This window comes from Methyloversatilis sp. XJ19-13 (genome assembly GCF_024580155.1).
Taxonomy (GTDB): Bacteria; Pseudomonadota; Gammaproteobacteria; order Burkholderiales; family Rhodocyclaceae; genus Methyloversatilis.
This window is the reverse complement of the sequence record NZ_JANINH010000007.1, coordinates 170,552-213,396: the sequence shown is the minus strand read 5'-3', so window position 1 is coordinate 213,396 and position 42,845 is coordinate 170,552. Positions and strand designations below refer to the sequence as shown.

General features: G+C 64.0%; 42 protein-coding genes (1 of these 42 cut by a window edge). 17 read left to right on the top strand and 25 right to left on the bottom strand.

All coding sequences use genetic code 11. From position 1 onward, the window contains the following. Nucleotides 1-281: 281 nt before the first annotated feature. The 7 genes from NMQ14_RS11830 to NMQ14_RS11800 form a co-directional block, all read right to left on the bottom strand. Entirely contained in the window at nucleotides 282-521 is a 240-nt protein-coding gene (locus tag NMQ14_RS11830) for a hypothetical protein (protein WP_257096392.1), read from the bottom strand. A 96-nt stretch (nucleotides 522-617) separates the two neighbouring features. Beyond that, the gene (locus tag NMQ14_RS11825) at nucleotides 618-1,169 is read right to left on the bottom strand and encodes a hypothetical protein (protein ID WP_257096391.1); all 552 of its coding nucleotides are present in this window, start codon (nucleotides 1,167-1,169) and stop codon (nucleotides 618-620) included. Beyond that, nucleotides 1,166-1,549, bottom strand: coding sequence for a TfoX/Sxy family protein (locus NMQ14_RS11820; RefSeq protein WP_257096389.1), 384 nt, complete (start codon nucleotides 1,547-1,549; stop codon nucleotides 1,166-1,168). The genes NMQ14_RS11825 and NMQ14_RS11820 overlap by 4 nt, the downstream gene beginning before the upstream one ends. A 2-nt stretch (nucleotides 1,550-1,551) precedes the next feature. Continuing rightward, a complete protein-coding gene (locus NMQ14_RS11815) occupies nucleotides 1,552-2,433 on the bottom strand; it encodes an RNA polymerase sigma factor (protein WP_257096403.1) in 882 nt (293 codons plus the stop codon). Then, nucleotides 2,423-2,830: a hypothetical protein gene (locus NMQ14_RS11810; RefSeq protein ID WP_257096388.1), complete on the bottom strand. Its 408-nt coding sequence runs from the start codon at nucleotides 2,828-2,830 to the stop codon at nucleotides 2,423-2,425. The genes NMQ14_RS11815 and NMQ14_RS11810 overlap by 11 nt, the downstream gene beginning before the upstream one ends. 418 nt (nucleotides 2,831-3,248) lie before the next feature. Beyond that, complete coding sequence (locus tag NMQ14_RS11805) at nucleotides 3,249-3,746, bottom strand: GNAT family N-acetyltransferase (RefSeq protein ID WP_257096387.1); 498 nt, start codon at nucleotides 3,744-3,746, stop codon at nucleotides 3,249-3,251. 205 nt (nucleotides 3,747-3,951) lie between these two features. Further along, a complete protein-coding gene (locus tag NMQ14_RS11800; protein ID WP_257096386.1) occupies nucleotides 3,952-4,404 on the bottom strand; it encodes a MarR family winged helix-turn-helix transcriptional regulator in 453 nt (150 codons plus the stop codon). Between the two features lie 96 nt (nucleotides 4,405-4,500). Here NMQ14_RS11800 and NMQ14_RS11795 point away from each other — a divergent pair, with 96 nt between their 5' ends. Further along, nucleotides 4,501-4,848 carry a rhodanese-like domain-containing protein gene (locus tag NMQ14_RS11795; RefSeq protein WP_257096385.1) on the top strand — a complete coding sequence of 116 codons (348 nt, stop codon included), beginning with the start codon at nucleotides 4,501-4,503 and terminating at the stop codon, nucleotides 4,846-4,848. 245 nt (nucleotides 4,849-5,093) lie between these two features. On the opposite strand, the gene NMQ14_RS11790 is transcribed toward NMQ14_RS11795, so the two are convergent. Further along, nucleotides 5,094-5,918: an AraC family transcriptional regulator gene (locus NMQ14_RS11790; RefSeq protein WP_257096384.1), complete on the bottom strand. Its 825-nt coding sequence runs from the start codon at nucleotides 5,916-5,918 to the stop codon at nucleotides 5,094-5,096. A gap of 101 nt (nucleotides 5,919-6,019) precedes the next feature. Between NMQ14_RS11790 and NMQ14_RS11785 the strand changes: the two genes are divergently transcribed. From NMQ14_RS11785 to NMQ14_RS11770, 4 genes are read left to right on the top strand one after another with little or no spacing between them, the layout of a single operon-like run. Further along, complete coding sequence (locus tag NMQ14_RS11785) at nucleotides 6,020-6,553, top strand: carboxymuconolactone decarboxylase family protein (protein ID WP_257096383.1); 534 nt, start codon at nucleotides 6,020-6,022, stop codon at nucleotides 6,551-6,553. 60 nt (nucleotides 6,554-6,613) lie between these two features. Next, nucleotides 6,614-7,207: a cytochrome P460 family protein gene (locus NMQ14_RS11780; protein ID WP_257096382.1), complete on the top strand. Its 594-nt coding sequence runs from the start codon at nucleotides 6,614-6,616 to the stop codon at nucleotides 7,205-7,207. A gap of 13 nt (nucleotides 7,208-7,220) precedes the next feature. Then, a complete protein-coding gene (locus tag NMQ14_RS11775) occupies nucleotides 7,221-7,763 on the top strand; it encodes a cytochrome P460 family protein (RefSeq protein ID WP_257096381.1) in 543 nt (180 codons plus the stop codon). A gap of 57 nt (nucleotides 7,764-7,820) precedes the next feature. After that, nucleotides 7,821-8,405: a uracil-DNA glycosylase family protein gene (locus tag NMQ14_RS11770; RefSeq protein WP_257096380.1), complete on the top strand. Its 585-nt coding sequence runs from the start codon at nucleotides 7,821-7,823 to the stop codon at nucleotides 8,403-8,405. A gap of 277 nt (nucleotides 8,406-8,682) precedes the next feature. On the opposite strand, the gene NMQ14_RS11765 is transcribed toward NMQ14_RS11770, so the two are convergent. The 9 genes from NMQ14_RS11765 to NMQ14_RS11725 form a co-directional block, all read right to left on the bottom strand. Then, nucleotides 8,683-9,099, bottom strand: coding sequence for a transposase (locus NMQ14_RS11765; RefSeq protein WP_373457191.1), 417 nt, complete (start codon nucleotides 9,097-9,099; stop codon nucleotides 8,683-8,685). Nucleotides 9,100-9,147: 48 nt separating this feature from the next. Continuing rightward, entirely contained in the window at nucleotides 9,148-10,761 is a 1,614-nt protein-coding gene (locus NMQ14_RS11760; RefSeq protein WP_257096379.1) for a type I restriction-modification system subunit M, read from the bottom strand. After that, the gene (locus NMQ14_RS11755; protein ID WP_257096378.1) at nucleotides 10,758-11,810 is read right to left on the bottom strand and encodes a YhcG family protein; all 1,053 of its coding nucleotides are present in this window, start codon (nucleotides 11,808-11,810) and stop codon (nucleotides 10,758-10,760) included. Before NMQ14_RS11755 ends, NMQ14_RS11760 begins: the two co-directional genes overlap by 4 nt. Continuing rightward, nucleotides 11,807-12,076: a hypothetical protein gene (locus tag NMQ14_RS11750; RefSeq protein WP_257096377.1), complete on the bottom strand. Its 270-nt coding sequence runs from the start codon at nucleotides 12,074-12,076 to the stop codon at nucleotides 11,807-11,809. Before NMQ14_RS11750 ends, NMQ14_RS11755 begins: the two co-directional genes overlap by 4 nt. Then, nucleotides 12,073-13,170, bottom strand: coding sequence for an anticodon nuclease (locus tag NMQ14_RS11745; RefSeq protein WP_257096376.1), 1,098 nt, complete (start codon nucleotides 13,168-13,170; stop codon nucleotides 12,073-12,075). The genes NMQ14_RS11750 and NMQ14_RS11745 overlap by 4 nt, the downstream gene beginning before the upstream one ends. Nucleotides 13,171-13,310: 140 nt before the next feature. Next, nucleotides 13,311-14,651, bottom strand: coding sequence for a restriction endonuclease subunit S (locus NMQ14_RS11740; protein ID WP_257096375.1), 1,341 nt, complete (start codon nucleotides 14,649-14,651; stop codon nucleotides 13,311-13,313). Further along, on the bottom strand, nucleotides 14,641-17,721 hold the full coding sequence (locus NMQ14_RS11735; RefSeq protein ID WP_257096374.1) for a type I restriction endonuclease subunit R: 3,081 nt from the start codon (nucleotides 17,719-17,721) through the stop codon (nucleotides 14,641-14,643). Before NMQ14_RS11735 ends, NMQ14_RS11740 begins: the two co-directional genes overlap by 11 nt. Before the next feature lie 469 nt (nucleotides 17,722-18,190). Next, nucleotides 18,191-18,955 carry a BON domain-containing protein gene (locus NMQ14_RS11730; RefSeq protein ID WP_257096373.1) on the bottom strand — a complete coding sequence of 255 codons (765 nt, stop codon included), beginning with the start codon at nucleotides 18,953-18,955 and terminating at the stop codon, nucleotides 18,191-18,193. A 100-nt stretch (nucleotides 18,956-19,055) separates the two neighbouring features. Then, nucleotides 19,056-19,559, bottom strand: a complete 504-nt coding sequence (locus NMQ14_RS11725; protein ID WP_257096372.1) for a BON domain-containing protein — start codon at nucleotides 19,557-19,559, stop codon at nucleotides 19,056-19,058. A 202-nt stretch (nucleotides 19,560-19,761) separates the two neighbouring features. On the opposite strand from NMQ14_RS11725, the gene NMQ14_RS11720 reads away from it, so the two are divergent. Beyond that, nucleotides 19,762-21,537 carry a M61 family metallopeptidase gene (locus tag NMQ14_RS11720; protein ID WP_257096371.1) on the top strand — a complete coding sequence of 592 codons (1,776 nt, stop codon included), beginning with the start codon at nucleotides 19,762-19,764 and terminating at the stop codon, nucleotides 21,535-21,537. A 2,156-nt stretch (nucleotides 21,538-23,693) separates the two neighbouring features. On the opposite strand, the gene NMQ14_RS11715 is transcribed toward NMQ14_RS11720, so the two are convergent. Beyond that, nucleotides 23,694-24,266, bottom strand: a complete 573-nt coding sequence (locus tag NMQ14_RS11715; protein WP_257096370.1) for a hypothetical protein — start codon at nucleotides 24,264-24,266, stop codon at nucleotides 23,694-23,696. A gap of 156 nt (nucleotides 24,267-24,422) precedes the next feature. On the opposite strand from NMQ14_RS11715, the gene NMQ14_RS11710 reads away from it, so the two are divergent. After that, nucleotides 24,423-26,102 carry an alkaline phosphatase gene (locus tag NMQ14_RS11710; RefSeq protein ID WP_257096369.1) on the top strand — a complete coding sequence of 560 codons (1,680 nt, stop codon included), beginning with the start codon at nucleotides 24,423-24,425 and terminating at the stop codon, nucleotides 26,100-26,102. A gap of 406 nt (nucleotides 26,103-26,508) precedes the next feature. Here the strand turns inward: NMQ14_RS11710 and NMQ14_RS11705 are convergent, their stop codons facing one another. Next, a complete protein-coding gene (locus tag NMQ14_RS11705; protein WP_257096368.1) occupies nucleotides 26,509-27,390 on the bottom strand; it encodes a pirin family protein in 882 nt (293 codons plus the stop codon). Between the two features lie 157 nt (nucleotides 27,391-27,547). Between NMQ14_RS11705 and NMQ14_RS11700 the strand changes: the two genes are divergently transcribed. The 5 genes from NMQ14_RS11700 (at nucleotide 27,548) to NMQ14_RS11680 (ending at nucleotide 33,379) form a co-directional block, all read left to right on the top strand. Further along, on the top strand, nucleotides 27,548-28,339 hold the full coding sequence (locus NMQ14_RS11700) for a DUF3014 domain-containing protein (protein ID WP_257096366.1): 792 nt from the start codon (nucleotides 27,548-27,550) through the stop codon (nucleotides 28,337-28,339). A gap of 695 nt (nucleotides 28,340-29,034) precedes the next feature. Then, nucleotides 29,035-29,739 carry a haloacid dehalogenase type II gene (locus tag NMQ14_RS11695; protein ID WP_257096364.1) on the top strand — a complete coding sequence of 235 codons (705 nt, stop codon included), beginning with the start codon at nucleotides 29,035-29,037 and terminating at the stop codon, nucleotides 29,737-29,739. A 140-nt stretch (nucleotides 29,740-29,879) separates the two neighbouring features. Continuing rightward, the gene (locus NMQ14_RS11690; protein ID WP_257096362.1) at nucleotides 29,880-30,884 is read left to right on the top strand and encodes a hypothetical protein; all 1,005 of its coding nucleotides are present in this window, start codon (nucleotides 29,880-29,882) and stop codon (nucleotides 30,882-30,884) included. 25 nt (nucleotides 30,885-30,909) lie between these two features. Then, nucleotides 30,910-32,007, top strand: a complete 1,098-nt coding sequence (locus NMQ14_RS11685) for an AAA family ATPase (protein ID WP_257096360.1) — start codon at nucleotides 30,910-30,912, stop codon at nucleotides 32,005-32,007. Then, nucleotides 32,000-33,379, top strand: a complete 1,380-nt coding sequence (locus NMQ14_RS11680; protein ID WP_257096358.1) for a VWA-like domain-containing protein — start codon at nucleotides 32,000-32,002, stop codon at nucleotides 33,377-33,379. Before NMQ14_RS11685 ends, NMQ14_RS11680 begins: the two co-directional genes overlap by 8 nt. A 21-nt stretch (nucleotides 33,380-33,400) precedes the next feature. Here NMQ14_RS11680 and NMQ14_RS11675 read toward each other — a convergent pair whose 3' ends face one another. Both NMQ14_RS11675 and NMQ14_RS11670 read right to left on the bottom strand, forming a co-directional pair. Beyond that, nucleotides 33,401-34,198, bottom strand: coding sequence for a hypothetical protein (locus NMQ14_RS11675; RefSeq protein ID WP_257096355.1), 798 nt, complete (start codon nucleotides 34,196-34,198; stop codon nucleotides 33,401-33,403). Nucleotides 34,199-34,447: 249 nt separating this feature from the next. Beyond that, nucleotides 34,448-35,359, bottom strand: a complete 912-nt coding sequence (locus NMQ14_RS11670; RefSeq protein WP_257096353.1) for a LysR family transcriptional regulator — start codon at nucleotides 35,357-35,359, stop codon at nucleotides 34,448-34,450. A gap of 210 nt (nucleotides 35,360-35,569) precedes the next feature. Here NMQ14_RS11670 and NMQ14_RS11665 point away from each other — a divergent pair, with 210 nt between their 5' ends. Continuing rightward, a complete protein-coding gene (locus tag NMQ14_RS11665; protein ID WP_257096351.1) occupies nucleotides 35,570-36,178 on the top strand; it encodes a DNA-binding domain-containing protein in 609 nt (202 codons plus the stop codon). A 37-nt stretch (nucleotides 36,179-36,215) separates the two neighbouring features. On the opposite strand, the gene NMQ14_RS11660 is transcribed toward NMQ14_RS11665, so the two are convergent. Together NMQ14_RS11660 and NMQ14_RS11655 are read right to left on the bottom strand one after the other, a co-directional pair. Then, nucleotides 36,216-36,515, bottom strand: a complete 300-nt coding sequence (locus NMQ14_RS11660; protein ID WP_257096349.1) for a hypothetical protein — start codon at nucleotides 36,513-36,515, stop codon at nucleotides 36,216-36,218. Nucleotides 36,516-36,645: 130 nt separating this feature from the next. Beyond that, nucleotides 36,646-37,020, bottom strand: a complete 375-nt coding sequence (locus tag NMQ14_RS11655) for a DUF4149 domain-containing protein (protein ID WP_257096347.1) — start codon at nucleotides 37,018-37,020, stop codon at nucleotides 36,646-36,648. 178 nt (nucleotides 37,021-37,198) lie between these two features. Between NMQ14_RS11655 and NMQ14_RS11650 the strand changes: the two genes are divergently transcribed. Further along, nucleotides 37,199-37,879: a hypothetical protein gene (locus NMQ14_RS11650; RefSeq protein ID WP_257096345.1), complete on the top strand. Its 681-nt coding sequence runs from the start codon at nucleotides 37,199-37,201 to the stop codon at nucleotides 37,877-37,879. Between the two features lie 67 nt (nucleotides 37,880-37,946). On the opposite strand, the gene NMQ14_RS11645 is transcribed toward NMQ14_RS11650, so the two are convergent. Both NMQ14_RS11645 and NMQ14_RS11640 read right to left on the bottom strand, forming a co-directional pair. Continuing rightward, complete coding sequence (locus NMQ14_RS11645) at nucleotides 37,947-38,528, bottom strand: cytochrome c (protein ID WP_257096343.1); 582 nt, start codon at nucleotides 38,526-38,528, stop codon at nucleotides 37,947-37,949. 148 nt (nucleotides 38,529-38,676) lie between these two features. Continuing rightward, on the bottom strand, nucleotides 38,677-39,279 hold the full coding sequence (locus tag NMQ14_RS11640; RefSeq protein ID WP_257096341.1) for a DUF502 domain-containing protein: 603 nt from the start codon (nucleotides 39,277-39,279) through the stop codon (nucleotides 38,677-38,679). 248 nt (nucleotides 39,280-39,527) lie between these two features. On the opposite strand from NMQ14_RS11640, the gene NMQ14_RS11635 reads away from it, so the two are divergent. From NMQ14_RS11635 to NMQ14_RS11625, 3 genes are all read left to right on the top strand, one after another. Next, nucleotides 39,528-41,351 (top strand): DUF1800 family protein, encoded by a 1,824-nt coding sequence (locus NMQ14_RS11635; protein ID WP_257096338.1) that lies wholly within the window; start codon nucleotides 39,528-39,530, stop codon nucleotides 41,349-41,351. 55 nt (nucleotides 41,352-41,406) lie between these two features. Continuing rightward, a complete protein-coding gene (locus NMQ14_RS11630; RefSeq protein ID WP_257096336.1) occupies nucleotides 41,407-42,603 on the top strand; it encodes a DUF1501 domain-containing protein in 1,197 nt (398 codons plus the stop codon). A 202-nt stretch (nucleotides 42,604-42,805) separates the two neighbouring features. After that, on the top strand, nucleotides 42,806-42,845 hold the start of the coding sequence (locus NMQ14_RS11625) for a hypothetical protein (protein WP_257096334.1). The gene runs 995 nt beyond the window's last position; the window shows 40 of its 1,035 coding nt (coding positions 1-40); it begins with the start codon at nucleotides 42,806-42,808; its stop codon lies beyond the right edge, outside the window.

Sequence of the window (42,845 nt, the reverse complement as noted above, 5' to 3'; positions counted from 1 at the left end):
GTCCATGATCTCCTTTGTGGACACAACATTGAGGTGCCCGAGTGCGGGCGATGATTACGCGCTGGATCAGGGAAGGGAAGACGGCGGCGGTCGGACGCTTACCTCATCGGCGTTGTCATCATTGCTTATTCCGTGGGGGATGCAGTGAATTCAGGCTGCGCTTGGTCTGATTCTGGCGTGCGGCTGCGAGCATGAACGATGCGGTCTGCGTAGAGCTAACCTGAGCTGCGCAGCTTTGTCGCCCAGCGTCCAGGGAGCGAGGTTGAGCGCCGGGTTGGGCGTCATTTTCTTGAGCTGCCTTGTTTGGTTTGCTTCCGGCGCCTCTTATGACGTACCTCCTGGATCGCACCAAAGGCGATCAGTGCTGCCGATACAACAATGACAGCGATACCTTGGCTCTCGGGAATGAACGCCTGCGCAACAAGAATAACAACAACGATGAAAGCGAGAGCACCACCTACACGGATGAAGAAGTCTTTCCACGTAGGGTTTTTGATGGGGCCGAGAAGGAGACGGGTCATATGCGAATCTGTGGCAACGCCTAGCGTGCGAATTCAGCGGATGGCAAAAAGCGCAGCTTTTTGACAGTCCGCTGGAATGACTTGTTGGGCGTCGGCTCAGTGAATACCCGAATACTCATCAATAACATCTCCGACAAAAGCGTTTATAGCGCTGGACGATCTCAAGTGATGCACCCGCTTTTGAGTGGCTTGCTCTGCAACCAACTGCCGATATTTGGGTGTCAATTTTTCATGACAGAGCGGAAGTACGCGATAGCTGTTCAATGTGCCGCGCCATATCGGACTGTTCTCGGGCCACCCCTCAGGCGTGACGACTAAGCCCTTTACAAGATGCTTTGTCACCCAGACGTAATGCGCGAACAGCGGTAGATCGACGTAGATCAACGTGTCAGCAGCCGAGAAACGCTCCCAGGCTGATGGCACGCAGCCGAACCCGTCAATGATCCACGCGTCACCGCGTATAAGTTCGGAATGAATCTGCAGGTATTCGTTGTGAGGCACCTCACCGCCACCAGGCTTGCATTTAATGGTGTCGAGTGAGTGCAGCGGCAAATCGGTAATGCTGGCCAGTTGCCGAGCCAGTGTTGATTTACCGCCGCCAGCGTTGCCAAAAACTGCGACCCGCCTCATCTCGGGCACTTTGCTCATTGATCTGCTCTCCATGACGCCCAACGTTCAAGCTCAGCGGCGCGCGGCTTCTTTGCTCTGAGGGCTGCACCCCAAGCCTTTTGAGTCCATTCTTGCATGATCTCTGGTTGCTCGAATACATCCGGAGGCGCTTCAAAATATTGCATGGTCACCAACTTGTCCGACCGCACGGTGTAAGTGAAAGGTTGTAAACCCCGGCGAGTAAATTCGTTCTTGATAGCGGCATCCGATTTCAGATACAGGACATCATTGACGACGATGGCAAAAATAAGATCGTCCTGATACAGGCCATACCCGCCGAACATGGCACGGACACGCAGGTCTTGAATAAACGCCATGCATTCCACGAGGTAGTTCAAGTGCTCGGAGTGGCGTTTCATTGTCAGAGCGTCGGTATGAGAGGCCGAAGGGACGAAATATTCTGGTCTGGCATCTCGTCGAGGAGTTTGGTCAGCCATGCGACAAACGGCGACGATGACTCGAATTCCGGATGAGATCTGTACAGTGCCGCGATGCGGCGACTGTCTTCGAGTTGCCGAATCGTGTGCAAAACCTCGGGGAAACGCTTCGCTTGGGAAAGCGAATGTGCAAAACACAGATCCTTGGGACGCACATGACCGCGATCAACCGCGCGATTGATTCTAAGCTTGCACCGGCATGGATTGCTTGGCTCAACCAAGCCGCAGTGCGCAGTCATGAATGACGTGATGCGCTCATTGGCACGTGACAGCCGTTTCCGGAATGCGGCGGGAGTGATTTCCAGAATTTCCGCCCCCTCAACATGATTCAGATCGAGGATTTCACCCAGGATGTACGCAAACCGGTGGTCGCGGTCGAGGCACAGCAGCATGGCGTGGGTGCAGCCGATTTTGACTTCTTCAAGCAATAGCTCTTCGGCGACATTGTCATGTACGCTCAATGCAGGATCAGACAGGCCGTCACTGAGCGCTTCTCCGAACTCCTCAAAGGACATAGCCGCCTGTTCCATGCGCTTCTTCCCCTGCGTCAGCAAAGTATTGCTGGCTACACGGTAAACCCAGGTGCGGAAGCTACTTTTGCCTTCAAAACCGGCCAAGCCAGTGATAACGCGGATCAAAATTTCCTGCGTAGCATCCTCGGCATCCTGCGGATGCCAAAGGAAGCGCACAGCAAGGTTGTACACGTCCCGTTGTACTGCCCGCACGAGTGCTTCCAATGCGTTGCGGTCGCCTTTCTTGGCGACCGCAACCAAGGCGCTTAACTCTTGCCCCAATTTATTGCCCACGTTCAAGGATGCCCTTCAAATTGCCCAATTCCTCGGTAAGCGTTTTGGATTGCATTTCGAGGGCGCCTTCCAACTGTTCAAGAGGGACGGGAGGCGGAGTGAGGACAAAGCTGTATACACAGTTGTCGGGGTCGAGCGCGACAACGCGCGAGTAAGCAACGGCAACGCTGCCGTCGGGGAAGGACATGTACCAATCAATCGACCCGGTTTCCGATGAGGCACGTACATCGAGATCAATTTCCACCTTGCCGGAGGGAGTTCGCATCAACGCCCGTTTCCCTTCCACCGAAGCAAAGGCTTGGGCCCAATCGGGAAGATGTTGCGCATCAGCAATGAACGCGAAGGCCTGTTGCTGAGAAACATGAAGGGATATGGCTTGAACATCGAAGGTTTTCATAATGGATTTCCTGTTGTGAAAATGAGCGAGGAAATCTCGCCCTTCGATGTGTTTAGACTCGAAGCCATCTCAATGTGTGACTGATGACACCCAACGAATAGGGTTTATCCCCCGCGTGACCACGTTTTCTCAAAGCATTGAATCGCCCCGGTTTTGGTCGTCAGGTCTCGTTCGCACGATGGAGGAGCTGACGCTCGTCTCAGCCAAGCGAGTGAGCGACGGGCAACTGGCGCATTGCGGCTGTGCAGGCAGTGGCCAGCGAATGACCGCTGAGGCCGATGAGCGGGCCTCGAACGCCGCAAGACGCTCTTCCGATGAGGCGACGCCTTGAAGTCGTGATGAGTTCGTAGTCGCAAAAACCCGCCGCACACACAGAGTTTCTGCCACTACCGCAAAAAACCGTCGCGGGACCAAGCATTCACTGTCCGCATGTCAGGCCCGGTTTGACAGATATTCGGTACGTTGTAAATTGCTCACCGAGCCACTCGGATTCGAATACACCTGTTGCAATCTTGTTTAATGATTTGTACGCAGGTCGGGTGCGCAGAAGATGAATAAATATCTCATCGTGACCTAATTCCTTTGCCCAGTGCATTACGTCCCTGAATGCCCTTACTCCAATTCCCCAGTGCTTTGGGTCTAACACGATTGCTATCTCGTATTTTCCATTCTCGAGTTGTATCCCACACCATCCGGCCAACGATTGTCCTGAAATCACGCCTCGAACTCTGCAGCCGATTGTTCGGTCGACTTCGACTTTGTCCTTAATCCATTCCTTTATGGTCGCCGAGTCAAACAAATCATGTTTGACCAAATACTCTCTTGTTCTCTGCTTGTTCAGGACTGCCAGCAGTTCATCTGGATCTATTTCATCAAGTCCTAAATATAGCAAGCTCTCGTGTCTACGATCGTCCATTTAAAGCGCTAGAAAATGATTCAACCGACACTGCTCGGCGTTGCCGCGCACCGGCAAACGATGGGTTCGAAACATGCATTGTGAATTTCACCGTCGTGCTTCCGGAACCCGCTAGTCTGATGGCGGGCGCGATCAGCTGCTCTTGAGGCGTCTGCGCAAGAGGTGGCGCCGCGCGAGGAGCAGTAACTGCTTCGGCACGAGGGGCTCATGGCAGCTCCCGAAGATTCTCGATGATTCTTTCAAGCATTTGCGCCAACGACGCCGCCTCAGCGGCACTTATCTGGCTTCCGAACAATTCGTCGATCTGCCCCCGATAGACCAGCCACATTCGGGCGCGCATCCTTCGTCCCGAATCGGTTAGCGAGCAGGTGGTACCGCGCCCGTCCTCGGGACAGTCAGCGCGCACGACGAGGCCGGCCTTCTCCATACGGTCGGTGAGGCGCGTAACGTTGCTGCGCGAGATTACCCCCTTGCGCGCGAGGTCGCTCATCCGCAGGCAGCCACCGTGCGCGTTCTCCAGGATCCACAAGACGTCATACCAGGCAAGCGGGGGCAACTCGCTTCGAGCGAGGGTAGCTTCTATGCGATCCAGCAGCATGGCTTGGGCGGTGACAAAGCGCGCCCATGCGATCTGGCGGGGGGTGGGGGAGGCAGTCATGAGAGAGAGCATAGCGGCATGTAGTTGCATGTGCAACTACATGGGTTTATGGTTGCATTTGCAACTATAGGAGTTGCTATCCCCGAGGAGATCACCATGAGCAAGATCGTTACCCGCAATGAACTCGAGGTCCGCCTGCAGGCAAATTCCGGTTTGGTGCTGCTTGAGGCACTGCCGGCAAGGTACTTCAACGACTGGCACCTCCCCGGTGCCCGGCACTTCCCGCACGACGAGGCGCGCGTCCTGGCGCCTCGCGTCGCGCCAGACAGGTCGGCGGAAGTCGTCGTCTACTGCGCGAGCAGTACGTGTCAGAACTCGCACATTGCAGCGAACGTCCTGACGCAGCTCGGATACACCAATGTTTCCGTTTTTGCTGGCGGGAAGCAGGCCTGGAGCGAAGCGGGACTGCAGGTCGAGAAAGGCGAAGCCAGAGTTTCAGCTTAGGTATATTGAGTACCCGGGAGCCTTGCTTGAGGCTCTCGGGTATTGGCGAAAGTCGGCGTGGTGGCCCGCGCTTGGAGACGGCAAGACGCCGAACGTGTTCCAAACTGGGCGGCACGCCCGACGCTAGGAGTGGGTGAAGCCAAACGCCCTGTGATCTGGAACGGAGTCGGCTCGTCGTATGCCAAGCTATGTGGAGAGGCGAAGGTAACAGGCCTTACTGGCGCGAATGTGCTCGGCGCCGCAACTCAGGCCGTAGTGCGCTGGGCCAGCCACTCGCTCGGGGAACAGCCGAGATGGGCACGGAAGGCGCGCGCCAGCGCGGGCGCGCTAGCATAGCCCACGCGATCGGCTGCCAGCGCCACCGGCCGACCCTGGCGCAGCAGAGAACACGCCACATTGATGCGCCAGGCAGCCAGGTAGTGTCCAGGCGTCTGGCCGACGACCTCGCGAAAGCGCGCAGCGAAACGCGCCCGTGACATGCCGGCCCTGTCGGCCAGCGCCTCCAGCGACCAGTCTTGGGCCGGCGCCTCGTGCATTGCCGAGATCGCGCGTGCGAGGCGCGGATCGGCGAGTCCGGCGAGCAGACCGCCGTGGGCGAATCCCCGATCCATCAGGAAGCGCAGCAGCTGGATCAGCAGGTATTCGCAGAGACGATCGATCGCTGCCTGGCGACCGCAATGATTCGCGAAGGCCTCGGCGAACAAGAGATCCAGCGTCGTCGAGAGCTCTGGCAGTTCCTCCAACGAAATCCGCAACACCTCCGGCAGCGCCAACGCAAGCGGGTTGCCGGAGGTGCTGCCCAAATCTACTGTCGCGCACACCAGATCCGCGCCCGCCGCAGCTGGCGCATGGAAGCGATGCGGCGCACCGCGCGGGTAGAAGAGCAGGCACGGCTCGTTGATCCGCATCGGCGGGTGGACCTCCGCGCTCACCTCGAGCGGCCCCTGGCGAAGCACGTGAATGTAGCCATGGTCGCGGTCGAAGCCCTTGGCGCCACACAGGGCGCCACTATGAAAGACCCGGGCGCTCAGCGAATAGTGGTTCAGCAGTCCGGCCAGCCTGTCGGTCATTGATACTCCAAGAACCAAATTTGAGACAATGTGGTTCCTTCAGTATTGATCATTTGACGAAAATCCGCCACGTGCACTTTCGCACCTGACTGGAGAACGACATGAGCCACATCCCCGCCCTCGACCCCGCCCGAGCCGATTCGGACACTGCCAGCACCCTCGCCGCAGTCAGGGCCAAGTTGGGCATGCTGCCCAATCTGATCGCCACGCTGGCCCACGCGCCAGCCGCCCTGAATGGCTACCTGGCGCTGTCCGAGATCCTCGCCAGTGGCCGCCTGAGCGCTCACCAACGCGAGATCGTCGCCCTGGCGGTGGCCCAGGCCAACGCCTGCCAGTACTGCCTCAGCGCCCACACCGCGATCGCCCGCGGCGCCGGATTGAAGCCCGAGCAGATCGCCGCGGCCCGTGCCGGCCAAGCCGATTCGCCGCTCGACCACGCCATCGCCCGCTTTGCGCGCCAGCTCGTCGAGCAGCGTGCGCGGCTCGCCCCTGGCGACCTGCAGACCTTGCGCCGCGACGGTCTCGACGACGGCTTGACCGTCGAGGTCATCGCCCACGCGGTGCTGAACCTGCTCACCAATTACGTCAATCACGTCGCCGGCACCGAGGTGGACTTCCCGCCGGTGTCTATCTGAGCCCGTATCCGGCGCCGCGCATGCCGGTGCCGGTCTGAATCCTCACCAAGGAGAACAGCCATGAACAAAGTCATCCCTCACACCGCCGCCGCCGTTCTGATCGCCGGACTCGGCCTCACGGCCGCGGGCGTCGCGCACGCACAATCGATGAAGTCCTTCGGTCCGCAATGGACCGACAAGGGCGAGCTGGTGCTGCCCAGCGGCTACCACGAATGGATTTTCCTCGGCGCGCCGCTGACCCCCCACGCCCTCAACGACGGCAAGGCCGGGTTTCCCGAGTACCACAACGTCTATGTGCAGCCGGAGGCCTTCCGCGCATACAAGAGCACCGGGCAGTGGCCGGAGGGTACGATCATGCTGAAGGAGCTGCAGCTCACCCTGGAGGGACGTGCAAGCGACGGATCGCGGGTCGAACCCTCGGGGCGCGGCTACTTCCCCGGGGCCCGCAACGGCATCGACATCTCGGTCAAGGACAGCAAGCGCTTCAAGGACACCCGGGGCTGGGGCTTCTTCAACTTCGGCCACAACGCGCCGCCCTATGTGCGCACCGCGGCAGCGGCGCCCAAGGACGCCTGCGCGGGCTGCCACATGCAGAACGCGACCGCCGACATGGTGTTCTCGCGCTTCTACGCTCCGATCCTCGAAGCGCGCTGAGTCGGAGGAGACCATGAAGGGCACCATCACCGGCCTCGTCGCAGGCCTACTGCTGCACCTCCCGGCGTGGAGTGCAGAAGGGCTGCCGCCGCACGTGGACGCACAGGGCGGAATCTCGCTGCCCAAGGACTTTCGCACCCACTACGTGCATCTCGGGTCCTGGGCGGTCATCGACGAGAAGTCCGCGGCGCGCGGCCTGCACGACGTCTACGCGGATCCCGCAGCGGTCGCCCACTACCGTGAGCACGGCCGTTTTCCGGACGGCGCGACGCTGGTCAAGGAGATCCGCGCCTTCGGGCGGGGCGCCCTCACCACCGGTGACCGGGTGCTCTGGGGCACCACGCCGGCGGTGTGGTTCGTGATGATCAAGGACGCGCACCTGCGCTTCCAGGACCATCCGGGCTGGGCCGACGGCTGGGGGTGGGCGCTGTTCAAGGCGGACAATCCGGGGCGCAACGTGGCGACCAGCTACTCGGCCGACTGCAAGTCCTGCCATGTTCCGGCTGCAGCAACGGACCGGGTTTTCGTACAGGGCTACCCGACCCTGAGGCCTTAGTTGGGGAAGCCCGGGGGGCGGCAGTGCACCCCGGGTCTTTCCGCAGGAGAATGGCAGATGGATGATGCGCGACAACTGATCTGGGAGGCGGCCACCTGCAGCCACTGTGCCGCGCTCTTATCGCACCCTCCGCGGCCGGTGTTCCAGTACCACCCTTCGGCCCGAATCTTGATTGCTGGGCAGGCGCCGGGGGCCCGTGTCCATGCCAGCGGCGTGCCTTTCGACGACGCCAGCGGCGACCGGCTGCGGGACTGGCTCGGCGTTGATCAGGATACCTTCTACGACCCGGCGCGCTTCGCGATCCTTCCGATGGGATTCTGCTACCCCGGGCGGAGTGCCCAGGGCGACTTGCCGCCGCGACCGGAATGCGCCCGGCTGTGGCGCGCGCGCTTCATGGATGGCTTTGAGCGTCTCGGACTCACCGTGCTGCTGGGCGCTTACTCTCACATCTGGCACCTCGGCCTCGCGTCCAGTATCCCGGTGACCGAAACCGTCGCAAACTGGCGCCGCTATGGACCAGCGGTGTGGCCCCTGCCGCATCCGAGCCCGCGCAACAATCGCTGGCTGGCGCAGCACCCGTGGTTCGCCGGCGAGCTGCTACCGGCTCTTCGGACGCGGGTCGCCTTGGCCCTCGACTTATGATTTGCCTCGTTGTCAGAAGGCGCTCTGGAGCGAGTTCAAGGTCAGCAGTGAATCGCCCTGGCTTCAGTAGACGTTCGATCGCCAATTGAAGGACTGCTAACGCCGCTGTAGAAGAACTCCACCCCGGGGCAAGTTGCTGCGTCCGGCCTTTGCCGGCTTGAATTCATTCTTCATCGCATCAATCCCGTTTCAGCGGTTTCATCGTCGTCTCCTGACGCCCTTTACAGGGCGACTTCTGCGTGGCCCGATCGGGGCGCTTCCCTGCCCGCCAGCTTACCTAATTCGCGTACCCATGGTGCCCGAGCTCTTCGATGTTGTGCGCCATGCAATAGAGCTTCCATTGCCCATCGACCTTGCTGCGCGCGCGCAGCGTGAAGCGGTCGAGCCGCTTGTTGTGTCGCAGGTTTCCGAACACCGGTTCGACCCTGGCAAAGCGCGCGCCGATCATCTGCTTGCCGTGCTCGGAGCCGATGCGCCGCTTCATCCCGTCGGTGCGGGATTCATCGCCATTACACATGCCCCGGAAGAAGGCGACCTGTCTTACCTTGGTCGTGTCCGGCGTGCGCAGACATCGGGTGCGCTGGTCGCACGGCACACAGTCGCCGGTGTACTTCGTGGCAGCGTAGCCGTTGATCGTGCCGTTGCCGCCGTTGCGATACAGCCGCTTGCCGGCCGGGCGTGGGCTGTCCCGTATTGTTCGTTCCCCGGAGTGATCGAAAGGAAACCGGTAACGCCTTGAGCTTCACGGCAAGGCGGGCAGGCCCAGTTCCTTGAGGAAGGCATTGTGTTTGTCCCGCGCATCCTTGATTTTCTGCGCCAGGGTGACCAGCTCGGCATTGATTTCCTGCAAATCGACTTCAGCCTCGCCCACCGCCGTGCTGATGTAGCGCGAGATATTCAGGTTGAAATCGTTCTTCTCGATCTCCGCCATGTCCACTCTTCTGGAGTAGCGGGGCTCTTCCTTCCGGAATTGGTAGGTGTCGACGATCCTGGCGATGTGCTCAGCGCTCAGTTGGTTCTGGCGCTTGCCTTTCACGAAGTGATCGGCGGCGTTGATGAAGAGCACGTCGTCGGGCTTCTTGCACTTCTTCAACACGAGGATGCAGACCGGGATGCCTGTGGAGTAGAAAAGATTTGCGGGCAGGCCGATGACGGTGTCGATGTGGCCGTCCTTGAGCAGCTTGGTGCGGATGCGTTCCTCGGCGCCGCCACGGAAGAGCACGCCGTGGGGCAGGATGATCGCCATCACGCCTTCGTCTTTCAGGAAGTGGAAACCGTGCAGCAGGAAGGCGAAGTCGGCGGCGGATTTGGGGGCGAGGCCGTGGCTCTTGAAGCGCACGTCGTCGGCCAGCGCGTCGGTGGGATCCCACCGGTAGCTGAAGGGCGGGTTGGCGACGACGGCATCGAAGCTCGGCTTCCTGGCCGGGTTCTGCTCGCGCATCATGTCCCACTCGTTGAGCAGGGTGTCGCCGTGGAAGATGTCGAACTCCGTGTCCTTCACCCCGTGCAGCAGCATGTTCATGCGCGCGAGGTTGTAGGTGGTGATGTTCTTTTCCTGGCCGTAGATCTTGCCGATGGTGCCGCCGGCCTTGGCCACCTTCTTGCGCACATTGAGCAGCAACGAGCCGGAGCCGCAGGCAAAGTCCATCACGCTGTCCAGCCGCTTCTTCGTGCCGGTCTTCGGCTCCTGGCTGTCCAGCGTGACGATGGCGGAGAGGATGTCGGAAATCTGCTGCGGAGTGTAGAACTCGCCCGCCTTCTTGCCGGAGCCGGCGGCAAACTGGCCGATCAGGTATTCATAGGCATCGCCCAGCGCGTCGATGTTCGTTGAGAATTCCGCCAGCCCTTCGGCGATCTTCTGGATGATGGTGCAGAGCTTGGCGTTCCGGTCCTCGTACTTCTTGCCCAGCTTGGGAGAACTCAGATCGATCTCGGAGAACAGGCCCTGGAAGGCGCTTTCGAAGGATTCCGTCTCGATGTACTTGAAGCCCGCCTGCAGCGTGTTCAGCAGCTCCGCGTTCTGCGTGCGGGCCAGGTTGGCGATGCTGTTCCACAGGTGCGCGGGCTGGATGACGTAATGCACCTTGCGCCGCATCTGCTTCTCGAACGCCGGAATGTCGTCCACGTTGTTGGCATACCAGAGCGCCAGCGGCACCTTGCGGGCATCACCGCCCACATCCGGGTAGTCCCGCCCCAGTTCCTTCTTCGCCGCCGTCTCGTAGTTGTCGGAGAGGTAGCGCAGGAACAGGAAGGAGAGCATGTAGTCGCGGAAGTCGTCCGCATCCATCGCCCCGCGCAGTTGGTCGGCGATGCTCCACAGGGTGTTGCCCAGTTGTTTCTGGTTTTGTTCGGTCATGGGGCGTTGTCGTCTGGTTCGGCTGGTTCGTCGGATAAGGGCTGTGCATGGCTGCGCTCCCCGATCAAGCGCTTCTCGCGCTCGATCTCCGCGATCAATTCTTCCTCGGTGGGCAAGATGCGCTGGTACTTGGAGGCAAAGAGTTGCTGGCTCTCCTGAATCACCGAGTACTTGACCACCGTTTCGTCCTTGCTGTCGCACAGAATGATGCCGATGGTCGGGTTGTCGTCCTCGCCGCGCTTCAGGTCGTCGAACATGCGTACATACATGTCCATCTGGCCAATGTCCTGGTGGGTGAGCTTGCCCGTCTTCAGGTCGATGATGACAAAGCACTTGAGCAGGTAGTTGTAGAAGACCAGGTCAATGAAGAAGTGGCTGGTCTCCGTGCTGATGCGCATCTGCCGCGCCACAAACGAGAAGCCCTTGCCCAGCTCCAGCAGGAACTTCTGCAGCTCGTCGATGATGGCCTGTTCCAGGTCGCTTTCTTTGAGCTGCCCCGCTTCCGGCAGCTGCAGGAACTCCAGGACGTAGGGGTCCTTGATGAAATCACCCAAGGATTCAGATCGCCGTGGGCGGGTTTCACTTTGGCTGCCTTGTGATGACAACAGGCGCTGAAAACTGCGGCTCTGGAGGTTGCGCTCCAACTGGCGCACGGTCCATTGCTGAGCCGCGCTCTCGGCCAGGTAGTAGGCCCTGGCCTTGGCGTCTTCCTCCCGCATGATCAGCCGGTTGTGGCTCCAGCTCAATTTGCTACACACCGTGTAGCAAATCTCCGGATCGGGGTAGGTCAGGTAGAACTGGCGGAAGTTGCGCAGGTTGGCATACGAAAAGCCCTTGCCCAAACTGGCCGAAAGCGCCTGGGAGAGGTTGGCCAGCAGCCGCTCGCCATAGGCGGCACGGTTACTGCCCTGTTGCTCTTCCTGCACGATGCGCTGGCCGATCCGCCAGTACGCTTCCACCATCGCAGAGTTCACGGCCGACCGCGCCTTGTTGCGCGCCTGCTCCAGGATGGCCTTGATGTCTGTGTGGAAAGTGGACAGTTCACTCATGACTGTTCCTTCTGAACTACCGAGGATTTCTCGGTAGTTGCAGGCCGTGTGAACCAAGGGGTAGCTGTCAAGGATTCCTTGACAGCTGCCGCCGCGTCCAACGCTCCGTCCTCGAAGACGTTCTTCAGGTGCAGCGAGATGTTCTGTTTGGTGGCATCAAACAGTTCCGCCATCTCCAACTGCGTCCGCCAGACGGTTTGCTCCTGCGCCAGCAGCTTGATCTGGCTGCGACCGTCTTCTGTGGTGTAGAGAATCAGGTCGTTCATGGTGCGGGCGCCGGTACAGGGGCCGCTGCAGCAGGCGCTGCCGCCAAAAGCTCCGGCAGGTCAAACTGAAACTTGGTGACAAAGTCTTCCAGAATGCGCCGGAACAGATCTTTGTTGTCCTCGCCCATTTCGGTCGGTTCGTGGATGGCGTACTTGCCGTGGCTGAGAAGGTTCAGGGCGCGGTTGTAGAGCGCCATGTCTTCTTCGTTGTTCAGCGCCTTGAGGCAGAAGGAAACGTCCGCGTGCCCGAAGAACGACGCGGTTTTTTCCATGATGCTGCGCAGGGCGTTGAAGTGGAAGGTGTAGAGCTTGCCGGTGCCGGGGGCCGCCGCTAATTGCAGCTCAGCGAGTGACGCGACGTGATGAAAGAACGGCGTGTCTTCCGTGGCGCGCAGGGTGTAGGCGCCGTCTCCGTTCGGGCGGTGCAAGAAGTAGCGCTTGTGAGTCACTTTCGGCTCCCCCTCTTTCGCCCTGCCGATTTCATTGCACATCACGTTGAAGAAAAGGGCGTGATGGGAGGAGAAAACCACCTTGATGGGCGCGGGAGCGCCGTTCTGGTCTTTGCGGCTTGCAGCCCGGCGCAGGAGCTGGGCGAGGTCGCAGGCGACGGCGATGGCGTTGTTGTCGTCCAGTGAGGAGATGGGGTCGTCGATGTAGAGATATTTGTTCGACTGATACGAGACGTGGCCATCGAGCATCCGCTCGCAGATGGCCATGAAGAGGCACCAGATGAAGATGTTCTGCTCGCCGCGGGAAATCTTGATGTTCGTCTCGATGATTCGCTCAGGCTCCGCGCCCGGTCTTTGCCGCAGAACCTCTTTAGAAAAACTGATCTTCCAGTTGGTGTAATCAATGTCGAAATCGAAGTCGGCGTAACGGTCGAGATAGCCCGCAATCGTTTCGTCCAGCGCGAGGTCCTTCAGTCCGTTGAAGAATGTGGAGCGGGCATTGAGCTGCAGTACCCGAACAGCATCACCGTCAAGATCGTTCTCCCAGGTGAATAGATCTTCGGTGTAGGCATTGAAATACAGGGTGTCGGCGTGACCCTGCGGATTCTTCTTCGTCTTGCGCTTTCCGGTGTCCTTGAACTCCATCGAAAGCCTCGTCTTGCCTGTGCGGTTGTAGGCGTAAAGAAGGACGAGTTGCGTCGGCTTCGTGGGATTGTTTAAATCATCTCGTAGCCGCGCGACCAGTTTTCGAAGGTCCTTTAGGCGATGGATTTTTGGTTTGGCCCTCATGCATCGACCTCTTCCGGCGACGGGAAAAGTTGCTGCATCAGACCTTTCTTATGAGTCTTGAGGAATTCGAGCTTATGCGCCTCGGCAATCATCTGGGCCTCGAGACTGCTGAGGCACGAGGCGATGCGTTGTTGTTCAGGAGGTTTCGGAATCTGAAGCTCAAGCTTCCGCTGCGTTGTGATTGGAATTTGATCTCGCGTTGATTGGGACATCACACGCGAATACTGCGCAACGAAGTCAGGGCTAGATAATGCAGACTTTAGAAAGTCATTCGATAGGTCCTTGGCATTGCACCTGAAATAGGTGGCAGTGGTACTCAGAATGACAAATTCCTCCGCCGTGCTCAGTTTTGCAACTGGCCCGACCGTCGCGTTGTGGGCAAAGAGAATGTCCCCGTTTTTCGCGACTCCTTTCTTAAATAGACGTGCGCGTTCAACCGGAAGTCGTTTGCATCTCGAAAAATCGACACTACCATTAATGAAGTCATTCGCGGTGATGTAAGGAATTCCTTCCTTGTTCTTGGAGAACTCCTCTGCCTTCGGGTATAGCTCACCGTGGTTCCCATCAAGATGCCCTGCGATGAACTGCTGGTCGATCATTTCTTGAATGCTCATTCGCACCCACTCCCCAGCCTTTCTAAATTCAGGGAAACGGAAGCGGGGTTGGGTTTCGCCTTCGCGGGGGAAAAGCTGCTGCATCAGCCCTTTTTTATGGGTCTTGAGCGCGTCCACTTTCCGCGCTTGAGCGGCGATAAGCTCGTCTACCGAACTCAGGCACTCGGCGATTTTTTGCTGTTCCTCTGGTGCCGAAACAGGCAACGGCATGGCCAAAAAGTCTTCACTGGAGATGGCCATCCGATCATGCCGCGCACCAGTACTGGATGCTTGCCGCATGTAGGTGTGCCAGCCGGTCGTCTTGAAGTAATGCTCATATAAGTCGTTGCTGTCGTCTTTGAACTTAAAGACGGTGTACAGCGGCGACATGACTCCAGTGCCGATTTTGTTTTTAGAAATGGGGCCAACAGGCGCTGTTGCAGAGATACGCGGGTTGTAAACATAACTACCCAGCTCAACGACGTAGTAGCTTTCCAGATTTCCTTGAGTGGCAATGTCTTTGTCAAAGAAATCACGCTGATCCACCACGCCAAATTCGGCTGAGTTCGTCAATACGCGGGTTATCTTTTCATCGCGATTTTTCTGCTTGGCACGAGTTGCCAATTGATGCAGGGGGGCAAACTGCCAGCCCCTTGCCCCCCGAAACTCCGGAAACCGCAGCTTCGGCACCAGCACGGACCTTGCCTCTTCCTTCGCGGCAGAGGTTCTCGTCTTACTGCTCATATGCGCTGAGTCCTGAAATGTCACGGCCACCGGCGCGTTTGATGAGAAGGGGGTGAAGTTCTTTCATCAGAGCGAGCTCTGCCTGGGCGCGAGCTTTCCAGCCGAGGTCCAGCGGGGCCATGAGGTCGCCGAGCTGCTCGCCATCGAAAATCATGCGGTCAAGGATGCCGTCCACAAAGGTTTGCAGTGCGGCGGTGGCGAGGCCGTGTTCCGCGGCGATGGCGGCCAATTCCTTGGCGCTTCTCTCGGCCTTGAAGCGGGTGTAGCCGTCGCGGATGGCAGTCTCGGAGAGGCCTTCGCCGGCCTTCAACGTGCCGATGTACTCGGCAATGTCGTCGCGCTCATTCATGAACTTGGCGTCGGCGCTGATGAGGCCGATCAGTTCCTCGCGGGTCATCTTCGACTTGCCCGGCCCTTTCTCCGAGAACCTGGCGATGAGGCCCATGATGTAGTCGTAGTCGATGACGGCCGAGGCGAAGAGGACGAACTCGAAATCGAGCTGATCCACTTCTTTCTCGGCGCCGGGGCCATCACCTTCCGTGCCGCCCTTGCCCTGCTTCGCCCTGAGCTGCTTGGCGGTTTCCAGATACTGGCCTTTGAAACCGCGCAGGCTCTCATCGGGCAGCACCTGTTCGATGGCGGCTTTGTTGTCCCCGGTGAGGTCGGTGTATTGGTCGAGCTGGGTCTTGAGCCGCTGGACTTCCTTGAAGTGCGTGATGAAGGCGGCGCGGGCCTCGTCGCCCTTCAGGTTGGCGACGGCGGAGGGGGTGCATTCGAGGCCCTGGGACTGCATGAAGTCGTCCAGCTTCTGCACGGCGGTTTCCAGCTTCTGGATGACCACAGGCGCCTTGTCGACGAGCCAGATTTCCCGTGCCTGCTCGCCGGTTTTCTCCCCGGAGAAGAGGGCGATGGCGGCATCTACGGCGTCCTGCTGCTGGCGGAAGTCGAGGATGTTGCCGTAGGGCTTGCTGCCGTTGAGCACGCGGTTGGTGCGTGAGAAGGCCTGGATCAAGCCGTGGTGCTTGAGATTCTTGTCCACGTAGAGCGTGTTCAGGAACTTGGAATCGAAGCCGGTGAGCAGCATGTCCACGACGATGGTGATGTCGATCTTCTGCGCGGCCGGGTAGTCGGCATTGGGCCACTGCTGGTCCTTGATGCGCTTTTGCACATCCTGGTAGTAGAGGTCGAACTCGCTCAGGCGGTGGTTGGTGCCGTAGCGGGCGTTGTAATCGGCGAGGATGGCCTTGAGCGCGGCTTTCTTGCCCTCGGGGTCTTCTTCGTTGTCCGCCTGCTCCTGCGGCAGGTCTTCCTGAATCTGCTTCACGTCCGCGTCGCCCTCGGCAGGCGGGGAGAAGACACAGGCGATGTTCAGCGGCTTGAAGTCGGAGTCGGCAGCTTGTTTGTCCGCCTGCATCGTCTTGAACAGCGTGTGGTATTCGATGGCATCGTTGATGGACGCGGTGGCGAGAATGGCGTTGAAGCGGCGTCCGCCGGTGGCAGCATCGTGCTTGGAAAGAATGGCTTCGATGACGGCTTTCTTGGCGATGGCCTCGCCGGGTTTCGGTGGGTGAGTGCTGGCAGCTGAGCCCTCCGGCTTGAAGTAATCGATGTGGAAGCGCAGGACGTTGCCGTCCTCGATGGCGTGGGTGATGGTGTAGGCGTGGAGCTGCTTCTGGAACAGGTCCGCCGTGGTGCGCATGGAGGCCTGGGTGTCCTCGATCTTCTGCAAGGAGGCATTGGCGTCGAAGATGGGCGTGCCGGTGAAGCCGAAGAGCTGCGCCCTGGGGAAGAACGCCTTGATGGCCTTGTGATTCTCGCCAAACTGCGAGCGGTGGCATTCGTCGAAGATGAAGACGACGCGCTTGTCCTTCAGGGCTCCGAGCTGTTCCTTGTAGGTCGCCTGGCCGTTTCGGGTTCGCTGCTTGTTGCGCGTGCTGTTTTCGTCCAGCGCGAGGCCGAGCTTCTGGATGGTGGTGACGATGACCTTGTCGGCGTAGTCCTCGGAAAGCAGGCGGCGCACAAGGGCGGCGGTGTTGGTGTTTTCTTCGACGCAGCCTTCCTGGAACTTGTTGAATTCCTCCCGCGTCTGGCGGTCGAGGTCTTTGCGGTCCACGACGAAGACGCATTTGTGGATGTGCTCGTTTTCCTTCAGCAGGGTGGACGCCTTGAAGGAGGTGAGCGTCTTGCCGCTGCCGGTGGTGTGCCAGATGTAGCCGTTGCCGTTGTCCTCGTCGATGCACTTCACCATGTGTTGCACGGCATAGACCTGGTAGGGCCGCATGATCATGAGCTTCTGCTCGCCGGCAAGCAGCACCATGTAGCGGCTGATGGTCTGGCCGAGATCGCATTTTTTCAGGAAGCGCTCGGCGAAGGCGTCGAGATGGGTGATCTTGCTGTTGTCCTCGTCCGCAAACTCATAGATGGGCAGGAAGCGCTCATCGGCATTGAACGCGAAGTGGCGGGCGTTGTTGTTGGCGAAGTAGTAGCTGCGGTCGCGGTTGCTGACGATGAAGAGCTGCATGAAGCAGAGCAGCGTTTTGGTGTAGCCGTTGCCGGGGTCGTGCTTGTATTCGACGATCTGTTCCATCGCGCGCCGCGGGTTGACGCCGAGGGTCTTCAGCTCGATCTGCACGCAGGGCACGCCGTTGATGAGCAGGATGACGTCGTAGCGGCGGTGGCTGTTGTCCGTGTTGATGCGCAGCTGGTTGATTACCTCGAAGTGGTTCTTGCACCAGTCCTTGAGGTTCACCAGGGTGTAGTTCAGCGGCGTGCCGTCGTCGCGAGTGAAGGCATTGATGCCGCGCAGGGTCTTCGCAGCGGCGAAGACATCCGGGGTGACGATCTCATCGAGCAGGCGGGCGAACTCGCTATCGGTAAGGCGGACGCGGTTCAGGGCTTCGAATTTTTCGCGGAAGTTCTTCTCCAGCGCTGCACGGTCGCGGATGTCTTCGCGATATTCGTACTTGAGGTTCTGGAGTTTGCCGATGAAGCCGTATTCGATGGTGTCCTCCCGGACGGCGACACTCGGGGCATCAGAGGGCCGGCGGTAGGTGTCTTTTGAATGAGGCATGACTGTATTGAGCGGGGACAGTGCGGCTTGGCAATGCAGCGAACTTTAGCCGGTGAGATTACTGCCTGGGTAAACGTTCGCCACGAGCCCGGTATTCAGCGTTGCCGCGCGCCCGGTAACGGGCGGGAAAATGTGCAGGCAGGAAAGCAGGCGAGGTGAGAGGGTAACGGGTGAAGCCGACCTTGAAGGTGTAGAGCGCCCGAGAATTGCAGACGGAGTGTGCCGACGCACTTGTATCTTCGGCGGCAAGAACCCGTGCGGCGGAGTCAGGAAGTCGTAGCGACCGATGTCAACCGTGCAAGTCAGATGGGCCTGGGACGAATTTTTTATTGGTTTCAATGGTTTATTGAAGCTGGCTACTTCAATTTGCGGTTTTTGCAGCGAGAAACGAAAAGGCCCGCACTGGGCGGGCCTTCATTCAACGTCCGGTCTTCGACTCCATCGCACCGTTCAGCGCATCCGCCCTGGGTCATGCCGGTTTCACGATGACCTGATTCAGGATTCCGATCACCCCGTCTATCGTCACGGCCAGTTCGGCGGCGCGGGCGCGCAGGGCTTCGGAGGGGGCGGTGCCGCTGAGGATGACCTTGCCGTCCAGGGTTGCGACGTCGATGTCGAGCGCGGCCAGTTCGGCATCTTTCTCGATCAATGCTTCGATCTGTGCGGTGATGACGGCGTCGTCGACCGGCGGGGCGGCGTCGGCGGGTTGTCCGGCCGCGGTCGGCGGCAGATCGTCGGCGGCCATGGCGGCTGCTTGCGGGTCTGACGTCGACGCGGGGGGCAACTGCGGCGGGGAAGAGGGGCGGGAGTCGGGTCGTGAATCGGGCCGTGAATCGGACAGCGAGTTTGGCAGCAAATCGGGCCGCGCTTCGGTCGCCAACCCCGCCTTTGCCGCTTCGGCAGCCTCGCGTTCGGCTTCGGCACGCGCACGTAGTGCGTCGCGCCGGATGGCGGCGCGGCGTTCGGCCGCGGCGTCGATGTCGGCTTCGTATGCGACGCGCCCGGCTTGTGCCTTGACGTCTTCAGCGACCTGTTCGGTCTGGTTCAGCACGACCGCCAGTTCCTTGTCGATCGTGGGCTCGCTGAGCGCCACCGGTTCTTCCTTCGGTCCGCAGGCGCTGAGCATCAGGCCCAGCAGCGCGGCACCCGTGCAGCGCGCGAGCGAAGCACGAGCGCCGGCGAGGGGTGCGTTGGGCGGGGCGGCCACCTGGCCGCGGGTCTGAACGTTCGGCATGTCATCTCTCCTCGGGCAGGAAAATGAGTCAGGACGTCGTTTCAGCCGCGACCGGGGCGGTGCCGATCGGTCTGCGCGCGACTGGCGATCTGTCGCGGTGTCAGCCGGCGGTCACGACCAGCTGGTTGTCGATGCCGAGCACGCCCTTGACCGAAATGGCCAGTTCGGCGGCGCGGGCGCGGGCGGCTTCGGTCGGAGCGGGGCCGCTCAGCGTGACCTTGCCGTCGCGGGTGTCGACGTCGATCTTGATGGCGCTCAGATCCGGGTCGCCGGCGAGGCGGGCCGACACGGCGGCCGTGATGGCTGCGTCGTCGATGAAGTCGCCCATCTGGGCAGTGGTTTCACCGGCTGATACGCGCGCGTCGCGCGTCGCTTCTGCGGCATCGGCCTGCGCCCGGTCGGCAGCGGCTTCGGCGCGTTCGCCCAGTTCGTCGGCCTTCTTCTCGGTGGCGGCGATGGCGGTGTCGAGCTTCTGGCCGATGGTCGCGTCCTGATCGGGCTGACCGCAGGCGGCGAGCGTCAGCGCGAGGGCGGCGGCGCTGGCGAGGCGGAAGGCCGGCGTCATCAGGGTGCGGCGTTGCGGGTTGTCGGTGAGGGTGTTCATGCGTGTTCTCCTTGCGTAAGTAGGGTGGCTTCAGGCTTGCGCTTCAGCCATGGCATCACTGTAGGCGGGCGGGGCGGTGCTGCCTGTCGGTGCAGCCGACACCCCGTGTAGGACGATGCGGACCTGATCCGGTCGCACTGCGGTGACGCGGCAGGCCGGCGCTGTGGTCAAATCGCATCTGTTTCCACGTCAGCCATCCGACATGAGCGCCGTCCGCTACCGCATCACGCCCAGCCATCCCGAGGCCCACCTGTTCGAGGTCGAGATCGATATCGCCCACCCGGCGCCCGACGGCCAGCGATTGTCGCTGCCGGCCTGGATTCCCGGCAGCTACATGATTCGCGAATTCGCGCGCCACATCGTGCGCATCGAAGCGCGCGACGGCATCCGTGCGGTGCCGCTGACCAAGATCGACAAGCACACCTGGCAGGCCGCGCCGTGCGAGGGTGTGCTGCGCGTGCGCTACGACGTGTATGCGTGGGACCTGTCGGTGCGCGCCGCGCATCTCGACACCACGCACGGCTTCTTCAATGGCGCCAGCGTGTTCCTGATGGTGCACGGCGCCGAGCAGCAGCCGTGCGAGGTGGACATCCGCCCGCCGGCCGGGCGCACCTACAAGGAATGGCGAGTGGCGACGACGCTGCCCGAAGCGGGCGGGCGGGCCGGTGCCAGGCGGCACGGCTTCGGGCTGTACCGCGCGGCGGGTTACGACGAGCTGATCGATCACCCGGTCGAAATGGGCAGCTTCGCGCTGCACACCTTCAAGGCCTGCGGCGTGCCGCACGAGGTGGCGATCACCGGCCACCACGACATCGACGCCGCGCGCCTGTGCGAAGACCTGCGCCGCATCTGCGAGTGGCAGATCCGGCTGTTCGGCGAGCCGGCGCCGTTCGAGCGCTATGTGTTTCTGGTCATGGCGGTCGGCGACGGCTACGGCGGGCTGGAACACCGGTCGAGCACCGCGCTGCTGTGTTCGCGCAATGACCTGCCGGCGCCCGGCGCCAGTGCGATGTCGGACGCGTATCGCGGCTTTCTCGGCCTGTGCAGCCACGAGTATTTCCACTCGTGGAACATCAAGCGCATCAAGCCGGCCGCGTTCGAGCCCTACGACCTCTCGCGCGAAAACTACACGCGCCTGCTGTGGGCCTTCGAAGGCTTCACGTCGTACTACGACGATCTGGCGCTGGTGCGCTCGGGCGTCATCACGCAGGACGACTACTTCAAGCTGCTGGCCAAGACCGTCACCCAGGTGATGCGCGGCGGCGGCCGGCTCAAGCAGAGCCTGGCCGATTCGTCGTTCGACGCCTGGGTGAAGTACTACCGGCAGGACGAAAACGCGCCCAATGCCATCGTCAGTTACTACACCAAGGGCGCGCTGGTCGCGCTGGCGCTCGATCTCACGCTGCGCAGCAAGACGCGCGGCGCCGCATCGCTCGACGATGTGATGCGCCGCCTGTGGCTCGAACATGGCCAGACCGGTATCGGCGTGCCGGAAGACGGCGTGCGCCGCGCCGCCGAAGCGGTGAGCGGGCTGAAGCTGAAGAAGTTTTTCGCCGAGGCGACCGAAGGCACGGAAGATCTGCCGCTCGACGACCTGCTGCGCGCAGTCGGCATCGAGCTCGCCTTCGAAGCCGCCGGCACCGCGCCGGTGCTGGGTGTGAAGACCGCCAACGAGGGCGACACCGTGAAGCTCACCCAGGTGCTCGACCACGGCGCCGCACAGCGCGCCGGCTTGTCTGCCGGCGACGTGCTGGTCGCGCTCGACAACCTGCGCATCACCGCCGGCTCGCTCGACAACCTGCTCAAGCGCCGCCAGCCGGGTGACGAGGTCAAGATCAACGCCTTCCGCCGCGACGAGCTGATGAAGTTCCGCGTCCGCCTCGACCCCGCTCCCGCCGATCAGGCGAAGATCGCCATCGCCCCCCGCGTCAGCGCCCCGGCCAGGGCACTGCTGAAACAGTGGCTCGGCCGGGGGTGAAATTCTTTGCAGAAGCGACCCACTGATTCCACAGGGGGCGGCGCCGGGTCGCGGTGGTCGCGAGGGCAATGTTCTTGCAGGAGCGATCCACTGATCGCGAATCGGCGGTTGGCAAGGTGATGCCGCTGGATCGACGCGGGGCTTTCGCGATCAATGGATCGCTCCTACCGGTCTTGCACCGGGCGAAGGTGGTCGCGAGGGCGATGTCTGGTAGGAGCGATCCACTGATCGCGAATCGGTGGGTGGCAAGGTGACGCCGCTGGATCGACGCGGGGCATTCGCGATCAATGGATCGCTCCTACAGGGGGCGGCGCCGGGTCGCGGTGGTCGCGAGGGCGATGTCTGGTAGGAGCGATCCACTGATCGCGAATCGGTGGGTGGCAAGGTGACGGCGCTGGATTGGCGCGGGGCTTTCGCGATCAATGGATCGCTCCTACAGGGGGCGGTGCTGGGTCGCGGTGGTCGCGAGGGCGATGTCTGGTAGGAGCGATCCACTGATCGCGAATCGGTGGGTGGCAAGGTGACGCCGCTGGATCGACGCGGGGCATTCGCGATCAATGGATCGCTCCTACAGGGGGCGGCGCCGGGTCGCGGTGGTCGCGAGGGCGATGTTCTTGCAGGAGCGATCCACTGATCGCGAATCGGCGGTTGGCAAGGTGACGGCGCTGGATCGACGCGGGGCATTCGCGATCAATGGATCGCTCCTACAGGGGGCGGCGCCGGGTCGCGGTGGTCGCGAGGGCGATGTCTGGTAGGAGCGATCCACTGATCGCGAATCGGTGGGTGGCAAGGTGACGGCGCTGGATCGACGCGGGGCTTTCGCGATCAATGGATCGCTCCTACCGGTCTTGCACCGGGCGAAGGTGGTCGCGAGGGCGATGTCTGGTAGGAGCGATCCACTGATCGCGAATCGGTGGGTGGCAAGGTGATGCCGCTGGATCGACGCGGGGCATTCGCGATCAATGGATCGCTCCTACCGGTCTTGCACCGGGCGAAGGTGGTCGCGAGGGCGATGTCTGGTAGGAGCGATCCACTGATCGCGAATCGGCGGGTGGCAAGGTGACGCCGCTGGATCGACGCGGGGCATTCGCGATCAATGGATCGCTCCTACAGGTCTTGCACCGGGCGAAGGTGGTCGCGAGGGCGATGTCTGGTAGGAGCGATCCACTGATCGCGAATCGGCGGTTGGCAAGGTGATGCCGCTGGATCGACGCGGGGCATTCGCGATCAATGGATCGCTCCTACAGGGGGCGGCACCGGGTCGCGGTGGTCGCGAGAGCGATGTCTGGTAGGAGCGATCCACTGATCGCGAATCGGCGGTTGGCAAGGTGATGCCGCTGGATCGACGTGGGGCATTCGCGATCAATGGATCGCTCCTACAGGGGGCGGCACCGGGTCGCGGTGGTCGCGAGAGCGATGTCTGGTAGGAGCGATCCACTGATCGCGAATCGGCGGTTGGCAAGGTGATGCCGCTGGATCGACGTGGGGCATTCGCGATCAATGGATCGCTCCTACAGGGGGCGGCACCGGGTCGCGGTGGTCGCGAGAGCGATGTCTGGTAGGAGCGATCCACTGATCGCGAATCGGCGGTTGGCAAGGTGATGCCGCTGGATCGACGTGGGGCATTCGCGATCAATGGATCGCTCCTACAGGGGGCGGCACCGGGTCGCGGTGGTCGCGAGAGCGATGTCTGGTAGGAGCGATCCACTGATCGCGAATCGGCGGTTGGCAAGGTGATGCCGCTGGATCGACGTGGGGCATTCGCGATCAATGGATCGCTCCTACAGGGGGCGGCACCGGGTCGCGGTGGTCGCGAGAGCGATGTCTGGTAGGAGCGATCCACTGATCGCGAATCGGCGGTTGGCAAGGTGATGCCGCTGGATCGACGTGGGGCATTCGCGATCAATGGATCGCTCCTACAGGGGGCGGCACCGGGTCGCGGTGGTCGCGAGAGCGATGTCTGGTAGGAGCGATCCACTGATCGCGAATCGGCGGTTGGCAAGGTGATGCCGCTGGATCGACGTGGGGCATTCGCGATCAATGGATCGCTCCTACGGGTTTTGCACCGGGCGAAGGTGGTCGCGAGGGCGATGTTCTCGTAGGAGCGATCCACGGATCGCGAAGGCGAAGGCGAAGGCGACGGCGCGCGTCGCGGGTCAGCGGTTCAGGCGACGTGCGGCGCTGACGCCGATCAAGCCGATGCCGGCGAGCATGAGCATCCATTCGCGCGGTTCGGGCACGGCGGGGGTGGTGGCGAGGTCGAGCGTGAAGCGGTCACCGGCGGAGAGGCCGGAAAAGCCGATGCGCCAGTCGACCAGACCATCCTCGAGGAAGGGGTTGCCGAAGTAGAACTCGGCCACCGGTGCGCCGGCGAAGTAGTCGCTGGTCAGCAGATCACCATTCACCGTGGTCGCCAGCAGCGAACCGGTCACCACCGAAATCGGTGCGCCGCCGGTGGTCAGCGTGAAGGATCCGATGCCGAAGCCGCTGACGTCGCGCAGGATGGCGTTCACATCGACGCCGCCGGCCGTGATGTCGTCGGCGTCGAGCACGAAGCTGAAGCTCAGCGGATCGTTGTTCAGCAGCGAAATGTCGAGCGCGATGAGCGACGGTGTGCTGAACGAGGCGTCAAGCAGGTTGCCGTTCAGCGTGGCACTTTCCAGCGTGACGGCGTGGGCGGGCAGGGCGATCGAGAAGGCGGCGCAGAGCGCCAGAAGGAACTTGTTCATCGGGCAGATTCCGGAAGGTGACGACATTGCCCCGGACGATAGAGCGCGCGTGTGACAGCGGCGTGTCGCCTGGCTGAAGCTGTCGTCAACAATCCGTCATCGGTGTGTCACCCGCGCTGACCACACTCCCGGCCATTCATCGCCCGGAGTGCTCCCATGCCCAGCAACATGTTTTCCCGCCGCGACTTCATGCGCGGCGTCGGTGCCGGCGCGCTCGCCGGTTCGGCCGTCGTCCGCTCGGCGAGTGCGCTGGCGGCACCCGGCAGCCTGTTCCAGCACGGCGTGGCGAGCGGCGATCCGCTGACCGACCGCGTCATCATCTGGACCCGCGTCACGCCGACCCGCCCGGGCACGGTCGCCGTGCTGTGGGAAGTGGCGCTCGACGCCGCCTTCGCGCGCATCATCCGCCGCGGCCGCGTACTGACCGGCGCCGACATCGACTACACGGTGAAGGCCGACGTGCTCGGCCTGCCGGCGAATGCCCGCCTGCACTACCGCTTCCGCGCCGACGGCCAGCTGTCGCCCGCCGGGCGCACGCGCACGCTGCCGGCCGGTGCCATCGACCAGATCAAGCTGGCGGTGCTGTCCTGTTCCAACTTCCCGGCCGGCTACTTCAACGTGTATGCCGAAGTGGCGAAACTGAACGATCTGCACGCCGCCGTGCATCTGGGCGACTACATCTACGAATACTCGCGCACCGGCTATGCCTCGCAGGACGCCGCCGCGCTGGGTCGCGAGTCCGAGCCGGCGGACGAAATCATCACGCTGGCCGACTACCGTACCCGTCATGCGCAGTACCGCACCGACGTCGACCTGCAGGCGCTGCACGCCGCGATGCCGGTCATCGCGGTGTGGGACGACCACGAAATCACCAACGACACCTGGCGCGAAGGCGCGGAAAACCACACCGAAGGCGTCGAGGGTGCGTTCGCCGATCGTCGCGCTGCGGCCATCCGCGCGTATCACGAGTGGATGCCGACCCGCCTGCCGGATCCGGCACGCCCGGACCGCATCTACCGCAGCTTCCGGTTCGGCAACCTGCTGTCGCTGCACATGCTGGACACCCGCGTCATCGGTCGCGACCAGCAGATGGATTACGCGAACTATTTCGGCGCGAGCGGCTTCGACACCGCGCGCTTCACCGCCGACCTGACCGACCCGAACCGCACGCTGCTCGGCGCCGAACAGAACGACTGGCTGGGCCTGCAACTGGCGCAGTCGGACACCACCTGGGACATGCTCGGCCAGCAGGTGCTGATGGGCCGCATGAACATTCCGGCGCCGCTGGTGCTGGGCCAGATCAGCTTCACGCAGTACAGCGCGCTGATATTCAAGGCGCAGACCGCGCCCGCCACGCTGACGCCGCAGGAACAGGCGGTGCTCGCCCAGCCGGCGATTCCGTACAACCTCGACGCCTGGGACGGTTACGCGATCGCGCGCGAAACCCTGCTCGGCACCGCCCGTGCGCTGGACAAGAATCTGGTCGTGCTGGCCGGCGACACGCATAACGCCTGGGCCAGCGATCTGACCGATTTCGCGGGCAACCGCGTCGGCGTCGAATTCGCCACGTCGTCGGTCACCTCGCCCGGCTTCGAAGAGTACTTTCCGGCCGAAAACCCGCTCGCCGTCGCCGCCGGCCTGACCCAGATCATCGGCCCGCTGCAGTACGCCGACACCGCCCGCCGCGGCTTCATGCTGGTCACCGTCACCGCGCAGGCCTGCCGCGCCGAATGGCGCTACGTCAGCACCGTCAAGAGCCGCAGCTACACCGTGGCAAACGGTCCCGCATTGCGCATGCTCCCGGGCGCTGCAAACCGTCGTCTGATACCGGGCTGATCTGGCAGCGCGCGGCTTTGAAGAGGCGAACCACTGATCGCGAATCGGTGGGTGGCAAGGTGACGCCGCTGGATCGACGTCGGGCATTCGCGATCAATGGATCGCTCCTACAGGTCTTGTACCGGGCGAAGGTCGTCGCGAGAGCGATGTCTGGTAGGAGCGATCCACTGATCGCGAATCGGTCGGTGGCAAGGTGACGGCGCTGGATCGACGCGGGGCTTTCGCGATCAATGGATCGCTCCTACAGGTCTTGCACCGGGCGACGGTCGTCGCGAGGGAGATGTCTGGTAGGAGCGATCCACTGATCGCGAATCGGCGGGTGGCAAGGTGACGGCGCTGGATCGACGCGGGGCTTTCGCGATCAGTGGATCGCTCCTACAGGGTCGTCGCGACCTCCGTGCTGTGTTCAGCCCGGCAGCGGAATCCATTCCTGATCATCGTGCGGCGGCAACGCGATGCGACCGGCCTGCCAGTCGGCCTTGGCCTGTTCGATGCGCTCCTTGCGCGATGACACGAAGTTCCACCAGATGTGGCGCGGGCCGACCGGTTCGCCGCCGAGCAGCATGACGGTCGAGAGCTCGACCGCCTGCAGCGTGCTGTCGGCATTGCGCGCGATCACGGCCATCTGACCCGCGGTGAAGGTGTGTCCGGCGATGTCGATGCGCCCCGACACGACATAGAGCGCCCGCTCGACATGCGCGTCAGGCAGCGCCAGACGCGCGCCCGGTTGCAGCGCGGCATGCACGTAGAACAGCGGTGAATGTGTCCTCACCGGGCTGCGCAGTCCGTATGCCTCGCCCGCGATGAGGCGCATCCAGACGCCGTTCTCGTCGGCCACCGGCAGTGCGTCGGCCGGATAGGTATCGAACGCCGGGTCACACTCTTCGTCGGCCTCGGGCAGCGCCACCCAGGACTGCAGCAGCTCCAGGCCGCCGCCGGCGAACGACGCCGGGTGCTCGAAGCGCTCCGAATGCGAAATTCCGCGCCCGGCCGTCATCCAGTTCACCTCGCCCGGGCGGATCACCTGCGTGACGCCCAGACTGTCGCGATGCGTCATCTGGCCGCCGAGCAGATAGCTCACCGTCGACAGGCCGATGTGCGGATGCGGGCGCACGTCGGCGGCGCGCACGGCGTCTGCGGCGATGGTCAGCGGCCCGGCGTGGTCGAGGAAGATGAAGGGCCCGACCATGCGCCGCTTCGAAAACGGCAGCACGCGGCGCACCACGAGGCCATTGCCCAGATCGGCGTGGCGCGCGGCGATGACAAGTTCGATCGGGCTGTCGTTCATGGCGGTGTTCCGTAAGCGGTGTCCAAAGGTGGATGGTAGGTCCAATGGAAGGCCCTTGAGCTGGCAACGCGTTACATCCCGACATGCTTCAGTGGGAAATCAAGTGAAGCATCCCGGGTCAATCGTCGACATTCAAACAAAAACGGGAGGACTTCCGATGAACACATGGGCAAAGGGTGCACTGGTCGTCGTGGTACTGGCCGGCGCGGCTGCGCTGTATACATATATGCAGAAGGAATCGCCGCCTGCCGATACACCGTCGGTGGCGGTCGCGCCGCCTGCAGAACCTGCGCCGGCCGAAACGCCGGTCGAAGTTCCGAACTATCCGATCGCACCGCCACCCGACGCGGCTCCGGCGTCACCCGATGCCGCCCCGGTCGACAGCGACGTCGTGATGCGCGACGGACTGGTCGCCCTGTTCGGCGCATCGTTCGACAAGTACTTCAGCTCGACCGACATCGTGCGGCGCATCGTCGTGACCATCGACAACCTGCCGCGCGAACGGGTGACGCGGCGGCTGATGCCGGTCAAGCCGGTGCCCGGTGCGCCCGTGACCGCCGGCAGCGGAGACACGCTGACGCTCGACGCCACCAACAGCTCACGCTACGACGTGTATGTGCAGCTGGCCGACATGGTGCCTACCGCGCAACTGGTCGATCTGTACGTGCGCCATTACCCGCTGTTCCAGCAGCAGTATGTCGAGCTGGGCTATCCGAATGGCTATTTCAACAACCGCCTGGTCGAGGTGATCGACCACCTGCTCGCCACGCCGGTCGTGCAGAGGCCGATCCGCCTGAAGCAGCCAAAGGTGCTGTACACCTTTGCCGACCCGGAACTGGAAAAGCTGTCGGAGGGGCAGAAAATCATGCTGCGCATGGGGGAAGCCAACGCGGAACGCGTCCGCGCCAAGCTCACCGACATCCGCGCCGCCGTGACGCGTCAGCCCTGAGCGGCTCGAGGGGGAGCGCGGCCCAGTGGGAGCAGCGTCCCTCTGGTGGAGGCGCCTTGTGAGAGAGGCGCCCCGGTGCGAGCGGCGGCCTGTGGGAGCGGCGGCCTCGCCGCGATCCGGTCGTCGATCAATGGTCACCTTTGCACTGATCGCTCACGTTGCACGGCGGCCATCGCTGCACTGATCGCGGCGAGGCCGCCGCTCCCACAGCCAGAGCCAGCCCTCCACAGCCAGCGCCAGCCCTCCACAGCCAGAGCCAGCCCGCCACAGCCCGAGCCAGCCCACCACAGCCCGAGCCAGCCCGCCACAGCCAGAGCCAGCCCACCCCAGCCACAGCCAGCCCACCCCAGCCAGAGCCAGCCCGCCCCAGCCAGAGCCAGCCCGCCACCGCCAGAGCCAGCCCTCCACAGCCAGAGCCTGCCCTCCACAGCCCGAGCCAGCCCTCCCCAGCCAGAGCCAGCCCTCCACAGCCAGCGCCAGCCCTCCACAGCCAGAGCCAGCCCTCCACAGCCAGAGCCAGCCCTCCACAGCCAGAGCCAGCCCTCCACAGCCAGAGCCAGCCCTCCACAGCCAAAGCCAGCTCCCACAGCCAGAGCCAGCACCCCGCATACCCACCCACACCAACCCAATGCAGTGACGCCGCCGCCGTCGGCACTTCGTTAAGCTGCACCCTTCGAATCCGGCTGGAGACGGCGATGCATGACGTGAAGGCGCTGCTGTTTGATGTGTTCGGCACGCTGGTGGACTGGCGCACGGCGATCGCGCGCGAGGCGGAGATGCTGCTCGGGCGGGCGGGCATCGACGTGGACGGGCCGGCACTGGCCGACGCCTGGCGCGCGGAATACCAGCCGGCGATGGAAGAGGTCAGGGCGGGCCGGTTGCCCTTCATGAAGCTCGACGCGCTGCACCGGCGCAACCTCGACATCGTGCTGACCGCGTTCGGCGCCGAGCGCGCCGACGAGGCCACGCGACATGCACTCACGCTCGCGTGGCACCGGCTCGACGCCTGGCCCGACGTGGCCGCCGGGCTTGCCGCACTGCGCCCGCATTACCGGCTCGCGCCGTGTTCCAACGGCCACATCGCGCTGATGGTCGATCTGGCGCGACGCAACGACTTTCCGTGGGACGCCATCACCGGTGCCGAACTGGCGCGCGACTACAAGCCCAAGGCCATCGTCTACCGCTCGGCCGCCGACGCCTTCGACCTCGCCCCCGGACAGACGATGATGGTCGCCGCCCATTCGTCCGACCTGGCCGGCGCCGCGGCCGCCGGGTTGCGCACCGCCTTCATCGCCCGCCCGGACGAGCACGGCCCGGGACGCGGCGAATCGAAGCCGGAGGTGCCGGTGGATATCGCGGTATCGAGCCTGATTGAGCTTGCTCACCGCCTGTCGCCCTGAAGGGATTTCGGGCGTCGCAATAGCCGCAGCGCTGCAGCATGCGGTATTTTTTCGCTGCGCTACACTGCGCCGGGCAGTCAATTCGAGCGGAGCGCGGCAGGCATGAGGCGATTCGGAGGTTTGCACCTGACGGCGGCGCGATGACGACGGCACCGCTGTCGCACCACGACATCCTCGCGCTGGTCGAGCCCTTCGTCCGGCGCGGGCGGCCGGTCGATCTGCCGGCCAGCGACCGGCTCAGGCGGCAGCTGGTGTTCCGGCCGGTCACGCATGGCGCCGAGGCGCCGGGCACTGCGTCGCTGGTCGAGGTGCTGCAGCTCGACCAGCCGGCGGCCGATCGCTACCGGCTGACGCGTACGCTGACGCATGCGTCGGGCGCGGCAGCCCGGCTGGTCGCGGAGGGCGCGCCGCCGGGCGAGCTGCTGGCGCGCGTCGAGGCGATCGACGTGCAGCGGCAGTTCCGCGCGATCGGGCACTTCGTCATCGGGTTGTCGTACCGGCTTGGCGGTGGCGACGGCCTGTGGCGCGACGACACGGCCGTCGATGCGCCGGTGCTGACCGACGCCGACGTGCGCGGGGCGGGCGTCGTGCTGACGATGGAGGTGTCGTCGGTCAAGGGCGTGCCGGCCGAACTGAAGCTGGTCGAGGGTGGCGAGGGCGCGGTCGAACTGCCGGATGATCTGCTGGCGGTGCTCGGCCGCGACTGGGACTGCTTTCGCGGCAGCCTGACCGATGAGGGCGGCTGGCGCGGCACCGTGCGGCTGCGCGGACGAGGGGTGGCGCGCAGCGCCGATGCCGAACGCAAGCTTGACGAGACCGTCGCCCATCTCGACCGCACCCTGTCGCGACCGCCCGATGCCTTCCACGCAGACTGGCGCGCGGCGCGCTGGGGCGTGTTCCTGCGCCGCACGATTCCGGTGGCGACCTGCGTCGGCCTGATCCTCGCGGCGGCGGCAGTGCCGTATTTGGGCATTTCGGAGGATTCGGTCATCCACATGCTGCTGTTCAATTCGCCGCCGCTGCTGCTGCTGCTGTTCTTCAGCATGCGGGAAATGCCGCGCATCGAACTGCCGCCGCGGCCGCGCCGTCTGAGTGCTGCGGCGTGGCGCGCGCCGTCATCCGTTCAAACGGTACCGATCCACTGAGGTTTTCCAGTTCAAGCGAGGTTCGATGTCTGCCAATCCGATGAACATTCCGCCGGTGTCGGTGGCGGCCGCCAGGGCGGCGCTGATCGAACAGTTCGCCGACCCGGTGCTGCGCCGGCGCGCGACCATGCTGTGGGGCTCGCGCGGTGTCGGCAAGTCGTCGGTGGTGCGTCAGGTGGCGGCGCATTACGGCGTGCCGCTGGTCGACCTGCGCCTGACCACGATCGAACCGGTGGATATCCGCGGTGCCATCTATGCCGACGAGGTGCAGGGCAAGACGGTGTGGTTTCCGCCCGAGTTCCTGCCCGCCGCCGACGCACCCGACGGCATCCTGTTTCTCGACGAGCTGACCGCGGCCGACCAGCGACTGCAGATTTCCGCCTATTCGCTGATTCTCGACCGGCGCGTCGGCAACTACCGGCTGCCCGATGGCTGGCAGGTGATCGCCGCCGGCAATGCGAGCTTTCACGGCGCGGTGTGCCATGACATGGGCACCGCGCTGGCCGACCGCATGTTCCACTTCAACGTGCAGACCGTGATCGACGCCTTCCTGTCGCACGCGCTGGCCTTGGGTTTCGCGCCGGAGGTGATGGCCTATCTGAAGGTGCGGCCGGACAAGCTCGACGACACGCAGGCCCAGCTTGCGAACGACTATCTGATCGGCGCCAGTCCGCGAGGCTGGGAAGACATTTCGAATGTGCTGAAGTCGGGCGTGTCCGAAACGGCGCAACGGCTGTTCGTGCAGGGCCGCATCGGCGCGGCGAACGCGGCCGAGTTCTTCGGCGTGCTGCGCGAACTGCGCGCCGGTGCCGACGTGATGCGCCTGCTCGACACGCCGCGCGGCCCGGCCACCGCCGCGCTGCTGCCGCAGACGCTCGATGGCCTGTATGGCCTGATCTACGGTTTGCTCGCCGCCTGTACCGATGCATCGCGCATGACGCGCGGGCTCGACATCATCGACCAGTTGCCGGACATCCAGGGCACGGTGCCGCTGCCGATCCGCGAGGCGCAGACGCTGGCGATGGAACTGCTGATGCAGAAGGCGCTGGAAGGCGATCTGGCAGCCGCCATCCTCGACAGCCCGGCCTACCGGCGCTACGTCGACCAGCGCCGCGATGCCTGAAGGCGCCCCCTCGGCGAGCCACTCGCTGTACATCCATCGCGGCACGCGCGCGGTGCAGCGCATGGTCGAATTCGCGCCGGCCACCGGCGGGCTGGCGCTGTGGGTGCGCCATCGCGACCTGCCGGCCGACGCCGACACCACACAGGCGCCGCTCACCACCGACGGCCACACCATCTTCTACGGTGCCGCCTTCGAGCGGCTGCCGATCGAGGAACAGGCCGCTCGCGTGGCGCACGAGGTGCTGCACATCGCGTTGCGCCACCCGCAGCGCTTCATCGAACTGCAGCAGGTACTCGGCGACGCCGATCTGCAGCTGTTCAACCTGTGTGCCGACGCGCTGATCAACAGCGCGCTGTCGCACCTCGAATGGCTGCGTCAGCCGGCCACCGCCGTGCAGCTCGACCGCCTGCTGACGACCGTGCTGGGCATCGACCAGCCGGTCGAGAAGTCACTGCTGGAATGGGATGTCGAACGCCTGTACCGGGCCATCGACGACCGCCGGCCACCGCCGTCGGGCGGGCGCAGCCGCACGCCGCGCCAGCATGCTGGCCAGGACGCCGACACGGCGGGCGGTGCGACCACGCCCGCACCGCAGGCGGAGGGCACACAAGCCGCCGCGCGACCCGATGGCCCGAAGTCGGGCCGGGTCAGGGTGCTCGGCTGCGAGTCGGAACGCGACCTGGTACCCGGCCCCGACACGCGCGGCCCGCCGGAGGCGGAAGCGGAGCAGGCGCGTGAGTGGAGCGAGCGGCTGATCCGCGGCCACGCCAACGACGGCGCGCATTCGATGCTGCGCACCTTGATCGCCGATCTGCCGCGCAGCCGCACGCCGTGGGAACAGGTGCTGCGCACCCGGCTCGCGCGCAGCCTGTCGTCGAAGCGCGACCTGTCGTGGTCGCGGCCGTCGCGTTCGTACATCGCCAATCAGGGTCGCGCCGGCCCGCGCCACCGCATGCCGTGGGAACCGGGCTTCAGCGCGGCGAAAACCGTGCCGCGGCTGGCGCTGATCGTCGATGTGTCGGGCTCGATCGACGATGCGCTGATGGCCCGCTTCACGCGCGAGATCGAAGCCATCAGCCGCCGGCTCGAAGCCGGGCTGGTCCTCATCATCGGTGACGACCGGGTGCAGCGCGTCGAACAGTTCGCCGCCGGACGCGCCGATCTGGGGGATCTCACCTTCACCGGCGGTGGCGGCACCGACTTCACTCCGCTGCTCGAAGAAGCCGATCGTCACCGGCCGGACATCGCCGTCGTGCTGACCGACCTCGACGGCCCGGCGCGCTTCAGGCCGCGCTGGCCCGTGCTGTGGGCAGTGCCTGAAGCCGCGCGGCGCGCGCATGTGCCCTTCGGCCGCCTGCTGCAACTCGACTGATCGCCGACTGGCAGGTGCGCATTACGCGAACTGGTTCGGCGGGGTGCTGCCGGCCGACGGGTCCGCAGCGCTGGCGGGCACAGCCGGGTGACGGGCCGCGTCAGCCTGCGAGGCGCGCAGCACGCTGTTCGTGCGGCTCCACATCGACAGCAGATACAGCGACAGGAACAGTGCGATGTAGTATTCGCGCGTCTCCGGGTCGTAGGTCCAGTACGGAATGACGGCTTCGGTCGCGTTCTGGTACCAGTAGCCGCAGCGCAGCGCGAGATAGAGCAGGGCGGTCGGCACCACGATGTTGGTCGGCCAGAACCAGTGGCTGAACGATGTCGTGTCGGGCGTCGATCTGCGGATCGCCCGCCACAGCGGCAGGATGATGCCGCCGAGCAGCAGCCACCATTCGACCACCATGCGCGGCTTCTGGTTGAACCAGGTGCTCACGTTGTGCAGGTTGGTCTCTTTCTGCTTGTTGAGTTCACTCATCCGCTCACCGGTTTCCCAGCCGAAATAGTGCTGGCCCCAGCTGGCTTCTTCGCCGGCGAAATAGATGCAGGCCAGCGCACAGGCCAGCGCGACCCAGCCGGTTGTCCAGTGCGGCAGTGCGCGGCGGCGCGCGAACACGATGAAGCCGGCAACGATGGCCGGCAGCAGGACGAGGATGGTGCCGTTCTCGATGATGCCGTACGGATTGATTTCGTCGCGCACCGTCATGAGTTCGTACAGTGGCGGCGCGAAGTAGTGACCGATGAACACCGCGATCATGACAAGCGGCGGGAACACGCCCCACCACAAGACGGACAGGTCACTGCTTTCCCGATTCATCCCCTTGCTCCCTTGCTCGCCGCACGGCTCGCATGCGGTGTGTTCCCCGCCGTTTCGGCAGATGTTTTTTCCTGCGCAAATTACAGCACAAAATTAACGAAAAATTAATCAAGAATTAATCATTCGTTAATGTTCGGAGCGGGATGCCGCGTGTGGCGGGACGCATCGAGGTGCGTGGAGGTGCCTGCCCGGACGCTGGCCGGGCGGCGCGCCATGCAGGTCAGGCGGGTGTGGGGCGGCTGCGGACGCTCAGCCCGTTGCGTCGGGTTTTTTCAGGCAGGGAATGTGCGACCAGTCGAAGCCGGGCAGGAAGGCGAGCAACTGGTCGACGGCGCCGGAGTGCGGGCGGTCGCTCAATACCATGGCGCGCACTTCGCGCACGAACCGGGCGTCCGGCACGTGGATGAATGACAGGCCGCCGGAGACCGCGGTCGACTCGGCCATGAAGGCGATGCCGACACCGGCCCGGACCATGGTCTGCACCCAGTCTTCGCGCGGTGTCTGCTGTACGACTTTCACGTCGACGCCGCGTTCGGCCATCACGCGCTCGATGTAGAGGCTGTACTCGCACAGGCTGCGCTGGCAGTAGGCCTCGCCCTGCAGATCGGTGAGCGAAAGGGCGGCCAGTTGGCCGAAGCGGTGCGCCGGCCCGTGCGCCACCACGAAATCCTCGGCGTACAGCACCGGTCCGCTGAAGCGCCGGGCGATGGCAAACGGTGACGCGAGCAGCGCGACATCGATGTCGCCCTTGTCGAGCGCGTCGATAAGCGCCTCCATCGAGCCTTCGCGGAACTGGATGTCGGCCTTGGGGAAAGCCCGCTGGTACGCGAGGAAGGCAGGGAAGATGGCGTTCAGGTCTATCGTGCAGATGATGCCGACGCGCACTGCTTCCGAGCGGTCCTGCTGCAGCCGGCGAGCCAGCTCCCGCGTCTGGCTGGTCGCGGCATAGATCTGCTGCAGACTGGGGAGCATGGAGCGCCCGAAATCCGTCAGGCTGACCGCCACCTTGCTGCGATCGAAAAGCAGCCCGCCCAGCGTGTCTTCCAGCTTCTGTATGGCCTTGGTGAGTGCCGGTTGCGACACGAAGCAGCGTTCTGCCGCACGCGTGAAGTTCAAGGTTTCGGCCACGGCGAGACAGTAGCGGATCTGATAAAGCTCCACGTTTCACTCCTGATGACAGCCGTCGGGCGATAAGCACGGTTTATCGCGTGATGAAAACTTGTGATTTCCGGGGTCGGCACGGGCTGACGACAATGATCGGTGTGTCGTTGCGGAATACCCCTCGCACAGTATGCCCATCCACCTTGACAGTTTGGCGGCCCCCGCCTCTGCGCGGCACGCCGATCGCCACCCAGGTGCACGCGACACACGATGAAGCACGATGCGGACGACGGACTGGAAGGGCTGCGACGGGCCGTGGCGGCGCGGTCGCTGGGCATCGAAGCGGATGCAGGGCTGACCGATGTGCTGCTTGCGCGCTATCGGCGCGCTCTCGGGCGACGGGTCTCCGATGCATTGCGTCGGCGTTTTCCGTGCAGTGCCGACATGCTTGGCCGCCGATGTTTCCGCACCCTGGCGCAGCGGCTGGTCGTCGAACGTCGCGAAGTCATCACGTTGCGGCAGGCCGAACAGATCGTGTCCGGAGGGTGGCTCGGCCAACAGCAAGAACTGCAGGCGCTGCCCTGGCTCGGCGAACTGGTCCGGATGGAATCCGAGATTGCCGAATTGATGGCTGCCCCTCTTGCGCGGCGAGCTCTGCCGATGAACGTGCGGTACTTCCGTTCGGACTGGGATGTGGTCCGGATATACGAATGGTGGCGCAGCGGCGCGCAGGGCACGGTGCAATCGCCCGGTGCGCGCGTTGCGGCGATCATCGTGGGTCGCCCGGAGCGCGTGTGCATCGTCCGGCTGCCGTGCATCCAGCCCTTGCGTGACTCGGCGACACACGCCTGTCTCGCAATCACCCCGCCCGGTGGTTAACCGGGCAGTGCGATCGCGGGAGCGTCAGCGCAACCGATCAGCCGTTGCCACCGCCGTAATGCTTCTCGCCCATCCATTCCTTGGCGTCGAGCATGCCGTCGCCGTTCTTGTCCATCTTGCTGAAACTCATCTCCATCGTTTTCATGAATTCGGCCTTGCTGACCATCTTGTCGCCGTCGCTGTCCATCTTCTTCATGACTTCCATCGTGCGCATCTTTCCGGAGAAGTCCATGAAGTAGACGGATGTCTCGTCCGGGCCGGCCTGGGCGGCGCTGGCGGCGATCGACAACAGCAGGGTGAGCGACGCGTTGCGCAGCGTCTCTTTGAGCGTAATCATCGGGTGACTCCTTGGTTGACGGGCGATGACGACCCGAGCAGGAAGACTGCGCGGGCCATCGGAACGAGTATCCGAAGTGCCGCGAAGGCTGTGAAATACCAAGTTTCGATGACCCGATAACCGCCGCCTATCAGGCAGCCCACAGCGCCCACACCAGTGCGACCAGGATGATGACGTTCAGCCCCACGCTGAGCCCGTGCAGCAGGCCGAAGCGGCGACGGTCGCCGCGGTCGGTGGCGGCATTCACGGCCGGCGTGACGCCCCACAGCGAAATGGCGAACAGCACGGTGCTGGCGACCGCCGCCATGCGTACTGAATGCGGTGCGTCGATCACGGCGGCGATCAGGCAGGCGGCGCCGAGCACGGTGTAGTACTTCGGGAAGAAGTTGCGCACATACACACTGGCCCACTGCTGCGGCAACACCTTGAAGATGCCCGGTGCGACCGCCACCGTGAAAAACAGCATCACGCCAACCACACCCGCCACGATCAGTTCGCTCAGCATTGCGCCGCCTCCGGTTTGCATGTCAGGGCTACAGACCCTGCGTTCCTGCGGCACAGACAGGCCGATGCGCTGCAGGTTCTGCCGATCCGCCACTTGCGCACAACGGGCGGGCAGTGAATGCTGTGATCAGCTGCGCAGCCGGGAACGCCCTGGATCGCGCGAACCATGAGGGCTGAACATGTCATCCGGAACGCCCGTACGGGCCGCTGAACGTGCGGCTGGACTGACGAGCGCCGTGCGGCTGATCGCCGCGCTGCTGCTGACGGCGGTGACGGGCGCCTTCGTGCTGGCCACCAACCGCGACCTGCAGATGTCGTGCACACCGCACGGCATGCTGAGCCTGCAGTTCGCGGACTCGGCCGACTGTTCCCGGCTGGTGATGCAGAACTGGGCGGGTCAGTGTGCGGACACCGAGGCGCAGCGCGCGCAGCACGGTTGCGCGGCGGCGGGGGCGCCGGACGCAGCGCAGCTTCGCGTCGAGGCGCGCCCGCCCGAGACGCGCCTGCGCACGGCGCGGCAGACGCTGTGGGCCGACTTCGCTTTCATGACGGCGTACTCGATCTTTCTCTGGATGCTGTGCACACGCGCCACAGCGACGCTCGTCGGCGTGTCGCGCCGCGTGGGGCAGGCGGCGATTTACGCGGCCCCGCTGGCGGGTCTTGCCGACGTCAGCGAAAACATCGCGCATCTGATGTTTCTGGCCGCGGGTTCCGACGGCCCCGGCGAGGCCTTGTTCGCCTGGGCGCATTACAGCGTGCTGCTGAAGTGGGGTCTGATCAGTCTTGTTGCGGCGTTTCTGGCTGCAGCGGCGCTGCGCCTGCTGGTCAGGTGGGCGCAACCGGCCGAAGAGCGGCGCTGATCCGCTGCTTCGCCCTCCGGGCGAGGGGGGGAGGTCTGACCTCGCCGGTGGCGGGGCCAGACTGCAATCAGGCGCCGTCCGGCCGCACGTTCGCGACGCTGCCGTCCGAGCGCCCTTTCAGATAGGCATACAGGTCATCTATCTTGTCGGCCAGGAAGGGGTGACCGGGCATGCCGAGCGCGATGCGCCCTTCAAGCACAGCCTTCTTGAAGTCGTCCTTCGACAGCGTCTTCAGCGACGTGATCAGCGACGGGCCGACCATGCCTTCCTGGGCAGGACCGTGGCAGCGCTCGCACGCCGCCGCCCGCCAGGCTTTCCAGCCCTTCACGACATCGCCGCCGGTGGCCATGGCGGCGACTTCGGTTGCTGCAGCCGGCGGTGTGTCGGCCGGCGCGGCTGCAGCAGGAGCGGTCGCAGCGGGTGCCGGTTCAGCGGCGGGAGCGGTCGCGGCGGCCATCGGTTCCGCGACGTTCCCGGCAGCTGGCGCAGGCGTCGCCGTGACTTCGGCGACCGGCGCCGGGCTGACTTCGGTCGTCGGAGCGGTCGCCGCAGCGGGCGGCGCTGCAACGGGTTCGGGTTCGGCCGGTTGACCGCATGCGCCCAGCAACAGCGCGAGCAGGCTCGCCGTGACAAGTTGAGCAGTATTCAAGGCAGTTCTCCCGTGAGTCATCGTGGGCAAAGGGTACTGCGATCCGTGCCGGTGCGCCGCCCCGTGTCGGCGACGTCTGACGGCGCGCGCAGCGCCGGGCGCATGCCCGGTCCGGCAGAACAGACGATGCCGGTGCGCGCCATGCCGGTCATCGCCCGTCCGGTTTTGCCCGGTTCGACGACATATAGGCGATCAGTGCCATGCGCATCGCCTCTTCGACCGACATGTCCACCTGCGTCACCCAGGCGCGCGGCACGAACACGGTGTAGCCGCCGATCATGTAGCCCATGGGCAGATACACCGCGACCTGGTCTTCCAGTTCGCCCAGGCCGGCAGGCAGGCCTGCCATCGACTGCCGGGTGACCAGACCGGCGATGCCCAGTTCGTTGCCGGGCATCCGCAGCAGCACCACCTGTTGCGCCGATTCAGGATGCGGAGCGAAGTAGTCGGCGAAGTTCTTCAGCGAGGAATAGATGCTCTTCACCACCGGCAGATTGGTAAACGGCAACTCCACCCAGGACAGCAGGCGTCCGGTGAAGCGCTGCGACACCAGGGCGCCCAGCGCGAGGATGAGCAGGGCTCCGATGGCGATGCCCAGCCCCGGCAGGTAGAAGTCGCCGATGATCGGCCGGATCATCGACATCGCGAGCCGCTCGGTCCAGGTGACGAAAAGCACCAGCACGTAAACGGTGAGCGCCACCGGCAGGAAGGTGATCAGGCCGCGGAAGAAATATTGGTAGAGGCGATTCATGGCGGGCAGTCAGGACGGGGTGCGGCGCAGCATACCGCGCGCCGGGCCCCGCGACAGGTGTCGGGGCATACGCCCTCGCGGGGTGACGCGCCCGTTGCAGGTGTACGACGGTCGCGATGCCCGGCGCGCGGCAGGGCAAGGCAGCAAGATTCCAGAAAATCCCGAGTCGCATCGGGGCGAATGCATCTGGAAATGCGAAGCGGAGCAGGAATAGCCTGAGCGCCGTCCTGTTCCGGAAGCGATCCGCAATGTCCCGATTCCCCCTGACCGCGCTCGTTGCCTTCGCGATCGTTCTGTTCAGCGCCCAGTCGCCGGCCGCATCGCCGTTTGCCGGCGATCTGGCCCCGATCGGCCCGTCCGACTGGAACCGCGCGCGCGCTGCGCACCTGCTAGAGCGGGCCGGCTTCGGCGGCACGCCGGAAGAGATCGACGCATTGGCCCGCCTGACGCCTGTCCAGGCCGTACGCCGCCTGGTGTACTTCGAAGGGGCGCCTGCCGCCGAATTGCCGCCGTTCGACCATTCCGGCGTATTCGATGAGGGCCTGGACCCGTTTCCCGCCAGTCGGCCGGCCACCACCGATGCCGCACGCGACAAGGGCGAAGTGATCGGTGTGCGGGTGAAGGCCGGCGGCAACCGTCGCATGCAGCCGGTGGTAAACAAGTTCTTCTACTGGCTGCGCGCCAGCAAGCTCGAAACCGACCGCGTCGCCTGGTGGTGGGCGAACCGCATGCTCACGTCGCCGCGTCCGCTGCAGGAGAAGATGGCGCTGTTCTGGCACGGCCACTTCGCCACCAATGAAGACAAGGTGCGCGACTACCGCAAGATGCTGAATCAGCTTGAGTTGTTCCAGAACCAGGGCCTGGGCAACTTCCGCACCTTGCTGATCGGCGTCGCCCAGGACCCGGCCATGCTCGCCTTCCTCGATGCCGGCGTGAATGTGAAGGGCGCCCCGAACGAGAACTTCGCCCGCGAAATCATGGAGCTGTTCACCATGGGCGTGGGCCACTACAGCGAGCACGACATCCGCGAGGCGGCGCGCGCCTTCACCGGCTGGAATTTCGAGGGTGTCGCCTTCCACATCGATGCCGCGAAGCACGATGATGCCGCCAAGGAGGTGCTCGGCCGGCGCGGCAATTTCGACGGCGTGCAGGTGATCGACATCATTCTCGACCAGCCGGTCACGCCGCAGTTTCTGGCAACGAAGCTGTACCGTCACTTCGTGCGCGAGGACATCGATCCGGCGCTCGCAGCGGAGCTGGGCAGGCGTCTGAAGGCCGGCAACTACGAGATCGCACCCTTCCTGGAAATGCTGCTGATGTCGCGCGATTTCCATGCGCCCGAGTCGGTCGCGACGCGCATCAAGGGGCCGGTCGAACTGGTGGTGTCCACCTATCGCAAGCTCGGGCTCACCGAAGTGCCCGGCGTGCCCGACTTCAATGAAACCACGGCCGCGCTCGGTCAGCGCCTGATGCATCCGCCGACGGTGGCCGGCTGGGCGCAGGGCCGCAGCTGGATCACGCCGGGCCTGCTGCTGGAGCGCGGCAATTTCGCGCTCGACGTGGCGCTGCCCGACATCAACTACATTCCCGGCGACCGCTATCCGGCGGCGCAGGCCGGCTACGAAATCCGCTTCGTGCATGAGCGCGTGCGCAGCGGGCTCGATCTGACCACCGCCACCAAACCCGGCGGTGCCGACGGCGGCATGGAAATGATGGCGATGTCGACCCTGAGCGGCGACCGCGATGAAGACTTCAATACGCGCTATGGCAGCTATCGCGGCTGGCAGATGGCGGTCGAGCGCGTAAAGCCCATCTCGCGCACGGTGGCCCGGCTGGATCTGACCGGCATGGTACTGAACGCCGGCTGCAGCACGCCGGAAGAGGTGGTGGCCTATCTGGAACGCCGCTTTCTGTCGGTGCAGCTCGACGACGCCACGCGGCGCAAGCTGGCGGCCTTCCTGGAAACGGAACTCGGGACGCGCGACATGAAGGCGACGTCCACCTATGCCGAAGATTCGCTGCGCCTGCTGCTGCATGTGCTGCTGAGCCGGCCCGAATATCAACTGAGCTGAGCCGACCCGGCCGAGCCGAAAGCCACGCACGCCCCGCACTGCAGGAGTCCGCACCATGACCACAGACCACAACCGCCGCCGCATCCTGAAGGCATCTGCCGGGCTGATGATCCCCGGCGTCTTCGGCACCATCGCGCGCGCTGCCGCGGCGGCTGAAGCCGAAGACCGCATCCTGGTGGTGTTCGAAATGTCCGGCGGCAACGACGGCCTGAACACCGTCGTGCCTTATGCCGACGACCGTTACTACCGCTTGCGGCCCGCCATCGGCATCCGGCCGGACAAGGTGCGCAAGCTCGACGACCGCTTCGGCCTCAACCCGGGCATGGCCGGTTTCGAGCGGCTGTGGAAGGACGGCCGGCTCGCCATCGTGCATGGCTGTGGCTACGACAACCCGTCATTCTCGCACTTCACGTCGATGGCCTATCTGCACACGGCGGCACCGAACAGCGGCGACGACTACGGCTGGGTCGGCCGGCTGGCCGACGCCATGTCGCCCGCGCCGGTGCCGAACTACCTGCTCAACATCGACACCGCGCAATCGCTCGCGGTGCGCAGCCGCGTGCATACGCCGGTGGTGTTCGACGAGCCGGACCGCTTCGTGCGCAACAGCTTCCATCAGGCGCGCACGCTGCTCGACGACGTGAGCGTGGCGAGCGCGGACAACCCCTCGCGTCGCTACCTCGAACAGGTGGCGGTCAGCGCGCGCGAGTCGTCGCTCGCGGTGCGCGACGCGTGGTCGAAATACAAGACCAACCAGGACTACGGCATCGTTCCGCTCGGCCTGCCCAAGGTGGCGGCCTGCATCGCCGCCGGTTTGCCGACGCGGCTGTACTACGTCGGCTACCGCAACAATGCCTTCGATACCCACGTGCAGCAGGCCGATCTGCATCAGCGCCTGCTCTCCTATACCTCGGATTCGATACACGGCTTCCTGCGCGACATGGAACGCATCGGCCAGGCAGACCGCGTCAGCCTGCTGATCTTTTCCGAATTCGGGCGCCGGGTGCCCGAGAACACCAGTCTGGGCACCGACCACGGCACCGCCAACGTCATGTTCTTCGCCGGCAGGCAGGTCAAGGGCGGCCACTACGGCACGCCGTCCGATCTGGGTGCGCTGGACGCGGGCGACAACCTTGTCCACACCACCGACTTCCGCTCGGTCTACGCCAGCGCCATCGACGGCTGGCTCAAGGTCGGCGCCGCCGACACGATACTCAAGGGCCGCTTCGCGCCGCTGCCGGTGTTCGGCTGAAGCAGGGGGCTCGCCGGACGGACCCGCCCGGGTATCCCGGTGAGTGTGCCGATCGGGCGGCGAAGACAGGGCGATGCAGATGCGATGCAAGGCTATGTCATCGCGGTCGTGACCTGGGTCACAGCTTGAACCTTGAAGGACGACGGAACCCTTATTACGATGAAATCGTGCCGTCACCGTCGTGAGGGCGGGGAGGGCGTCGATGACAGAACTTTCCAACGTGTGCCCGGGTATCGTGCCGC

Bases quoted from the DNA above. Each gene is read 5' to 3' on its own strand.
- NMQ14_RS11760 (WP_257096379.1), bottom strand. From the start codon at position 10,761: ATGACCGAACAAAACCAGAAACAACTGGGCAACACCCTGTGGAGCATC.
- NMQ14_RS11770 (WP_257096380.1), top strand. From the start codon at position 7,821: ATGGATGATGCGCGACAACTGATCTGGGAGGCGGCCACCTGCAGCCAC.
- NMQ14_RS11740 (WP_257096375.1), bottom strand. From the start codon at position 14,651: ATGAGCAGTAAGACGAGAACCTCTGCCGCGAAGGAAGAGGCAAGGTCC.
- NMQ14_RS11680 (WP_257096358.1), top strand. From the start codon at position 32,000: ATGCCTGAAGGCGCCCCCTCGGCGAGCCACTCGCTGTACATCCATCGC.
- NMQ14_RS11775 (WP_257096381.1), top strand. From the start codon at position 7,221: ATGAAGGGCACCATCACCGGCCTCGTCGCAGGCCTACTGCTGCACCTC.
- NMQ14_RS11745 (WP_257096376.1), bottom strand. From the start codon at position 13,170: ATGGAGTTCAAGGACACCGGAAAGCGCAAGACGAAGAAGAATCCGCAG.
- NMQ14_RS11675 (WP_257096355.1), bottom strand. From the start codon at position 34,198: ATGAATCGGGAAAGCAGTGACCTGTCCGTCTTGTGGTGGGGCGTGTTC.
- NMQ14_RS11750 (WP_257096377.1), bottom strand. From the start codon at position 12,076: ATGAACGACCTGATTCTCTACACCACAGAAGACGGTCGCAGCCAGATC.
- NMQ14_RS11720 (WP_257096371.1), top strand. From the start codon at position 19,762: ATGAGCGCCGTCCGCTACCGCATCACGCCCAGCCATCCCGAGGCCCAC.
- NMQ14_RS11650 (WP_257096345.1), top strand. From the start codon at position 37,199: ATGTCATCCGGAACGCCCGTACGGGCCGCTGAACGTGCGGCTGGACTG.
- NMQ14_RS11725 (WP_257096372.1), bottom strand. From the start codon at position 19,559: ATGAACACCCTCACCGACAACCCGCAACGCCGCACCCTGATGACGCCG.
- NMQ14_RS11640 (WP_257096341.1), bottom strand. From the start codon at position 39,279: ATGAATCGCCTCTACCAATATTTCTTCCGCGGCCTGATCACCTTCCTG.
- NMQ14_RS11710 (WP_257096369.1), top strand. From the start codon at position 24,423: ATGCCCAGCAACATGTTTTCCCGCCGCGACTTCATGCGCGGCGTCGGT.
- NMQ14_RS11795 (WP_257096385.1), top strand. From the start codon at position 4,501: ATGAGCAAGATCGTTACCCGCAATGAACTCGAGGTCCGCCTGCAGGCA.
- NMQ14_RS11810 (WP_257096388.1), bottom strand. From the start codon at position 2,830: ATGAAAACCTTCGATGTTCAAGCCATATCCCTTCATGTTTCTCAGCAA.
- NMQ14_RS11805 (WP_257096387.1), bottom strand. From the start codon at position 3,746: ATGGACGATCGTAGACACGAGAGCTTGCTATATTTAGGACTTGATGAA.
- NMQ14_RS11665 (WP_257096351.1), top strand. From the start codon at position 35,570: ATGAAGCACGATGCGGACGACGGACTGGAAGGGCTGCGACGGGCCGTG.
- NMQ14_RS11685 (WP_257096360.1), top strand. From the start codon at position 30,910: ATGTCTGCCAATCCGATGAACATTCCGCCGGTGTCGGTGGCGGCCGCC.
- NMQ14_RS11825 (WP_257096391.1), bottom strand. From the start codon at position 1,169: ATGAGCAAAGTGCCCGAGATGAGGCGGGTCGCAGTTTTTGGCAACGCT.
- NMQ14_RS11635 (WP_257096338.1), top strand. From the start codon at position 39,528: ATGTCCCGATTCCCCCTGACCGCGCTCGTTGCCTTCGCGATCGTTCTG.
- NMQ14_RS11730 (WP_257096373.1), bottom strand. From the start codon at position 18,955: ATGCCGAACGTTCAGACCCGCGGCCAGGTGGCCGCCCCGCCCAACGCA.
- NMQ14_RS11690 (WP_257096362.1), top strand. From the start codon at position 29,880: ATGACGACGGCACCGCTGTCGCACCACGACATCCTCGCGCTGGTCGAG.
- NMQ14_RS11820 (WP_257096389.1), bottom strand. From the start codon at position 1,549: ATGAAACGCCACTCCGAGCACTTGAACTACCTCGTGGAATGCATGGCG.
- NMQ14_RS11660 (WP_257096349.1), bottom strand. From the start codon at position 36,515: ATGATTACGCTCAAAGAGACGCTGCGCAACGCGTCGCTCACCCTGCTG.
- NMQ14_RS11705 (WP_257096368.1), bottom strand. From the start codon at position 27,390: ATGAACGACAGCCCGATCGAACTTGTCATCGCCGCGCGCCACGCCGAT.
- NMQ14_RS11655 (WP_257096347.1), bottom strand. From the start codon at position 37,020: ATGCTGAGCGAACTGATCGTGGCGGGTGTGGTTGGCGTGATGCTGTTT.
- NMQ14_RS11790 (WP_257096384.1), bottom strand. From the start codon at position 5,918: ATGACCGACAGGCTGGCCGGACTGCTGAACCACTATTCGCTGAGCGCC.
- NMQ14_RS11780 (WP_257096382.1), top strand. From the start codon at position 6,614: ATGAACAAAGTCATCCCTCACACCGCCGCCGCCGTTCTGATCGCCGGA.
- NMQ14_RS11715 (WP_257096370.1), bottom strand. From the start codon at position 24,266: ATGAACAAGTTCCTTCTGGCGCTCTGCGCCGCCTTCTCGATCGCCCTG.
- NMQ14_RS11830 (WP_257096392.1), bottom strand. From the start codon at position 521: ATGACCCGTCTCCTTCTCGGCCCCATCAAAAACCCTACGTGGAAAGAC.
- NMQ14_RS11630 (WP_257096336.1), top strand. From the start codon at position 41,407: ATGACCACAGACCACAACCGCCGCCGCATCCTGAAGGCATCTGCCGGG.
- NMQ14_RS11785 (WP_257096383.1), top strand. From the start codon at position 6,020: ATGAGCCACATCCCCGCCCTCGACCCCGCCCGAGCCGATTCGGACACT.
- NMQ14_RS11800 (WP_257096386.1), bottom strand. From the start codon at position 4,404: ATGACTGCCTCCCCCACCCCCCGCCAGATCGCATGGGCGCGCTTTGTC.
- NMQ14_RS11695 (WP_257096364.1), top strand. From the start codon at position 29,035: ATGCATGACGTGAAGGCGCTGCTGTTTGATGTGTTCGGCACGCTGGTG.
- NMQ14_RS11735 (WP_257096374.1), bottom strand. From the start codon at position 17,721: ATGCCTCATTCAAAAGACACCTACCGCCGGCCCTCTGATGCCCCGAGT.
- NMQ14_RS11700 (WP_257096366.1), top strand. From the start codon at position 27,548: ATGAACACATGGGCAAAGGGTGCACTGGTCGTCGTGGTACTGGCCGGC.
- NMQ14_RS11755 (WP_257096378.1), bottom strand. From the start codon at position 11,810: ATGAGTGAACTGTCCACTTTCCACACAGACATCAAGGCCATCCTGGAG.